The 57,671-nt window shown below is 59.0% G+C and carries 44 protein-coding genes, 1 other RNA gene and 1 pseudogene (1 of these 46 only partly in view); 23 read left to right on the forward strand and 23 right to left on the reverse strand.

The window, feature by feature from the left end:
• Nucleotides 1–178: 178 nt before the first annotated feature.
• From dapB to grpE, 4 genes are all read right to left on the reverse strand, one after another.
• Complete coding sequence (gene dapB, locus CKW24_RS17780) at nt 179–985, reverse strand: 4-hydroxy-tetrahydrodipicolinate reductase (RefSeq protein ID WP_095169474.1); 807 nt, start codon at nt 983–985, stop codon at nt 179–181.
• A gap of 10 nt (nt 986–995) precedes the next feature.
• Entirely contained in the window at nt 996–2,120 is a 1,125-nt protein-coding gene (gene dnaJ, locus CKW24_RS17785; RefSeq protein ID WP_095169475.1) for a molecular chaperone DnaJ, read from the reverse strand.
• 297 nt (nt 2,121–2,417) lie between these two features.
• Entirely contained in the window at nt 2,418–4,334 is a 1,917-nt protein-coding gene (dnaK, locus tag CKW24_RS17790; protein ID WP_095169476.1) for a molecular chaperone DnaK, read from the reverse strand.
• 102 nt (nt 4,335–4,436) lie between these two features.
• A complete protein-coding gene (gene grpE / locus CKW24_RS17795) occupies nt 4,437–5,003 on the reverse strand; it encodes a nucleotide exchange factor GrpE (protein ID WP_095169477.1) in 567 nt (188 codons plus the stop codon).
• Nucleotides 5,004–5,253: 250 nt separating this feature from the next.
• Between grpE and recN the strand changes: the two genes are divergently transcribed.
• Nucleotides 5,254–6,927, forward strand: coding sequence for a DNA repair protein RecN (gene recN / locus CKW24_RS17800; RefSeq protein WP_095169478.1), 1,674 nt, complete (start codon nt 5,254–5,256; stop codon nt 6,925–6,927).
• Between the two features lie 74 nt (nt 6,928–7,001).
• On the opposite strand, the gene fur is transcribed toward recN, so the two are convergent.
• Complete coding sequence (gene fur, locus CKW24_RS17805) at nt 7,002–7,406, reverse strand: ferric iron uptake transcriptional regulator (RefSeq protein ID WP_007920840.1); 405 nt, start codon at nt 7,404–7,406, stop codon at nt 7,002–7,004.
• A gap of 97 nt (nt 7,407–7,503) precedes the next feature.
• On the opposite strand from fur, the gene CKW24_RS17810 reads away from it, so the two are divergent.
• The gene (locus tag CKW24_RS17810; protein WP_095169479.1) at nt 7,504–8,028 is read left to right on the forward strand and encodes an outer membrane protein assembly factor BamE; all 525 of its coding nucleotides are present in this window, start codon (nt 7,504–7,506) and stop codon (nt 8,026–8,028) included.
• Nucleotides 8,029–8,155: 127 nt separating this feature from the next.
• On the opposite strand, the gene CKW24_RS17815 is transcribed toward CKW24_RS17810, so the two are convergent.
• Genes CKW24_RS17815 through CKW24_RS17825 form a run of 3 tightly spaced genes read right to left on the reverse strand, consistent with a single transcriptional unit; the run spans nt 8,156 to nt 10,302 of the window.
• The gene (locus CKW24_RS17815) at nt 8,156–8,464 is read right to left on the reverse strand and encodes an RnfH family protein (RefSeq protein ID WP_095169480.1); all 309 of its coding nucleotides are present in this window, start codon (nt 8,462–8,464) and stop codon (nt 8,156–8,158) included.
• A complete protein-coding gene (locus CKW24_RS17820) occupies nt 8,457–8,891 on the reverse strand; it encodes a type II toxin-antitoxin system RatA family toxin (protein WP_095169481.1) in 435 nt (144 codons plus the stop codon). Before CKW24_RS17820 ends, CKW24_RS17815 begins: the two co-directional genes overlap by 8 nt.
• A gap of 7 nt (nt 8,892–8,898) precedes the next feature.
• Nucleotides 8,899–10,302, reverse strand: coding sequence for a sodium-dependent transporter (locus CKW24_RS17825; RefSeq protein ID WP_095169482.1), 1,404 nt, complete (start codon nt 10,300–10,302; stop codon nt 8,899–8,901).
• 117 nt (nt 10,303–10,419) lie between these two features.
• Between CKW24_RS17825 and smpB the strand changes: the two genes are divergently transcribed.
• Nucleotides 10,420–10,902, forward strand: a complete 483-nt coding sequence (gene smpB / locus CKW24_RS17830; protein WP_095169483.1) for an SsrA-binding protein SmpB — start codon at nt 10,420–10,422, stop codon at nt 10,900–10,902.
• A gap of 51 nt (nt 10,903–10,953) precedes the next feature.
• Here smpB and CKW24_RS17835 read toward each other — a convergent pair whose 3' ends face one another.
• Nucleotides 10,954–11,721 (reverse strand): FCD domain-containing protein, encoded by a 768-nt coding sequence (locus CKW24_RS17835; protein ID WP_095169484.1) that lies wholly within the window; start codon nt 11,719–11,721, stop codon nt 10,954–10,956.
• 260 nt (nt 11,722–11,981) lie between these two features.
• Between CKW24_RS17835 and CKW24_RS17840 the strand changes: the two genes are divergently transcribed.
• The 10 genes and pseudogenes from CKW24_RS17840 to CKW24_RS17885 all read left to right on the forward strand — a co-directional run bounded on the left by CKW24_RS17840 (nt 11,982) and on the right by CKW24_RS17885 (nt 22,386).
• Nucleotides 11,982–13,676, forward strand: coding sequence for a lactate permease LctP family transporter (locus tag CKW24_RS17840; protein ID WP_095169485.1), 1,695 nt, complete (start codon nt 11,982–11,984; stop codon nt 13,674–13,676).
• Nucleotides 13,677–13,818: 142 nt separating this feature from the next.
• Nucleotides 13,819–14,643 (forward strand): (Fe-S)-binding protein, encoded by an 825-nt coding sequence (locus CKW24_RS17845; RefSeq protein ID WP_095169486.1) that lies wholly within the window; start codon nt 13,819–13,821, stop codon nt 14,641–14,643.
• Entirely contained in the window at nt 14,640–16,094 is a 1,455-nt protein-coding gene (locus CKW24_RS17850; protein ID WP_095169487.1) for a LutB/LldF family L-lactate oxidation iron-sulfur protein, read from the forward strand. Before CKW24_RS17845 ends, CKW24_RS17850 begins: the two co-directional genes overlap by 4 nt.
• Nucleotides 16,094–16,765, forward strand: coding sequence for a lactate utilization protein C (locus CKW24_RS17855; protein ID WP_095169488.1), 672 nt, complete (start codon nt 16,094–16,096; stop codon nt 16,763–16,765). The genes CKW24_RS17850 and CKW24_RS17855 overlap by 1 nt, the downstream gene beginning before the upstream one ends.
• Entirely contained in the window at nt 16,762–19,572 is a 2,811-nt protein-coding gene (locus CKW24_RS17860) for an FAD-binding and (Fe-S)-binding domain-containing protein (protein ID WP_095169489.1), read from the forward strand. The genes CKW24_RS17855 and CKW24_RS17860 overlap by 4 nt, the downstream gene beginning before the upstream one ends.
• Before the next feature lie 276 nt (nt 19,573–19,848).
• Nucleotides 19,849–20,124 carry a hypothetical protein gene (locus CKW24_RS17865; protein ID WP_095169490.1) on the forward strand — a complete coding sequence of 92 codons (276 nt, stop codon included), beginning with the start codon at nt 19,849–19,851 and terminating at the stop codon, nt 20,122–20,124.
• Between the two features lie 98 nt (nt 20,125–20,222).
• Nucleotides 20,223–20,619, forward strand: a transfer-messenger RNA (tmRNA) gene (gene ssrA / locus CKW24_RS17870).
• A gap of 185 nt (nt 20,620–20,804) precedes the next feature.
• Nucleotides 20,805–21,156, forward strand: a pseudogene (locus CKW24_RS28665) (hypothetical protein).
• Nucleotides 21,134–22,114, forward strand: coding sequence for an integrase domain-containing protein (locus CKW24_RS17880; RefSeq protein WP_095169526.1), 981 nt, complete (start codon nt 21,134–21,136; stop codon nt 22,112–22,114). Before CKW24_RS28665 ends, CKW24_RS17880 begins: the two are co-directional and overlap by 23 nt.
• Nucleotides 22,111–22,386 (forward strand): hypothetical protein, encoded by a 276-nt coding sequence (locus CKW24_RS17885; RefSeq protein WP_095169491.1) that lies wholly within the window; start codon nt 22,111–22,113, stop codon nt 22,384–22,386. The genes CKW24_RS17880 and CKW24_RS17885 overlap by 4 nt, the downstream gene beginning before the upstream one ends.
• A gap of 58 nt (nt 22,387–22,444) precedes the next feature.
• On the opposite strand, the gene CKW24_RS17890 is transcribed toward CKW24_RS17885, so the two are convergent.
• The 12 genes from CKW24_RS17890 to CKW24_RS17945 form a co-directional block, all read right to left on the reverse strand.
• The gene (locus CKW24_RS17890; RefSeq protein ID WP_095169492.1) at nt 22,445–23,161 is read right to left on the reverse strand and encodes a M48 family metallopeptidase; all 717 of its coding nucleotides are present in this window, start codon (nt 23,159–23,161) and stop codon (nt 22,445–22,447) included.
• Nucleotides 23,161–26,313 carry a type I restriction endonuclease subunit R gene (locus CKW24_RS17895; RefSeq protein ID WP_095169493.1) on the reverse strand — a complete coding sequence of 1,051 codons (3,153 nt, stop codon included), beginning with the start codon at nt 26,311–26,313 and terminating at the stop codon, nt 23,161–23,163. Before CKW24_RS17895 ends, CKW24_RS17890 begins: the two co-directional genes overlap by 1 nt.
• A 19-nt stretch (nt 26,314–26,332) precedes the next feature.
• Entirely contained in the window at nt 26,333–28,306 is a 1,974-nt protein-coding gene (locus CKW24_RS17900) for a DUF262 domain-containing protein (protein ID WP_095169494.1), read from the reverse strand.
• On the reverse strand, nt 28,299–29,708 hold the full coding sequence (locus CKW24_RS17905; protein ID WP_095169495.1) for a DUF262 domain-containing protein: 1,410 nt from the start codon (nt 29,706–29,708) through the stop codon (nt 28,299–28,301). Before CKW24_RS17905 ends, CKW24_RS17900 begins: the two co-directional genes overlap by 8 nt.
• The gene (locus CKW24_RS17910; protein ID WP_095169496.1) at nt 29,705–30,931 is read right to left on the reverse strand and encodes a restriction endonuclease subunit S; all 1,227 of its coding nucleotides are present in this window, start codon (nt 30,929–30,931) and stop codon (nt 29,705–29,707) included. The genes CKW24_RS17905 and CKW24_RS17910 overlap by 4 nt, the downstream gene beginning before the upstream one ends.
• Entirely contained in the window at nt 30,922–33,480 is a 2,559-nt protein-coding gene (locus CKW24_RS17915) for a type I restriction-modification system subunit M (RefSeq protein WP_256585499.1), read from the reverse strand. The genes CKW24_RS17910 and CKW24_RS17915 overlap by 10 nt, the downstream gene beginning before the upstream one ends.
• 374 nt (nt 33,481–33,854) lie before the next feature.
• Nucleotides 33,855–37,103 (reverse strand): type I Zorya anti-phage system protein ZorD, encoded by a 3,249-nt coding sequence (gene zorD / locus CKW24_RS17920; RefSeq protein WP_095169498.1) that lies wholly within the window; start codon nt 37,101–37,103, stop codon nt 33,855–33,857.
• Nucleotides 37,103–38,731, reverse strand: a complete 1,629-nt coding sequence (gene zorC / locus CKW24_RS17925) for a type I Zorya anti-phage system protein ZorC (protein ID WP_095169499.1) — start codon at nt 38,729–38,731, stop codon at nt 37,103–37,105. The genes zorD and zorC overlap by 1 nt, the downstream gene beginning before the upstream one ends.
• Nucleotides 38,728–39,471, reverse strand: coding sequence for a type I Zorya anti-phage system protein ZorB1 (gene zorB1 / locus CKW24_RS17930; RefSeq protein WP_095169500.1), 744 nt, complete (start codon nt 39,469–39,471; stop codon nt 38,728–38,730). Before zorB1 ends, zorC begins: the two co-directional genes overlap by 4 nt.
• 13 nt (nt 39,472–39,484) lie before the next feature.
• Nucleotides 39,485–41,677 carry a type I Zorya anti-phage system protein ZorA1 gene (gene zorA1 / locus CKW24_RS17935; RefSeq protein ID WP_095169501.1) on the reverse strand — a complete coding sequence of 731 codons (2,193 nt, stop codon included), beginning with the start codon at nt 41,675–41,677 and terminating at the stop codon, nt 39,485–39,487.
• A 781-nt stretch (nt 41,678–42,458) separates the two neighbouring features.
• The gene (locus CKW24_RS17940) at nt 42,459–43,550 is read right to left on the reverse strand and encodes an HNH endonuclease signature motif containing protein (protein WP_095169502.1); all 1,092 of its coding nucleotides are present in this window, start codon (nt 43,548–43,550) and stop codon (nt 42,459–42,461) included.
• 184 nt (nt 43,551–43,734) lie between these two features.
• On the reverse strand, nt 43,735–44,154 hold the full coding sequence (locus CKW24_RS17945) for a YciI family protein (protein ID WP_095169503.1): 420 nt from the start codon (nt 44,152–44,154) through the stop codon (nt 43,735–43,737).
• 180 nt (nt 44,155–44,334) lie between these two features.
• Between CKW24_RS17945 and CKW24_RS17950 the strand changes: the two genes are divergently transcribed.
• The 10 genes from CKW24_RS17950 to CKW24_RS17995 all read left to right on the forward strand — a co-directional run bounded on the left by CKW24_RS17950 (nt 44,335) and on the right by CKW24_RS17995 (nt 54,116).
• Nucleotides 44,335–45,744, forward strand: coding sequence for a DUF2252 domain-containing protein (locus tag CKW24_RS17950; RefSeq protein ID WP_095169504.1), 1,410 nt, complete (start codon nt 44,335–44,337; stop codon nt 45,742–45,744).
• 80 nt (nt 45,745–45,824) lie between these two features.
• Nucleotides 45,825–46,781: a LysR substrate-binding domain-containing protein gene (locus tag CKW24_RS17955; protein ID WP_095169505.1), complete on the forward strand. Its 957-nt coding sequence runs from the start codon at nt 45,825–45,827 to the stop codon at nt 46,779–46,781.
• A gap of 152 nt (nt 46,782–46,933) precedes the next feature.
• Entirely contained in the window at nt 46,934–48,388 is a 1,455-nt protein-coding gene (locus tag CKW24_RS17960) for a 2-hydroxymuconic semialdehyde dehydrogenase (RefSeq protein ID WP_218274103.1), read from the forward strand.
• 17 nt (nt 48,389–48,405) lie between these two features.
• Nucleotides 48,406–49,227, forward strand: a complete 822-nt coding sequence (locus CKW24_RS17965) for a fumarylacetoacetate hydrolase family protein (RefSeq protein WP_095169507.1) — start codon at nt 48,406–48,408, stop codon at nt 49,225–49,227.
• Entirely contained in the window at nt 49,220–50,158 is a 939-nt protein-coding gene (locus tag CKW24_RS17970; protein ID WP_095169508.1) for an acetaldehyde dehydrogenase (acetylating), read from the forward strand. Before CKW24_RS17965 ends, CKW24_RS17970 begins: the two co-directional genes overlap by 8 nt.
• 11 nt (nt 50,159–50,169) lie before the next feature.
• On the forward strand, nt 50,170–51,189 hold the full coding sequence (gene dmpG / locus CKW24_RS17975; protein ID WP_095169509.1) for a 4-hydroxy-2-oxovalerate aldolase: 1,020 nt from the start codon (nt 50,170–50,172) through the stop codon (nt 51,187–51,189).
• A 150-nt stretch (nt 51,190–51,339) separates the two neighbouring features.
• Nucleotides 51,340–52,128: a 2-keto-4-pentenoate hydratase gene (locus CKW24_RS17980; protein WP_095169510.1), complete on the forward strand. Its 789-nt coding sequence runs from the start codon at nt 51,340–51,342 to the stop codon at nt 52,126–52,128.
• A complete protein-coding gene (locus CKW24_RS17985) occupies nt 52,125–52,550 on the forward strand; it encodes a RidA family protein (protein WP_095169511.1) in 426 nt (141 codons plus the stop codon). The genes CKW24_RS17980 and CKW24_RS17985 overlap by 4 nt, the downstream gene beginning before the upstream one ends.
• A gap of 10 nt (nt 52,551–52,560) precedes the next feature.
• Entirely contained in the window at nt 52,561–53,133 is a 573-nt protein-coding gene (locus CKW24_RS17990; RefSeq protein WP_095169512.1) for a 3-hydroxyanthranilate 3,4-dioxygenase, read from the forward strand.
• Nucleotides 53,130–54,116 carry an amidohydrolase family protein gene (locus tag CKW24_RS17995; RefSeq protein ID WP_095169513.1) on the forward strand — a complete coding sequence of 329 codons (987 nt, stop codon included), beginning with the start codon at nt 53,130–53,132 and terminating at the stop codon, nt 54,114–54,116. The genes CKW24_RS17990 and CKW24_RS17995 overlap by 4 nt, the downstream gene beginning before the upstream one ends.
• Before the next feature lie 741 nt (nt 54,117–54,857).
• Here CKW24_RS17995 and CKW24_RS18000 read toward each other — a convergent pair.
• Nucleotides 54,858–55,883: a porin gene (locus CKW24_RS18000; protein ID WP_095169514.1), complete on the reverse strand. Its 1,026-nt coding sequence runs from the start codon at nt 55,881–55,883 to the stop codon at nt 54,858–54,860.
• Nucleotides 55,884–55,980: 97 nt separating this feature from the next.
• Nucleotides 55,981–57,671, reverse strand: partial view of a hypothetical protein gene (locus CKW24_RS18005; protein ID WP_095169515.1) — the 3' portion only. Its footprint extends 31 nt past the window's final position; the window shows 1,691 of its 1,722 coding nt (coding positions 32–1,722); its start codon lies off the right edge, out of view; its stop codon occupies nt 55,981–55,983.

Genomic DNA, 57,671 nt, shown 5'->3' on the forward strand with positions numbered 1-57,671 from the left:
CTTCTTCACTGAATTATTCTGCGCGCTTTTAGTGGACACACTAAAGCTGTAGCTTACAGAAAAAGGCATTTTTGGTCTACCGCCAATGAGCCTGAAAGGCTAGAGAATGCGACAGGGCGTCGCTTGGCGGGGAAAAACAGGCTCGAGCGCAGGGCTCGAACCCGATTTCGGGCACATCTTAACGCAAATCGAGCACGTCTTGCATGTCATACAGGCCTGGCTCGCGACCATCGAGCCATAGCGCAGCACGCACCGCACCCTTGGCGAAGGTCATGCGACTGGAAGCCTTGTGAGTCACCTCCAGGCGCTCACCCTCGCAGGCGAACAGCACTGTGTGATCACCCACCACATCACCACCGCGCACGGTGGCAAAGCCAATGGTCTCGCGCTCACGAGCGCCGGTATGGCCTTCACGACCGTAGACCGCGACCTTCTGCAAGTCACGCCCCAGCGCATCGGCAATCACCTCGCCCATGCGCAGCGCCGTGCCGGATGGCGCATCGATCTTGTGCCGGTGATGAGCCTCGATGATCTCGATATCGGCATCATCACCCAACACCCGCGCCGCCATATCCAGCAGCTTGAGCGACAGGTTGACCCCGACGCTGAAGTTGGCCGCAAACACGATCGGAATATCCTTGCCCGCCTCGGCCAGCACCTGCTTCTGCGCGGCGTCCAGGCCCGTCGTGCCGATGACCATGGCCTTGCCTGCCTTGCGGCAGAACGCCAGGTTCTTGAGCATGACTTCCGGCAGCGTGAAGTCGATCAACACATCGAACTCCTGCGCCACGACCTCCAGGTTGCCCACCAGGGATACCCCGATCCGACCCAGCGACGCCAGCTCACCGGCATCCACGCCGATCAGCGTGCTGCCAGGGCGCACGATGGCCGCCGTCAGGCCAGTGAGCGGTGCGCGCTGCTGCACCGCCTCCACCAGAATCTTGCCCATGCGCCCAGCAGCGCCCATCACAGCTATACGTCGCATACCAGATTCCTTACAGGTCGCCGAAGAAACGCTTCACGCCTTCGAACCAACCCGTGGTTTTCGGCGAGTGGCTGTTGTCATCCGCCAGGGAGCTGCGGAACTCTTCCAGCAATTCACGCTGACGACGACTCAGGTTGACCGGAGTCTCGACCGCCACACGGCACATCAGGTCGCCAGCACCACCGCCACGCACCGGCGCAACGCCTTTGCCACGCACGCGGAACTGCTTGCCGGTTTGCGTACCCTCAGGGATCTTCAGCTTGACCCGACCATCGAGAGTCGGAATCTCCAGCTCGCCGCCCAAGGCAGCATCGACAAAGCTGATTGGCACTTCACAGAACAAGTGCTTGCCGTCGCGCTGGAAGATCGAGTGCTCGCGCACGTTGATCACCACGTACAGGTCGCCGGTCGGCCCACCCTGGGTCCCCGCCTCACCCTCACCCGACAGGCGGATGCGATCACCAGTATCAACACCCGCCGGCACTTTCACCGACAGGGTCTTGTACTCTTCGACACGCCCTTCGCCATTGCAGGAGTTGCACGGGTCGGAAATGATCTTGCCCTGGCCGTGGCAACGCGGGCAGGTTTGCTGCACCGAGAAGAACCCTTGCTGCATGCGCACCTGGCCGATACCGCCGCAGGTTGGGCACGTCACGGGCGAGGAGCCCTTCTTCGCGCCCGAACCGTCGCACGGCTGGCAGTTGACCAGCGTCGGAACCCGGATATTCACGGTCGTGCCGCGCACCGCTTCTTCCAGGTTCAGCTCCAGGGTGTAGCGCAGGTCGCTGCCGCGCTGCGCGCCGCCACGGGAACCGCCACGACCGCCACCAAAGAAATCACTGAACACATCACCAAAGATGTCAGAGAAGTTCTGCCCGCCGAAACCGGCACCGCCGCCACCCATGCTTGGGTCGACACCGGCATGACCATACTGGTCGTACGCCGCGCGCTTGCTGGAATCGGACAGTACTTCGTAGGCCTCGTTGGCCTCCTTGAACATTTCTTCCGACGCTTTGTCGTCAGGATTACGGTCCGGGTGATGCTTCATCGCCAAGCGACGGTAGGCCTTCTTCAGGTCTGCTTCGCTCGTGCCACGCTCGACACCCAACACTTCGTAATAGTCACGCTTTGCCATAAGTCTTTGCACTCTTAAGGACGTCCGGCAAACCCCTCCTGAGCCTTGCCAAACTCGTTGAGCCCCAATACAGGCCCGGACCCAACTCACGTCAATTCAACGATCCTGGTCTTTGATTCGATACGGTACTTGCGGCTCGAAAAGCAGGAGCATTCCCGGCCATACCATCCGCAGGCGAACGTTGTCGCACGCGGTAAAAATTCGTGTACTCCAGACACGCCAACGCGGGAGCAAGCTCCCGCGCGGCGACATCCTACCAGTCACCGCACAAAGGCAGTCAACCGGCCGACCAACAACTTACTTGTGGTCTTTAACTTCTTCAAACTCAGCATCGACAACGTCGTCAGCCTTTTGCGCCGATTCACCTTGCGGTGCTGCGCCTTCAGCTGGCTGAGCCTGTTCGGCGTACATCTTCTGCGCCACTGGCGCGGAGACTTTCGACAGCTCCTCGACCTTGGCGTCGATGGCAGCCTTGTCGTCGCCTTTGACGGCGGCTTCCAGGGCAACCACTGCAGCTTCGATGGCAGCCTTCTCTTCGGCAGTCACTTTGTCGCCAGCATCTGCGACCATCTTGCGAGTCGAGTGCACCAGCGCATCACCCTGGTTGCGGGCGGACGCCAGCTCTTCGAACTTGCGGTCTTCGTCGGCGTTGGTTTCAGCATCACGAATCATCTGCTGAATTTCTTCCTCGGACAGACCGGAGTTGGCCTTGATCACAATCGACTGGGTCTTGCCGGTGGCCTTGTCCTTGGCGCCTACGTGCAGGATGCCGTTGGCGTCGATGTCGAAGGTCACTTCAATTTGTGGCACGCCACGTGGTGCTGGTGGAATCTCAGCCAGGTCGAACTTGCCCAGGGACTTGTTCTGGGCAGCTTGCTTACGCTCGCCTTGCAGCACGTGAATGGTCACAGCGCCCTGGTTGTCATCGGCAGTCGAGAACACTTGCGATTTCTTGGTAGGAATCGTGGTGTTTTTCTCGATCAGCGCGGTCATCACGCCACCCATGGTTTCGATACCCAGGGTCAGCGGGCTGACGTCGAGCAGCAGCACGTCTTTCACGTCACCGGCCAGTACCGCGCCCTGGATAGCAGCACCCATGGCAACCGCTTCGTCCGGGTTCACGTCTTTACGGGCTTCTTTACCGAAGAAATCGGTAACAGCCTTCTGCACCAGAGGCATACGGGTCTGACCGCCGACCAGGATCACGTCGTTGATCGCGCCAACGTCGATACCCGAGTCTTTCAGCGCAATGCGGCAAGGCTCGATGGTGCGTTGAACCAGGTCTTCTACCAGCGCTTCCAGCTTGGCGCGGGAGATTTTCACGTTCAAGTGCTTAGGACCGGTCGCGTCTGCAGTGATGTACGGCAGGTTGACGTCGGTCTGCAGGCTCGAAGACAGCTCGATCTTGGCTTTTTCAGCGGCTTCTTTCAGGCGCTGCATGGCCAGCGGGTCACCCTTGAGGTTCATGCCGCTTTCTTTCTTGAATTCGTCGACGAGGTAGTCGATCAGACGAATGTCAAAGTCTTCACCGCCCAGGAACGTGTCACCGTTGGTGGCCAGTACTTCGAACTGGTGCTCGCCATCGACTTCAGCGATTTCGATCACCGAAACGTCGAAAGTACCGCCGCCCAGGTCATAAACGATCACGGTGTGATCGCCCTTGGCCTTGTCCATACCGTAAGCCAGTGCAGCTGCGGTTGGTTCGTTGATGATGCGTTTTACGTCCAGGCCAGCAATACGGCCGGCGTCTTTAGTCGCCTGACGCTGGCTGTCGTTGAAGTAGGCTGGAACGGTGATCACCGCTTCAGTCACTGCTTCGCCGAGGTAATCTTCGGCGGTTTTCTTCATTTTCTTGAGGATTTCAGCCGAGATCTGTGGCGGCGACATTTTCTGGCCGTTCACTTCAACCCAAGCGTCGGCATTGTCTGCCTTGACGATCTTGTAAGGGACCATCTGGATGTCTTTCTGAACCACTTCTTCTTCGAAGCGACGACCGATCAAACGCTTCACCGCGTACAGGGTGTTGTGCGGATTGGTCACTGCCTGACGCTTGGCCGACTGGCCAACCAGGATTTCGCCATCGTTGGCGTAGGCCACGATCGACGGAGTGGTACGCGCGCCTTCGGCGTTCTCGATAACTTTTACGTTGCCGTTTTCAAGGATGGAGACGCAGGAGTTGGTAGTCCCCAGGTCGATACCGATAATTTTGCCCATGTTAACTCTCCCGAAACTTTGGATTTGGTTGCCGCAGCAGTGGTGGCTAACTGCGGTAGCACTTAAACGCTTGACTTATAAATGGGGGCCTTGCGGCGGATTTCAAGCCTGCTCGTCAATCGAGGGCGAAACCGGCGCCGGGGCCTTGCTGACCACAACCATGGCCGGGCGCAGCAGGCGACCATTGAGCACGTAGCCCTTCTGGAACACCTTCAGCACGCTGTTGGGCTCCATGTCGGCGCTTTCCTGCATCGCCATCGCCTGATGGTGCTCGGCGTTGAACGGCTCACCTTCCGGATCGATCGCTTCCAGCTGATAACGTTTCAGGGTGTCCTGGAACATTTTCAGGGTCAGCTCGATCCCTTCACGCATCGGACGAATGCTTTCGTCGTCCGGATTGGACAACTCCAGGCCGCGCTCCAGGCTGTCGATGATCGGCAGCAGGTCGCCAGCGAATTTTTCCAGCGCGAACTTGTGAGCCTTTTCTACATCCTGCTCGGCGCGACGGCGGACGTTCTGCAGATCAGCTGCAACACGCAAAGCCTGATCCTGAGCGCCAGCCAGTTGCTCTTCGAGCACTTGTACACGAGCCACCAGGTCTTCACCCGATGCTTGGGGAGCCTGATTGGCGTCTAGATTTTGCGTATCCAGCGTCTGTTCGTCAGCCATAGATTTCTCCTTTCAAAATCGTGCGCGAACTCGACTCGCGCTTCTGTTCCGGTATATGGGGTCGCAATTTGCAGGTTCAAGGGCCTGCCGTGTGCAGAAGCGCATTACCCACACAAAAACCGCTGAATTGGCCTGGCGCCAGGTTTTAAAAAAACACCGACACCAAGCAAATCGAGCTAAACGAGGGCATTGTCAGGGGCAAATAAACTACTGTATAAATAACCAGACCTTAAGCCTGGGAGCGGCCTTTATGCTGGTGCACCTGTCCGTACACAACTACGCCATCGTTGAACATCTCGATCTCGAACTGGATCGCGGGATGAGCGTGATCACAGGGGAAACCGGCGCCGGCAAGTCGATCATGCTCGACGCCCTGGGTCTGACCCTGGGCGATCGCGCCGACAGCGGCGTGGTACGCCCGGGCGCGGAAAAGGCCGACATCCTCGCCACCTTCGACCTGGTTGATATCCCGGAAGCCCGCACCTGGCTCGCCGAGCGCGACCTGGACAACGACGGCCCGTGCATCCTGCGCCGGGTCATCACCGCCGAGGGTCGCTCGCGCGGCTACATCAACGGCACGCCCTGCCCCCTTGGCGACCTCAAGGCCCTCGGCGAACTGCTGATCGACATCCACAGCCAGCACGAGCACCAGTCACTGCTCAAGACCGATACCCATCGCCGCCTGCTGGACGAGTATGCCGGCGCCACCGACCTGGCCCGCCAGGTCCAACTCGCCGCCCAGCGCTGGCGCCAGACCCGCCAGGAACTCGAACGCCTGTCCAACTCCGGCGACGAACAGCGCGCTCGCCACCAGTTGCTCAGCTATCAACTCGAAGAGCTGGAAAACCTCGGCCTCGGCGACAACGAGCTGGAGCAGCTTGAGCAAGAGCATAAAAACCTGACCAACGCAGAAACCCTGCTGGGCATTTGCCGACAGGTGGTCGAGCAGTGCAGCGAAAGTGATTCCGGTAATGTGCTGAACGCCCTGACTGCCAGCCTCAATCGCCTGTCCAGCGTCAACAACTCGGTCAACGCCCTGGGTGAAGCCACCAACTTGCTCACCAGTGCGCAGATCCAGGTCGAAGAAGCAGTCGGCGAACTGAACCGGTTCCTCGACAACTTCGACGCCGATCCGGCACGCCTGCAACAACTCGAAGAGCGCCTGGACACCATCTATACCCTGGCACGCAAACACCGGATCCAGCCAACCGAGGTAGCCGACCTCCAGCAACGCCTGCTGGACGAGCTCGAAACCCTGAATGCCAACGATGAGTCCATCGAGCGCCTCAGCGAAGAACTGGGGGCTTTCGCCCGCCACTACCAAGAGAAAGCCCGGGAACTGAGTGACTTGCGCCACCAGGCTTCCTCCAGCCTGGCCCACGCCGTCGAACAGGAAATCCAGCGCCTGGGCATGCCGGGCGGGCGTTTCAGCATCGAACTACGCGCCAACACCAGCGCCGAGCTGCTGCCCAATGGCCTGGAGCAGGTGGAACTGTTGGTCAGCGCCAACCCCGGGCAACCGCTCAAGGCGCTGGCGAAAGTCGCCTCGGGTGGCGAGCTGTCGCGCATCAGCCTGGCCATCCAGGTGATCACCGCGCAAACCTCGCGCATACCGACCCTGGTGTTCGACGAAGTGGACGTGGGCATCGGCGGCCCGACCGCGGAAATTGTCGGCCAACTGCTGCGCCGCCTTGGCGAGCGCGGCCAGGTCCTGACGGTCACGCACCTGCCGCAGGTGGCCTCCCAGGGGCATCAACACCTGTTTGTGCACAAGGTACGCGGCGACCAAGCCACGCGCACTGCGGTATCCAAACTGAGCAAGAACGAGCGAATAGAAGAAGTAGCTCGAATGCTGGGGGGTATCGACCTGACCAAGGAATCCCTGGCTCACGCGAAAAAAATGGTGGTAACGGCCAAAAGTTGAATCGGCCAGACAGCACGAAGGCGACCCTTGGGTCGCCTTCGTTCGTTTCGCGGACCTGAGTCCGCGCGACATGCTTACTTTTTAGTACGTACGTACAGCACCAAGTTGTGATCCACCAACTCGAAACCGTGCTTCTCGACGATCGCCTTCTGAAGCTTTTCGATTTCTTCGTCGAAGAATTCGATCACTTCACCGGAATCCACGTTGACCATATGGTCGTGGTGACCGCCGTCAGCCAGTTCGAAGACCGCGTGGCCGCCGTCGAAGTTATGACGGACCACAAGACCAGCGGCTTCGAATTGAGTCAGTACACGGTAAACCGTGGCCAGACCGACATCCTCGCCAGCTTCCATCAGTGCCTTGTAGACATCCTCGGCACTCATGTGACGCTGCTCGGCGGAATCGAGCATTTGCAGAATTTTGACCCGTGGCAGGGTCACTTTAAGGCCGGCTTTGCGTAGTTCGCTATTTTCAACCATGGTCAGCTTTCTCGCGATGCTGCTTCGCAGCTTCTCTTAATGCGGGTATGATCGGCGTTTACGTTGTCCCAGCCAAGATAGTGGAAGTCGCCCACCGATGCAAAACACCAAGCTCTTGCTAACCAGTTTCACCTTCGTGGGACTGCTCGCACTCGCCGGTTGTTCATTCCCCGGGGTTTACAAAATCGACATCCAGCAGGGCAATGTCGTCACGCAGGACATGATAGACCAGTTACGCCCGGGAATGACCCGTCGGCAAGTACGGTTTATCATGGGCAACCCTCTGCTGACCGACACGTTCCATGCCAATCGCTGGGATTACCTGTACAGCCTGCAGCCTGGCGGCGGTGAACGCCAACAGGAACGCATCAGCGTTATCTTCAATCCAGACGACCAACTCGTCAGCTTGTCGGGCGACTTCATGCCTGGCGTAAGCCGTGATGAAGCCCTGATGGGCAAGGACAGCGGCACCAGCGTGTCCGCCCCAGTGGAAAACGTCGAACAGCCAAAACCAGAAAAGCCGGTCAAGCCAGGCTCGCTACTGGACCAGATCCAGAAAGACGTCGACGGCGTAGAAACCGTACCCGTACCAACACCAGAGCCGTTGGACACCACGCAGTAACATTATGCGACACAAGAAAAAGCCCGGCATGCCGGGCTTTTTTATTGCGTGTCAAAAGTGCCTCGCCGTAAGGGCGAAGCCCTAGGTGGCCGTTACCGCAACAACGAATATACCCCCCAAAAAAACCTCAATCCCCCCTAGCCCGCGCCGCCTTAGCCGCCCGCAACCGACGAACCTCCTTGGGATCAGCCAACAACGGCCGATAAATCTCAATCCGATCCCCCGCCCGAACCAGGCAGTGCTCAGGATCAACCACCACCTTGCCAAAAATACCCACAGCACAACTCGCCAGATCCAGCTCCGCAAACTCCCCGGCTATCCCCGACAACTGCAGTGCCGAACGCACACTACACCCCGCAGGCACCTGAACCGCCAGCAACACCTGACGATCAACGGCGGCATACACCACCTCGACGTCCATCATCGACTCAACCATGCAGTTGCTTGGCCCGCTGACAGAACGCATCCACCAGGGTATTGGCAGCCTGGTTGAACAGCGGCCCCAGTGTCGCCCGCACAATCGGCCCGGCGTAGTCGAACGTCAGGTCCAGGCTGATCTTGCAGGCCTTCTCGCCCAAGGGCTTGAACACCCAGAGGCCATGCAGCTGGGTGAAAGGCCCTTCCTCAAGGTTCATCTCGATCGAATGCCCAGGCACCAGCGTGTTACGCGTAACAAAATGCTGGCTGAGCCCACCCTTGGCCACCCCGACGCTGGCACGCATATGCTCGGCGGAGCTTTCCATCACCTTGGCCTCGGAACACCAGGGCAGGAACTCCGGATAACGCGCCACGTCATTGACCAGGTCATAAAGCGCTTGCGCCGGATACGGCAACAGGGCCGAACGTTGAATATGGGTCGTCATGTCAGCGTCACTTCCACAGCTGGGCGGCAAACACTACAAGAATGCCGATGGGCGCCACATAGCGCATCAAAAACAAGGTCAGGGCAAACAGCGCCGGATTGCGGATCGACAATTCGTCGCGCACCGCTCCCCGATTCATGACCCAACCCGCAAACACCACAAAACACAATCCACCGAGCGGCAACATGATCCGCGAGGTGAAGAAATCGATCACGCCAAAGAAGTCCAGGCCGCTGTGCGCACCCCATTGGTAGAGGTGGAACCCGGCGCCGTCGTTCACAAAAAACTTGGCCTGCTTCCAGATATTGAAGGAAAACACCGTCCCCAGGCCAACAAACCAGCAACTGAAGGCCAGCCAGAACGTCACCCAGCCCCGGCGGATTTTCGTCCGTTCAACCAGGTACGCGACCATCGGTTCAAGCAGCGAGATCGCCGAACTCCAGGCGGCAATGGCCACCAGGACAAAAAACACCACCCCCATCACCTGGCCGAACGCCACATTACCAAAGGCAAAAGGCAGGCTGACAAACATCAGCCCAGGCCCCTCACTCGGGTTCAAGCCGCCGGCAAACACAATCGGAAACAACGCCAGGCCGGCCAGCAGCGAAACAAAGGTGTCCAGCAGGGCAACCCCGACCACGGTGCCGGAGATCGACGAATCCTTGGGCATATACGCACCGTAGATCATGATCGAGCCCACGCCCACGCTCAGGGAAAAGAACGCATGCCCCATGGCGGGCAACAGGCCGCCAAGGACTTTCGCCGAATCGAAGTCGAACATGAAATGCACGCCCTCCATGAAATGCCCGGTGGTCATGCTGTAGCCCAGCAACACCAGGAGCATCACGAACAACAGCGGCATCATGATCCGCAGGCTGCGCTCCAGCCCCGCCACCACCCCCTTGGCAATGACCGCCGCCGACAGCAGCATGAACAGGCTATGCCAGAGTGTCAGGCGCCACGGGTTGGCGATCACCCCCTCAAAGTAGGCGCCGACCTGATCGGCCGCCACACCCTGGAAATCCCCCCGGCCCATGCTGATGATGTAATCCAGGGACCAGCCACCGACCACGCTATAAAAAGACAGGATCAGCAACGCCGTGATCATCCCGGCAAATGCCCCCCAGGACCATTTCGCCGAATGCCCCGCCTCCAACGCCAGTACCTTCAAGGCGTTCGCCGGACTTTGCCGGGCTCGGCGGCCAATCAGGGTTTCCGCCAGCATCACCGGCAGGCCGATCAACGCGATACACGCCAGGAACACCAGGACAAACGCACCGCCGCCATAGACGCCGACCATGTAGGGGAATTTCCAGATGCTTCCCAGGCCCACGGCCGAGCCGGTTGCAGCGAGTATGAATACCCAACGGCTCGCCCAACTACCGTGGACTGAAACCTTGTCTGACGACATCGACACTACGCCCAACCACTAAAAAAGAGGGCGCATTGTCCGGGATTCACTCAATGCGCTCAAGCACGCAGGATCCCCGTAGCCGACTCGCGCGCAACTGCCTATAATGCCGCCCCTATGGCTAAACAGAAGAAACACCCAACAGGGACCATCGCGCAGAATAAAAAGGCGCGACACGATTACTTCATCGAACATCGGTTCGAGGCTGGTCTGGTCCTGGCCGGCTGGGAAGTAAAAAGTCTGCGGGCGAGCAAGCTGCAACTGGTCGACAGTTATGTGCTGCTCAAGGATGGCGAGGCCTGGCTGCTCGGCAGCCACATCACGCCCCTGATGACCGCCAGCACCCACGTCATTGCCGACCCGGTGCGCACTCGCAAATTGCTGCTCAACCGGCGCGAGCTGGAAAAGCTGGCAGCTGCCGTGCAGCAAAAAGGCTATGCGTGCGTATGCCTGTCCTGGTACTGGAGCAAGCACATGGTCAAGTGCGAGATCGCTCTGGGCAAGGGCAAGAAGGAATACGACAAGCGCGATACCGAGCGCGAACGTGATGCCGGCCGCGAGCTGCAGCGTGCGGTACGCAACAAGGGCAAGGAAGACTAACTTCTTGCCTTGAATTGATCGTGCCCACGCCCTGCGTGGGAACGATCATGATCACATCCCCTTGCGCCGCTCCGCCCGGGCCTCGCGCTGCACTTGCTGCCGCACCTCCTCCAGCACCTCCTGCACATACAGGATATGGCGACTGGAAACCTCTCTTGCCTGTTCGGCGCGCCCCTCGATAATCGCCAGGTACAACTCCCGGTGCTGAGTGATCAGCATGTCGCGGGTTTCCGTGCGTTGCTGGTACATACCGCCGATGTTAGTCACCACGTTGCGCTTGAGCAGATCGAACAGCCCGCGAATGGTGTGCAGCAACACCGCGTTGTGGCTGGCCTCGGCAATCGCCAGGTGAAACCTGGCGTCCGCAGCCCCCTCCTCCGCCCGGCTCACTTCATCGTGACGGGTGTAGCAGTCCTGCAACTCATCGAACGCCGCCGTCAATCGCTGACGGTCGACCTCAGTCGCCCGCAACGCCGCGTAGTAGGCGCATGAAGCTTCCAGGGTGTGACGAAATTCCAGCAAGTCACGCTGGGCTTCGGGGTTGCTCTCCAGCAGGTGCAGCAGGGGATCGCTGAAGGTCGAGCCCAGGGATTCGACCACATAATTGCCGCCACCCTGACGACTGACCAGCAAGCCCTTGGCTGTCAATTTCTGGATCGCCTCGCGCAGCGAAGGCCGCGACACCCCAAACTGTTCAGCCAGGGCGCGCTCTGCCGGCAGCCGCTCCCCGGACTTCAGCGTGCCCTCGAGAATCATCCCTTCGAGCTGCTCGACAATATCGTCAGACAAACGGCGCTGACGAACCTGATCAAACCCCATAACTCATTCTCCACCATCCCGACGGCTCGCCGGGCTCTCTATTCTGGCCTATTGACGCCGCGCCAGCACCTACCAGAGCACATTTGATCGAGCGGATCAGATGGCCCCTGCACCGCTCATTCGACAAAAGTTTTAGGGCGGCAAATTGACACACCACCCACAAGGCTTTTAACCTAGCCCACAGCGATTGTAAATTGGTCTTACCAATTATCCAAGTACGCGTTCAGTGCCTGACCAACAACAATTAGGGGCCACCCCATATGCAAACCTGGCAACAGCTCTACAGCCCGCTCGGCAGTCTCGGCTTGTCCGCGCTCGCGGCCGTTATCCCCATCGTATTTTTCTTCCTGGCCCTGGCCGTGTTCCGCCTCAAAGGACACGTCGCCGGCAGCATCACTCTGGCGTTGTCGATCCTGGTGGCAATCTTCGCCTTCCAGATGCCGGTCGACATGGCCTTCGCCGCCGCCGGTTATGGCTTTGCCTACGGACTGTGGCCGATTGCCTGGATCATCGTGGCCGCCGTGTTCCTCTACAAACTGACGGTCAAGAGTGGCCAGTTCGAAGTGATCCGCAGCTCCGTGCTGTCGATTACCGATGACCAGCGCCTGCAAGTGCTGCTGATCGGCTTCTGCTTCGGCGCTTTCCTCGAAGGCGCGGCAGGCTTCGGTGCACCGGTGGCCATTACCGCCGCCTTGCTGGTGGGCCTTGGCTTCAATCCGCTGTACGCCGCCGGCCTGTGCCTGATTGCCAACACCGCACCCGTGGCGTTTGGCGCACTGGGCATCCCGATCATCGTCGCCGGCCAGGTGACGGGCATCGACGCCTTCAAGATCGGCGCCATGACCGGCCGCCAGCTGCCGCTGCTGTCGCTGTTCGTGCCGTTCTGGCTGGTGTTCATGATGGACGGCATGCGCGGCGTGCGGGAAACCTGGCCAGCCGCTCTGGTGGCCGGCCTGAGCTTCGCCATCACCCAGTACTTCACCTCCAACTTCATCGGCCCGGAACTGCCGGACATCACCTCGGCCCTGGCCAGCCTGATTTCCCTGACCCTGTTCCTCAAGGTCTGGCAGCCAAAACGTACCGCTGGCGCGCAGATCGCCGGTGTCACTTCGGACGCCGTAGTCACCGCCAGCGTCGGTGGTTTCGGGCAGAAACGCACCAGCGTGGCTTCGCCCTACAGCCTGGGTGAAATCATCAAGGCGTGGTCGCCGTTCCTGATCCTCACCGTGCTGGTGACCATCTGGACCCTCAAGCCCTTCAAGGCGATGTTTGCCGCTGGCGGCTCGATGTACAGCTGGGTGTTCAACTTCGCCATCCCGCACCTGGACCAGATGGTGGTCAAGGTCGCCCCGATCGTCACCAACCCGACGGCCATTCCGGCGGTGTTCAAGCTGGACCCGATTTCGGCGACCGGCACGGCGATATTCTTCTCCGCACTGATCTCGATGTGGGTACTGAAGATCAATTTCAAAACTGGTCTGACCACTTTGAAAGAGACCTTCTACGAACTGCGCTGGCCGATTCTTTCGATCGGCATGGTGCTGGCGTTTGCCTTCGTCACCAACTACTCGGGCATGTCGTCGACCATGGCCCTGGTCCTGGCAGGCACCGGCGCGGCGTTCCCGTTCTTCTCGCCGTTCCTCGGCTGGCTGGGCGTGTTCCTGACCGGCTCGGACACCTCCTCCAATGCCCTGTTCAGTTCGCTGCAAGCGACCACCGCGCACCAGATCGGCGTCAGCGACACCTTGCTCGTGGCCGCCAACACCAGCGGCGGCGTAACCGGCAAAATGATCTCGCCACAATCGATCGCCGTGGCCTGCGCCGCGACCGGCCTGGTGGGCAAGGAATCGGATCTGTTCCGCTTCACCCTCAAGCACAGCCTATTCTTTGCAACCATCGTCGGCCTGATCACACTGGCCCAAGCCTATTGGTTCACTGGCATGCTGGTGCACTAAACAAAAGCGAAAGAACCGACGCCGTGGCCCGCCTGCGGCGTCTGCAACTCACAACCCGGTCTGCAAGGTTGCTGAAAGCTTGTCGCTTTACAGTCAGCAACCGCAGCAGACGGATAACCGGGCCCACCCGGAGACACGCCTGATGAGCGAGCTTTTCTACAACGCGGTGCCGAACGCGACGCGGGTTGCCCCGCCACTGCCTGAACCGCGCCAGTACCCCAGCGTAAAACCGCCACGGGTCTACCTGTTCGGCACCTGCGTGGTCGACCTGTTCTATCCCGAAGCCGGGATGGACGCGATTCACCTGCTGGAGCGCGAAGGCATTCGCGTGGAGTACCCGCAAGGCCAAAGCTGCTGCGGACAACCGGCCTACACCTCGGGTTACACCGAGCAGGCACGGACCGTGGCGCGCTCGCAACTGGCGTTGTTTGCCGGGGATTATCCGGTGGTGGTGCCGTCGGGTTCCTGCGCCGGCATGCTGCGCGAACACTACGCCGACTTGTTCAAGGACGAGCCGGACACTTTGCTGCACGTCCAGGCGCTCGCCGCCCGGACATATGAATTGGCCGAGTTCCTGCTGTTTGTCTGCAAGGTGCAGCTCAAGGACAGCGGCGCACCGGTCAAGGTGGCCCTGCACACGTCGTGCTCGGCACGCCGCGAGATGAACACCCACCTGCACGGTCGCGAGTTGTTGGCGCAACTGAGCAACGTGGAACGGGTCAACCACGATCACGAAAGCGAATGTTGTGGCTTTGGCGGGACGTTCAGCGTCCGTATGCCAGACATTTCCGGCGCGATGGTGGCGGACAAGACCCGGTCGTTGAAGGAATCCGGCGCCCACCAGGTACTCAGTGCCGACTGCGGTTGCTTGATGAACATCAACGGCTCGCTCGAGAAACAGCAGGCAGCGCTACGTGGCCAACACTTGGCCAGCTTCCTCTGGCAGCGAACCGGAGGTGCCCGATGAGCACTTCCACGATTATTCCGACGGTCAGCGTCGACGAAGATTTTCGCGCCCGGGCTCACAAGGCTTTGGACGACCAGCAACTGCGAAACAACTTTCGCACTGCGATGGATTCACTGATGACAAAACGGGCAGCGTCCTTCAGCGATGCCCACGAAAGAGAACATTTGCGCGCGCTGGGCAATGCTGTCCGCGCCCGCGCGTTATCCAAGCTGCCCGACCTGCTCGAGCAACTTGAACAGAACCTGACCCGCAACGGTGTGACAGTGCACTGGGCGGAAACGGTGGACGAGGCCAATGGCATCGTCCTCAAGATCATCCGCGCTCACGAGGCGCGGCAAGTGATCAAGGGCAAATCGATGGTCAGCGAAGAGATGGAGATGAACCATGTCCTCGCTGAACAGGGCATTGAATGCCTGGAATCGGACATGGGCGAGTTCATCGTCCAGCTCGACCACGAGAAGCCTTCACACATTATTATGCCGGCGATCCACAAGAATGCCGGTCAGGTCGCGTCCTTGTTCCACGACAAACTTGGCGTGGAGTACACCAAGGACGTTGACCAACTCATTCAGATCGGGCGCAAAGTCTTGCGCCAGAAATTCTTCGAAGCCGACATCGGCGTCTCCGGCGTCAATTTCGCCGTGGCTGAAACCGGCACCCTGCTGCTGGTGGAAAACGAAGGCAACGGCCGCATGTCGACCACCGTACCGCCGGTGCATATCGCCGTCACCGGGATCGAGAAAGTCGTCGAGAACCTGCGCGACGTGGTCCCGCTGCTGTCGCTGCTGACCCGCTCGGCCCTCGGCCAGCCGATCACCACCTACGTCAACATGATCTCCGGTCCGCGCCAGGCCCACGAGCTCGACGGCCCGCAGCAAGTGCACCTGGTGCTGCTGGACAACGGCCGCAGCCAGGCCTTCGCCGACAGCGAACTGCGCCAGACCCTCAACTGCATCCGCTGCGGTGCCTGCATGAACCACTGCCCGGTCTACACCCGCATCGGCGGCCACGCCTATGGCGAGGTCTACCCTGGGCCGATCGGCAAGATCATCACCCCGCACATGGTCGGCCTGGCGAAAGTCCCCGACCACCCGAGCGCGTCCTCCCTGTGCGGCGCCTGCGGTGAAGTGTGCCCGGTGAAAATCCCGATCCCGGCCCTGCTGCGCCGCCTGCGCGAAGAGAACGTCAAGGCACCCGACACCCCGCACCAGGTCATGCGCGGCCAGGGCAGCAAGTACTCGCGCAAAGAGCGTTTCATCTGGAACGCCTGGGCCAGGCTCAACAGCTCGCCAACCCTGTATCGGCTGTTCGGCTTCTTCGCCACCCGTCTGCGCGCCCTCACGCCGAACAACCTTGGCCCCTGGACGCAAAACCACAGCGCGCCAAAACCGGCCGCCCGCTCACTGCACGACATGGCCCGCGAGCATCTGGGCAAACAGGGGGATCGCTGATGAGTGCCAAACAGAACATTCTCGCCAAGCTGCGCCACAGCCTGACGGGCACCACACCCGTGCCCGACAACTTCGATGAAGCACTGGTGACCGAGCCCTACACCTACACCGCCGAACAACGCATCCCACAACTGCGCAAGCTGATGGAAGCGGTGCACACCGAAATCCACCTGACCTCGGCTGACAGCTGGCCGGCATTGCTCGCGCAGCTGTTGGCCGAGCGCCAGTTACCCAGCCTGTTGATCGCCCCGACCACCGCCCACGGGCAACGCGTCACCCAGCACTGGGCGCAACATCCCGGGCTGCCGACGCTGAAAGCCTACGACCGGCCGGTAGAACAGTGGAAAGCCGAGTTGTTCAACGACACCCCGGCCAGCCTGACCGCCACCCTCGGCGCCATCGCTGCCACCGGTAGCCTGATCCTCTGGCCGACCCGCGAAGAACCGCGCTTGATGAGCCTGGTGCCGCCGGTGCATTTCGCCCTGCTCAAGGCCAGCGAAATCCGCGACAACTTCTATCAGGTACAACGCGAGTTCAACTGGGCCCAAGGCATGCCGACCAACGCGCTGCTGGTGTCCGGCCCATCGAAGACCGCCGATATCGAGCAAGTCCTGGCGTACGGCGCCCACGGTCCGAAAGACCTGGTGGTACTGATCCTGGAGGACCAATGACCCTACCGACGGCTTTCCTGCGCGATGTGCAGCAACTGATTCCCCGCGAGCGGCGTTTCGACGACCCGCTGTCGACCCTGGCCTTTGGCACCGACGCCAGCTTCTACCGGCTGATCCCGCAACTGGTGATCCGCGTCGAGTCCGAAGACGAAGTGGTCAGCCTGCTGCAATTGGCCCAGCGCGACCGCGTCCCGGTGACCTTCCGCGCGGCCGGCACCAGCCTGTCCGGCCAGGCCATCAGCGACTCGGTACTGATCGTGCTGGGGGATAACTGGAACGGCCGCGAGATTCGCGGCCAAGGCACCCAGATCCGCCTGCAGCCGGGCGTCATCGGCGCTCAGGCCAACGCCTGGCTGGCTCCTTTCGGGCGCAAGATCGGCCCGGACCCGGCCTCGATCAACGCCTGCAAGATCGGCGGCATCGTCGCCAACAACGCCAGCGGCATGTGCTGCGGCACCGCCCAGAACACCTACCACACCCTGGCCGGGATTCGCCTGGTGCTGGCCGACGGCAGTCGCCTGGACAGCGAGGACCCCGCCAGCGTCGCGGCCTTTCGCGTCAGTCACGCCGACCTGCTGGAGCGCCTGGCGACCCTGGGTCGCGAGACCCGGGCCAATGCCAGCCTGGCGGCGAAAATTCGCCATAAATACCGTCTGAAAAACACCACCGGCCTGTCACTCAATGCCCTGGTGGACTACGACGAGCCTGTGGATATCTTGAGCCACCTGCTGGTGGGCTCCGAAGGCACCCTGGGCTTCATCAGCGCGGTGACCTACGACACGGTGATCGACCATCCGCACAAAGCCTCGGCGCTGATCGTCTTCCACGACGTGGAAACCTGCTGCACCGCCGTCACCGTGCTGAAAAGCCAGCCGGTCTCGGCGGTGGAACTGCTGGACCGCCGCAGCCTGCGCTCGGTGCAGGACAAACCCGGGATGCCGGCGTTCGTCCAACAACTGTCGAGCCAGGCCTGCGCCTTGCTGATCGAGTCCCGCGCCGCCACGTCGGCGCTGCTGGAGGAACAGCTGGCGCAGATCATGAGCTCGTTGGCGCCCTTCCCAGTGGAAAAGCAGGTCGACTTCACCCAGGACCCCGCGGAAAACGCCAAGCTCTGGGCGATCCGCAAAGACACCTTCCCCGCCGTCGGCGCGGTGCGCAAAACCGGGACCACGGTAATCATCGAAGACGTTACCTTCCCGGTGGAGCAACTGGCAATCGGCGTCAACCGCCTGATCGAGCTGTTCGACAAACACCACTACGACGAAGCGATCCTGTTCGGCCACGCCCTGGAGGGCAACCTGCACTTCGTCTTCACCCAGGGCTTCAACAGCCCGCAAGAAGTCGCCCGCTACCAGGCGTTCATGGACGACGTGGCACAACTGGTGGCCGTGGAATTCGGTGGCTCGCTCAAGGCCGAACACGGCACCGGGCGCAACATGGCACCCTTCGTCGAACTGGAATGGGGCAGCGATGCCTACCAGTTGATGTGGCAGCTCAAACGCCTGCTCGACCCCAACGCCATCCTCAACCCGGACGTGGTCCTCAGCGACGACCCGCAGATCCACCTCAAGCACCTCAAGCCCTTGCCGGCTGCCGACGAGATCGTCGACAAATGCATCGAGTGCGGCTTCTGCGAGCCGGTCTGCCCGTCCAAAGGCCTGACCCTGAGCCCGCGCCAGCGCATCGTGATCTGGCGCGACATCCAGGCGAAAAAACGCGCTGGCATCGACACCCGTGAACTGGAAGAAGCCTACCAATACCAGGGCCTCGACACCTGCGCGGCAACCGGCCTGTGCGCGCAACGCTGCCCGGTGGGCATCAACACCGGCGAGCTGGTGAAAAAACTGCGCAGCCGCAGCGCCACCCATGTGAAAACCGCTAGTTGGCTGGAAGGACATTTCGCCACGGCTCTGCAAGGCGCGCGCTTCACCCTGCACGTGGCCAACGGCGCGCGGATGCTGCTGGGCGCGCCACGCCTGAGCAAACTCTCGGCCCGCCTCAGCCAACTGTCGAAAGGGCAGATTCCGCAGTGGAGCAACGCCATGCCCCAGCCGGAACGGGCGATCCGTTTCAGCCCGACGGTCAGCGATGCACGCCCGCGAGTGGTCTACCTGGCGGCCTGCGTCTCACGCGCCATGGGCCCGGCAGCGGGCGACAAGGAGCAGACCTCGCTGTACGACAAAACCCGCGGCCTGCTGGAAAAAGCCGGCTACCAAGTGGTGTTTCCGGACAACCTCGACAACCTCTGCTGCGGCCAGCCATTCGCCTCCAAAGGCTACGCCGAACAAGCCGAACACAAACGCCAGGAACTGCTCGGCGCCCTCCTCCACGCCAGTCGCGGCGGGCTCGATCCAATCTACTGCGACACCAGCCCCTGCACCCTGCGCCTGATGCAGGACCTGGGCGACACACGCCTGGACCTCTACGACCCGGTGCGTTTCATCCGCAGCCACCTGCTGGAGCGCCTCGACTTCACCCCGCAAGACGCCCCAATTGCCGTGCACGTGACCTGCAGCACCCAGCACCTGGGCGAAAGCCAGGCGCTGATCGACCTGGTCCGGCGTTGCAGCAACAACGTGGTGATCCCCGAAGGCATCCACTGCTGCGGGTTTGCCGGCGACAAAGGCTTCACCACCCCCGAGCTGAACGCCCACTCACTGCGCACCCTCAAGGACGCCGTGCAGCATTGCAGCGAAGGCATCTCCACCAGCCGCACCTGTGAAATCGGCCTCAGCCAGCACGGCGGGATCGACTACCACGGCCTGGTCTACCTGGTAGACCGCGTGACCCAGGCCCGCCCGGCATAGGGCCTACCTGGGGTGGGTGTATGTAGACGCGAGCCTGCTCGCGATGAACTCAACAAAAAACCGGTGCTGACTGATTCAACCCGCCGGCCCCGAGTTCATCGCGAGCAAGCCGCCAGCGGGCACCCGCCCCTACTGTTTCGGCAAAACCGCAAAAAAAAACCGAATTCCTGCGTGCGTCTATAGTCATCTAGCTAAGCCCTGCAAAAGAGCTTAACCCCCTCGGCCAGCAGCCCCATCGACCGGCAGCACCGAGCCCTCATGCACAAGGAGATACCCATGAAGCACTCTGCAATTGCTGGATTGTTCATCACCGCTGCACTGTTGGCCTCGCCGGTGTTTGCAGCGGATGAAGACCTGTGCGATGGCAATATCCAGAAACTCCAGGATGCCATCGCCACCGCGCCCGCCACCTCGGAAAACGCCATGGACAACGCCAAGGCGGCGCTGAAGAAAGCACAGGAAGCCAAGGCTGCCGGTAACACCAAAGATTGCATCGACATCACCACCGGGACCCTGACCAAAATCCAGACCCGTACCCCCGACAAGGGCTGATGCGCGCTCAAGGCCAACCTTCGGGTTGGCCTTATCGAACGCGTTGGCGTACACTGCACAGGCTTGCTGCTCAAATTGATCCACAGAGCAGTGGGCTCGGGGCCGTTTAGGATTCGACGCCGGTTGCGAAACTTTAGGTGCATGCCGAGTTGGTAACAGAACTCGTAAATCCACTGTTGCAACTACTTATAGTTGCCAATGACGAAAACTACGGCCAGGAATTCGCTCTCGCTGCGTAAGCAGCCTTAGCCCTGAGCTTCTGGTACCTTCGGGTCCAGCAATCACCAGGGGATGTCTGTAAACCCAAAGTGATTGTCATATAGAACAGAATCGCCGTGCAGTACGTTGTGGACGAATCGGCTAAAACTTACACAACTCGCCCAAAGCACCCTGCCCTTCGGGTCGCTGAGGGTTAACTTAATAGAAACGGCTACGCATGTAGTACCGACAGCGGAGTACTGGCGGACGGGGGTTCAAATCCCCCCGGCTCCACCACTTCATCATCTAAAGACGTCCACGGACGTCTTTTTTTGTGCCTGGAATTCCGTGAAATTAGGGGCTTAAGCGCTACAGGGTTTTGTAGAGGATTTTTGAGCTCAAGCCGTTTGGGTATTCCATGGTTGCGCTGATCACTCATCGCTGGCTGAGCAGCCGCGACGGAAAAACTTTCGAGGTCGGCCATGTTTCGCCTCACTGACGCGGTACGCCGCGACTAGGCGCAACATCAATCACAACCTGAATCACGGCGTGTTGCCGCAGATGTCGCAACCCTATCTCCACGCGCTAGGCCAGAAACGACACGGGTTGTCGCCAGTGTCGCCACACCACCACTGGAGCCTAAGCACCTTGCCCGGCCGATCTAGCGACTGCTTGAGGAGGAGCACTGCTGCAACACTACGAGAACGCTCTCCTGATCCGCCCGACACACTGGCAGCAGGTGGACAGGATCAGCCACCCCACTGGAAAGCCCTGCTCCGCTTTCTGCAAACAAACGAAAACGGTGATGACGATAGCACTGGTCGGTCGGCGTGAGGGTCGCAACTTTGGCTATGGCCGCCAGCTGAGCTATGCCGGCTCACAAGCGCTAAAAGATTTGTTTGCCGGCGGCCACTTCGCCACGGTCAAAGCGCATAGCGATCGCTGGCAAGCGTTCGTGCGTTGGTGTCGATCAGAGGACGGTCCCGGTTACAACGATGCGCGCCAGATCGATCGACAGACGCTACAAGACTACGCCGCGTATCTGCGCCAGCAGATCCAGCAAGGTGAACTCTGCATCGCCACCGCGCAGAACCGCCTGAGCAGCGTCAACCGCACCCTCGCTGCGCTGCGCGGTGATCAGGACGTCAGGATCGCCAGTCCGAGCCAGGCGTTAGGACAGCAGCGCTCGAGCGTACGCACCCGCGCGCCGGACGGCCAAGACCACCAACTGGTGCGGCGAGTACTCGAGACGCTTGGCAAACAGCAACACGAGCGGGTGGCCGCGATTGTCCTTTTGGCCCGAACAACCGGTATGCGCCTGCGCGAAGCGATTCTGGCTGACCTGCCACGCTTGCACCGCGAAGCCGAGCACTTTGGCCGCATCAATATCCAGGACGGCACCAAAGGCGGCCGCTCAGGGGCTTCCGCGCCGCGCTGGATCGTGGCCAATGAAGAGGTGAAAGCGGCCCTGCAGTTGGCTCGTCATGCGTCGCCGCCCGGCAGCCGCAACTTGCTGGCCCGAGACGAGAGCTACGCCGTATTCCTGCAACAGACCGTACTCCCTGCCCGCGAAACGCTGCATGAACACGGACTGAAGGGTTTTCATGAACTGCGAGCGGCCTACGCTTGCGAGCGTTACGAGCAGCTCACGGGCCATGCCGCCCCGGTCAATCGTGGCCACTGCTATCGCATTGACCGCGACCTTGATCAACTGGCGCGCCAACAGATCAGCCTTGAGCTTGGGCATAACCGGAACGATGTGGTTTCGGCCTACATTGGAGGTCGAGCGTGACCAAGCCCTTCGATATGGCGCTGTTCTTGAGCGGCGTACTGACTGGCTCGAAGGCCACCCAGCAACGACACCTACGGCAAGCCCGAATCATGCAAGCTGCCATTCAACAGCGATGGCAGCGAGATAATCCTTGGACCTGGCAGCTCAAGCATTTGCGCTGGTTTCTCACTCAGCACCTGAAAGACCATACCGACGCCACCCGGTATTACTATCGACTCACAGCTCTATTGCTCTGGAAGCGATTAGGGAGAGTCCGAGAGCTGCTGATGTGATATTCGACGAGTCCTAGCCTAGCCCACCAGTCGCACTTACAATCGGGCTAGTGCAACCTCACTCTTTCCAAACCTCAGCAGCCAACGGCAACTCATTCAACTCGGCACGGGCCTCACGCCAAGTTGGAAAATGCTCCCCGAGGATCGAGATAAAGCGCTCATTGTGAGTGGGCTCAAGCAGATGAACCATCTCGTGGACGATCACGTACTCAAGCAGGTCTTTCGGCTTTTTCACCAACTCGGTGTTCAGTCGAATGTTCCCTGCCTGATGGTTACAGCTGCCCCATTTGGTTTTCATCCGCTGCAGGTAATAACCGGCCACCTTCACCTTCAGCTTACGCTCCCACTTCCTGATCAACACCGGCACCACGGCGTGCAGTTGCAGCTTCTGCCATTCATGTATCACTTCGGCACGCTTATGCGCATCACTGCCGGGGCGCACAGTTAAGGTAATGCGTTTGTGGTCGAGTACCACCGATGGCTTGGCGTCCTGGTGGTTAACCACCATCAGGTAACGTCGACCCCAAACATAGTGGCTTTCTCTTTCCACAAACTGACGCGGTGCCTCACGCGCCTGCGCTTCCAGTTTGCTCTGCTGCTCGCGGATCCAGCCCAGCCTGGAAATAGCATAAGCCCGAGCGACTTCAATCCGCGTGCTTGTTGGGGCAACTAACGTTACCCGCCCCTCTGGCGGGTGCACACTCAGGTGGACATTCTTGATGTCTTTCCTGGTCACCGAAATTGAAATATCGCCCAGCTCAATAATCTCGTTCATCAATATCCCTGTTGGTTCTTGATGATCTCGAATATTGCCAAAGTTGCTACACGGTCACGCCCCATCAGAGGAAACAGCGCATTAAGAACCTGCGCTTCCCGCGCAGGGTCTCCTCGCCAGGATGAAGGGGCCGATCCGCGCATCGCCAGATCAATATCCAAAGCCAGTTTCACCTTTGCCTCTTCATCTATCGGGCACTGGAAGGTGGTCGTTGCAATGCTGTCCAGGTTGTTGAACAACACGATGGCTTCCCGATGCCCGTTCAATGCAGCGGGAGAGCTTCCTGGTCCTTTCTGCCCCAACTGTCTGACCAGCGCCTCGGCCTTGCGCAAAAACTCCTCGTAAGCGGCAGCATCTTCACGACTCTGTTTGATCAGATCCTCAAGCAACCGTGACATACCCTCGTAGAACTTCGGGTCTGTCAGTTGTTCACGAATGATGGTCTTGCGCACGTTGTTGATAATGCCTTCGGCAATCGCCCCCTTGGAAAGGTTGCCTTTGGCATTGAGCTTTTTGGCGATGGCATCGTGAACGCCAGTCTGAACGATCAGTTCAACCAGCGAAAAATTATCGACCGTGTTCATCGGATCGGCGTGGTCTGCCTGAATATAAGTATTGAGCAGATGCCGCATGTCCGATTCGAAGGGTTTGATATCCAATTCTTCGCCGGAGTGTTTTTTTATCGCCTCACGCAGGTCTGCATAGAACTGCACTTCAGTCTGCAGCTTGCCGGCTTCAGCAGCCGAGTAACCGGCTTCTGTCAGGTGCTGCGCCAAGTCGGCAAACGCCCGCACAAATGAAGCCACCATTTTATAGAAGGACACCCGCAGTGCTTCGGTCCCATCCAGCGCATTGGCGTTAGCGGCGGCACCACAGAAATAGTGGATAAACTGTTCTACCTCACGCGGCGGAGCCACGGGGGCGCACAAATAACTCAATGCCTCACGGGCAGCATCCAGCTGCTTCTTCCCCTCGACCAGCCAATTCTTCAGCTCAACGTTGTTACTGCCCCCGCTGCCTGCGTCGACATCCAGCTCGTCAGAGGTGTACACCGAAATGGCGTCTTGCACGTCGCCGAACAGCTCTTTGAAATCGACGATATAGCCAAAGTCCTTGTCATCACCATCGAGCCGATTGGTGCGGCAAATTGCCTGGAACAGGTTATGGTCCCGCAGCTCGTTATCCAGATAGATGTAGGAGCAACTAGGTGCATCGAAGCCAGTCAGCAGCTTGCTGACCACGATGAGTAGCTTCAGGTTGGCCGGTTCCTCAATGAAGCGACGCTTGGTCTCTTCTTCATAAGCGGTGGTGGTCTGGCCCGGCTTCAGCACGTACTGCGTGTAGGTATCGAACTTGTAACGCTCATCGCTTTGCTTCGGCTCGCGGGAAATTGCGTTGTGGTTCGGCTCATAGGACGTGACGATGCCGCAATACGTGCCGAAATAGGTGTTCTTAAACAACCGAAAGTAGTGACAGGCATCATAGATGCTGGCGGCCACCAGAATGGCCGCCCCTCGGTCATTGTTCAGTCGTGGCTTTAAGCCAAAATCTTCAATGATACTAGCGACGATGCGCTGCTTACGCTCACCAGCACTCATGAGCGACTCCATAGTGGCCCATCGTTTGCGCAGGATCGATTTCTGGTAGTTATTCAGAGCTTTGGTTGCTCGTTCAAACCATGCATCGATTCCGTCCCGCGAAGTCAAACGCTGCGGTACGTCGCGCGCTTCATACTTAAGGTCCAACACCACCTTATCCGCCACGGCTTCATGGAATTTGTAGGTATGGATGTAAGTGCCGAACACATCGCGCGTAGTCTGCTTGTCCTTACGCAGCAGCGGTGTACCGGTAAAGCCAATAAACAGGGCATTGGCCAGCCACTGCTTCATTTGCTTGTTCATATCACCGCCTTGGGTGCGGTGGCATTCATCCACGAATACATAGAAGTGCCCATGCATGGGCGGCGGCGGTACGCTCAGATCAGGCTCAAACTTGTGCAGCAATGCGCAAAGCAGGCGCGGTGCGGCAGCTGAGAGCTTCTGTACAAGATCGGCGCGGGAGGTAATGCGTGGCGAGGGCGAGTCGTTACCGATTACCCCGGCATTACGCATCACCCCGGATATTTGCTTGTCCAGCTCATCGCGATCAGTAATAACCAGAATGCGCGCCTCAGGATCATACTCCAGCAACCACTTGGCGATCAGCACCATCAGGATGCTCTTACCACTGCCCTGGGTATGCCAGATAACCCCACCCTCTTTACGCCGAACCCTCTCTTGTGCGGCCTTTACTGCGGCGTATTGATGAGGGCGAGGAACCTTTTTGATTCCCGCATCGAAGATGATGAAATTGCGGATCAGGTCAAGCAGGCGCGACTTCTCGCACATCTGTGCCAACGGGCCATCGAGCAAGTAGCCAGACTGCGCTACTTCTGTACCTGGAAGCGACGGATAGTGCAGGGGCATCTCGCGCGCCACATTCAAATCTACTGACTCCAGGGTTACCGCTGCAGCCTTCCACTCGACAAAGAACTCGGCACGGGTCGTCACCGTGCCATAACGCAAGCCCTGAGAGTCACTGCCAGCGAAAACCAACTGCACTGTACTGAAGAAACCCTGGTTGAAGATTTCCTCCTGGTTGGTGATCAGTTGGTTAATACCATCGCCCACTTCTACCGAACTACGCTTGAGCTCAATCACACCGATGGCGATACCGTTCAGATAAATCACCAAATCAGGGCGGCGCTCATGACCACCGCGCAAGGTCACTTCTTCGGCAATGGCGAAGTCATTATCCTCAGGGTGCTCCCAATCAATCAGATGCACCGTTTCGTGGGCCTGCCCAACGGCTACCTGTACTGGTACGCCGTAACGCAGCAGTTGGTAGGTACGCAAATTAGCCTGATACAGCGTGATGCCCGTGGAATCAGCCGCTGTTATCAGCTTTTGCAGCGCCGCCGATATCTGTGCATCGGAGTAGCCACGCTGCTTCAGATTGGCCTGCAGCAGCTCGACTTCAATGTTGCGGTTCTGCCCACGCTTGCTCCACTCACCCAGATAGTCGTAGTCGAGACAATCAGGCCGCGACTTGTCCGTAAACAAAGCCAAAACACGATTCTGGGTGCGACGTTCAGAGCGAGGTTGTTGAATCATCAAGTGCATCCTGCAGGGTTTATTCGGTTACGTGTTTGCTGACGAGACTGTTGAGCAACACGTTATTCATTTGTTCGGAATGGACGCGTATGGCGTCGGCATCCCAAGGCTCGGTCTTCATCATCAAGTGCTGCTTAACACTATCGATGGTGTTGTTCCTATAAAACTCTTTCTTGGCCGCAGGCATGAAATTGCTCAGGCGAGAGTTCTTGCTGTGGCTGATCAGGCATAAATTACCGAACGAATTAAGCGTGTCTGCGTCGAGCCGAGCCTGTCCGTCTAATGGATTCTGCGGGTAATAATGCTCAACCGAACTACGGAAGGTGAATTCGTAGGATTTAACCGACTCCTCTGCCCTATGTTCAAGCCAAAGCAGGTAATCCAGAAAGTTGAACACCAGGTTGTTTTCAATGTTGCCGAACGTCAATCTGGACTCAATCTTGTCTGCCGCAATGCTTTCGCCGCGTGTCTGACAGATACCCCGGTTGGTATAGATCATCGCAAAGTAATCCAGGCCTGCCTCTTGGGCCAGAAAGCGGTCAAAGACAAACGCTTTGGCGACCGACTCCATGTGCTGCAGATAAACTTGAGCGTCAATCTGTTCAACATAAAACAGGTGGCGCAGCGCCGCATTCAGCCAGTGCTTGTAAACCAGCGTTGGCGTAGAAACATGAAACGCTGACAGCAACATCAGGATGCGGCGGTTGATGCCTTCATTGCCGTCCTCTTCGCCGAAGGTGTTCACATAACTCCCGCGACCAGTGCTGCTGTGATCGCCGCCTTTGTTCCACTTGAAGCGTTTGAGACTCCAACCATCCGAGCCCTTGATGAACTCGCGCTTGATTACATATTGATCAAACAGATACTTGCAACGCAGCAGGCTAAAGGTAAAACGCTTCACTGCCGCAACAGGGTCGGGTTCCTTAAGCACGTGGGTTTCAAAAGTATCGAGCAGGCGTTTGTCATCCAATGGGATGTCCGCTTTCGTATCGACACGCAGTACATGCAATAGAAAGTTGGGAAAATTAATCACCGTGTTGAAGCGATCTTGCGCCTCCTCACCTGACTCACCCTGCTTCGCAGCGGCCGGAACCTTGGCAATGATCTGATCAAGGGTCATGCGAGTGTCCTGCCGGGCAGTCACCTCCTGAGTTTTGTGTAGTACAGCCCGAAGTGAATCGAAGTCAGCGAGTAGAAACTGTCCCCAGTCCCCTTCGCCAAAAATGCTGCCACGTTGGCCAGGCGTGAAGCCCATTTGCACATAGCGCTCCATGTTTGCGCAGGCTTCCCATACCACATGCAGGCAATTCTGACTCTGCTCGCAGCCCTGCAACTGCTCCATCATCCGCGCCTTGAGCACCTCGTGCTTTTCCAGCTGCTCACCGCGGTTATTCATGATCTCGAAGTAATGGTTCAGGTCCGTATCCGTCGGTACCTTCACCCGCATGATTTGCACATAGCGGAACAGGTAGTCGGCAAACTGCTGAGGCGTAACGTCGTTCTCATTCAGTTTTTGGGGCAAGACTTTCTGGATAAGGCGGTAGCCATTGAGGATGCCGGTATTGATCTGCTTCTTGGTCAAAACCTCTGCGGGGTCGTCGTTGAACTTCTTCTCGAAGATGGCGGCAAAGGTTGCGCGCGAATGCTCGCGGCTATCGAAGTGGATACTCAGGTTTGAATACCAGGCAAGCTCGACAGCCTTGGTGTTTTTCAGATACGACGTCAGCAACGACAGGGTCGTCAGGCGTTGCTGACCGTCAATGGTTTCAAATACCGGGGTTTTACTGTCCGGGCGCTCATACACCACCAAGGTGCCAATGTAGTAATTGCGCGCTTTATCGTCCTTCTTCGGCAGGCAATCGATCACGTCCTGAATCAGCTGCGTGATTTCGCCCTCCTCCCAGGCGTAATTGCGCTGATACATCGGGATCACGTACTCGTCCCGACCGCTGAGCAGCGCCTTGATGGAGAGCTGACTGATTTCGCTACTCATAGTATTTCATCGCCTTGAACAGAGCTTCGATCTCATCGGTTCTGGTTGACTTCTGGCCGCTCAATACCGACAGGCTGCAATTAATAAAGTCAGCAGGACGTGTGGCTTCCTTGATCAACCTGAAAAGATTGTTCTCCAACACGTGGTTATCCATGCTGGCCAGCTGCACCACCTGCATCTTCAGGCGCAGGCTGTAGGCCCAGATGAATATCTTCTCGATGGCCCGGGAGATATCTGCGTGACCGAACTTGTCGATGTAGTAAATCAACAGGCAATCGAACATCGCCCGTACGTAGCAATCACCGGCGCGGGTTCTTGCCGGGTAGCTATTGAGGGTTTTCATGATGCTTTTCGCATAGCCATCCAGCCCTTCAGCACCCACCAGCTCATGCCCGTTCCAGGACTCGGCGCTGATCCGCGCCACTTTGCCCTGATAGTGGCTGATCAGCTCAAAAAAGCGCCGACCATTGATGATGATCTGATCCAGGTGGAAGGGAAAACCAAGCTCGCGCGAGTCGATCTTGCGCTCGTACTGCCCGTTGTAGTTATCCACAAAATGGTGGGCGATACGCAGCTGCTCCACATAGGGATAGCTGGCCACCGTATCGATATTCACGCCCTTGAATAAGTCGCTGTCATCCTTGCTGAAGTAGCGCGCCGAAACCCCTTTCGACCAATTACGGATGCGGTACAGGTATTGCGAGAACAGTGTGGCCAACGCCTCAGTGTCACTGTTTTCCCAATGCGCCACTGTGGCCGCCTTCAATGGCTCGTCACGCGGACTGAACTCACGCAGATGGTAAGCCTTGAGCAAGTCATGAGGCTCCAGATCCCGGCCACGCGCATTCTGCGAATCGAAGAACTGAAAAGCTTCCGACACATCGTTCAAGGCCACCGCCACGACCTGACACTTGTTCAGGAAGAAGTCGATATGCGCCTCGGTGAAGTCCGCACGGGAAACGATGCGAGCCACCTCAAGGTAATTGCTATGGATGTTCTTCTGCGATATCTCGCTGGTAAAGGTTGGGTTCACCATCGCTTGTTCAAGATTAAGCAAGCGATCCCGCAAGTCTTTGCGTTTGAGTTTTTCTTCTTTGTTCCGCTGGATCAACGCACGGGCTGCCAGCAGCAGGCTGATGGTCCGCTGCTGGCCATCGACGATGTTCCTGGTCCCACTTTCCTGGTGAAACACGATGGTACCCAAGCGGTAGGCGGACTTGTCCTTATGGATGGCGATATCGGAGAACAGTTGATTGATGTTCTTGCCAGTCCACTTGTAGGGGCGCTGGTACTGGGGAATATCCAGCGCAGAATCCATGAGCAGTTCGTAAACGCTGATGATCTTGCTGGATAGTTCGGTAGCCTGCTGCGCTGGGGTCGCGTCCATGCTCAGGTTTGTCATAGCAGTCGGGTTCTTCCGGTTAGCAGTTCTTGCATCATTCCTTGCTTTAGGGCACGGGTTTTGACCAGGCGATGCTCCAGCGTAGCCAGCTCGGCGTCCATATCGGACAGCACGGCGGCGATGGCAGCTTGTTCGGGCAGGGGTGGAAGCGAGAACTCTGTGCCGGTAATCAGGCCTGTATTGAGGTTCATCTGCGAACCGGTTTGACCATGTTTAGACCAATCCTGCTCGATCCACTTCAGCGTGTAGTAAATAAACAGCTTGTCTGCTTGAAGATCGTCGAATACGACGAATCCGTCGTGAATACATACGTCAATCTTAGTGATGACAGGCCTACCAACGGTAGCGCAGATGCTCATGATAAGACTTCCCCGGGCGACTGGACGGCTGTGTTGAACGCCCAATGGTGAGAGTCTTTGTGTAGTTTCGCGAAGGTACATCCCCGACTTCGTCACATCTGAGATGCGTACCCATCCGACGGAGGAGTTCTGATCGAACCAGACTGGGCTATCGATTGGACGCGGTGAGGCTCCACGCTGAATTCGAGCAACATCCCCCAGCCGCTTCACCATCCATTCTTCATAGAACCCAGGAAGACGGGTTTGGCCGGTGAGGAGCTGTTGCATGGTGGCCTGTTTGAGGTCGCGCTTCTTGGCGAGAAGCCGCTCCAACGCGCTCAGCAGTGCATCCACATCGCTCAACGCCATCGCGATGGCACGTTGTTCCGGGACGGGAGGAACAGGCATAGGTACTCCCATGAACTTCTCACGGGGAAGATGCGCGATGCTGGTCTGAGTTACATAATTCGCGAGCAGTCCACGATCAGACCACTGACGAAGTAACTCGACCATGAGCCGTGAATCGAAACCGCGAAGGGGTCGCAGACGGTGAAGGGCCTTCTGGTAATAACATTCCTCCAACGGCGAATTCCAAAGCGCAGCACGCCCGACATCACCACCTTCGCACACCAGCAAATCACCATCTCGAAGGCGATATTTTTCAAGGTCTGCACGAGTCATCGGAACAGTTGGAAGGTCACTGAGGTCAATTCGCCCCCACTGAACCGATTTATTACCTAGGTAGGGCTTAGGTATTCCGACGTTCTTTTCCGAGTCAAGCATCTTGCCGAGTTTAATTTCGAATTCTGCTCCGACCGTAGAGACATCCCAATCATCTGGAATTACCCCCACTTCCGTTTGCTTATAGCCCGCCTTCACTGCCATACCGCCCCCATCTTTTTCAGATGTTCTTCCACACGACTGGCAAGCATGGCCACTTCATCGGTGAGCTGTGGCAGCGGTGTGGCGTAGCGCTCGCTCAGCTCGCGGATGCGTCCGGTCAGAGTCTGAGAGACTCGGTCGAGTTCGCCCTGTACGGCAGCGGCCAGGGTGGCGACCCACTTATCATCCACCACCAAGCTTTTGATCTCGTCCTCGCCAAGCAGCGGGTATTTCGCGTGAATATTGTTCTCGAGGTCTTCCTCAGCCTTTTTGAGCTTGGCCTTAAGGCTGCTTTGCTGATCAATCAAGGCGTCGTATTCGGCCAATACCTTGAACTCATCCTCATAATCCGGATCCATGCCAATCTCGCGTTGGCGTGTCTTGATCGCTTTGGCGGTGATCTTCTGCTTGTCACCCTCGCCTTCGACCACTTCGCTGAGCGAGCCATCTTCCCCGCTGTGCTCTTCAAGCATTTCACTCATGCTTTGCTCAACGCTGGCAAGCCGGGCCTCAAGGTCTTCAATAGCGTTGCGCTCGGCCATGAAATAGCGGGCAATCAGAATCTCGACCGGAATCAGGTCCGACTTGAAGCGGCGCTTGCCTTGGCAGTAGTCAGGCTTCTCAGCCCAACCCAGCTTGTTGTTCTTATCCTTTACCTTGAGGATTTCACGCGCTTTAGCGGCGGCCTTCCAGCCGTCGGCACTGATCAGGTAGCAGTCGTCCTGCATGGTCTCGGCCCAGTAGTCCATCAGGTGCTGATAGATGTCGTAATGGTCGAGCAAGGGCGCTTTGGCGAAGGCAATGAGCAGGTCTTCGGACAGTGTGGCAATCAGCTCTTTAGGGTGGCTGTTGACTGCAAAGCTTTTCAACTGAGGGGTGCTGTCCGCCAGCCATTGGTTGAACAGCTTATCCACGCCAGCTTTGAAGGCATTGAACTGCGGATGGCCGAAAATGACCGATTTCACCTCAGGGCTGACCAGCTCAAAGTAACCGGGATGGTTGGCCGGCTTGAACAACGCCGCGCGCAGCGCTGGCATCACCTGCCAGTAGCTGTCAAAGGCGTCGATATCACGCTCGGGAATGCCACCGCGCAAATGGCCGTCGATATCCTGAATGTCCTCAGGCTCGGTACTGTCGACATAGCGCGGCAGGTTAAGGTTGAAATCGTTCTTCGGATCGCTGATTTCGTCAAAGGTCACCATGCGGGCGTAACGCGGGTCACTTTCATCCAGCCGGATAAAGATATCGACGATCTTGTGCACGTCCTGATCGCGCAGACGGTTCTTCGGGCCGTCCTTGATAAAGCCTTTGGCGGCATCGATCATGAAAACCCCTTTGCGAGCACCGGCGTTTTCCTTGTCCAGCACCAAAATGCAGGCAGGAATACCGGTACCGTAAAACAGGTTGGCCGGCAGGCCGATAATGGCCTTCAGATAGCCAGAGCGCACCAACTGCTCACGGATCACCGCCTCGGCATTACCGCGAAACAGTACGCCGTGGGGCAGAATGCAGGCACCTTTACCGGTACTTTTCAGCGAACGGATGATGTGCAGCAAGAAGGCATAGTCGCCCTGTTTGGCCGGCGGCTCGCCCCAGGCAAAACGCTGGTACGGGTCTTTAGCGGGTGTCAGGCCGACGCTCCAGGACTTGACCGAGAACGGCGGATTGGCCACTACGTAGTCATAGGTACGCAGCTGCTCACCGTCCTTGAACTTTGGCGTGGACAGTGTGTTGCCCTGCAAAATGTTGGCGGTTGGGAAGTCATGCAGGATCATGTTCATGCGGGCGAGACCGGCGGTGGTCACGTCCATCTCCTGCCCTTCCAAGGTGATGTGCTTGCCGGCCTGATCTGCCACTTTCAGCAACAGCGAGCCTGAACCGCAGGTGGGGTCATACACAGTTGTAGACCCCACAGCATTGGCCGGGCTAATACCAATGACCTTGGCGATGATGCGGCTGACTTCAGAGGGGGTATAGAACTGCCCCTTGCTCTTGCCGCTTTCGCTGGCGAAGTGGCGCATCAAATATTCGTAGGCGTCGCCGAGGATGTCGTCGTTGTCAGCACGGTTCTGCGAAAAATCCAGCTCGGGTTTCTGGAAGATGGCCACCAGATTGGTGAGCTTTTCCACCATATCCTTCCCCTCGCCGAGCTTATTCGGGTCGTTGAAGTCGGGAAAATCACTGCGGGCTAGCCGGGTATTGGCGTCAATCAGCGGCTGAATGATCTGTGTATTGATCTTATTGCCAATATCGGCGTTGCCCTTAAGAGCAACCATGTCCTTGAAACTGGCACCCGGTGGAATATTGACCGGCGGCGCGAAGTCATCCGAGTTGCCGTACTTGTCGGAGATGTACTTGATAAACAGCATGAACAGGACGTAGTCCTTGTACTGGCTGGCATCCATCCCACCGCGCAGCTCGTCGCACGAGGCCCAGAGGGAGGAGTAAAGATCGGATTTCTTGATAGCCATTGGCAATCCTGACTGGGGTAAAGAGTAAGTGCGCAGGCGCCCCCTGTTACGCGCTCGGGAATATGTCCATGGCGCAGGCATTAGACGGGGGTCGACGGATATTTGTAACGAAGCGGAGCTTTACCTGCGATTAATGGGTGAACCTTATCTACTGCGGTTTCGTCGGGCCAGCATTTCGCCCTTATTTCTGGTCTTCATCCACTACCACAAATCAATCACCCGGAAAGTCGCAGAAAGTGGGCGGCAGACTTGGATGCCGCGAACAGTAAGTCACTGAGCTTTCGGCGCCAATACTGGACGTGTGCACAGGTAAGTGATCCGCTCACATACCGATGGCACTATGCCGCCAGGCAGGCGTCACTTCGCTGTTTTTTTGATCATTTGCAAAGCTAAGGATGAACTTACTTGTACCCATAATTGACATATCGCCCAGCACTGATTTTCCGCAGGCGGGCTCAGCGTGCTTTCAGCAGCGCCTCAAAATCCGAAACCTGAATCTCCGAAGCCCCGCTCAACATGTCCCGCGCCAACGCTCGTCGTTTACTGAGCAACTCATCCAGTGTCGCTTCAAACGTCGGCATCTGTGCATCCCGAACCGTCGGGTAGTACACATACACATCCTTCTCCTGCCCAATCCGATAAGCCCGATCTGTCGCTTGATCTTCCTTGGCCGGGTTCCAACAACGAGTGAAGTGAATGACGTGGTTGGCCGCCTGCACGTTCACCCCAAACCCGACGGCGATGGTCGACAGAATGATCACTGCGAAACCAGGCTGCTCCTGGAATTGGTCGATCAGCTTCTGCCGACTATTGGCACTCTGACTGCTCGTACTGGTATCGCCATTGATCACGGTCGCCCGAAACCCGAAATGCTCCTGGATCGAGTGCTGCAACTCCCGCTGGATATCCCGCAACTCGGTGAAGACGATGACCTTGTCGCCGTTCCCGGCTTTTTTGATCGACTCAAGCGTCTGCATCAACCACTGCAGCTTCGGCGAGTTGTCGCGCAGTCGCGTATCTGGCTGCACGCTATACGGGTGGGCACAAATGAGCTTGAGCTTGTGCAGCAACCCGAGCATGCCGGAGGTCTTTTGATCGAGCTGTTCTTCGATTTGCTGCTTCTGGCTGTACGCGGATATTTCGGACAGGTACAGATTGCGCTGCAAGACGTGCATGCTCAATGAACGGCATGCCGTATCTTCAATTTTGGCAGGCAGGTCCTTGGCAATGTCCTGCTTGGTGCGCCGCAAAGTCTGCGGATCGATAAGCCCACGCAGGCGCTCCAGGGCAACCGTATCACGCTCCAACGCGGCTTCGATTGGGCGCTGATACTCGCGACCGAACTGGTTCAATCCCCCCAGAAAACCTGGCTGAATGAAGTCGAACAGACACCACAGATCGATCAGGGTGTTCTCGACGGGCGTACCGGTACACGCCACTCGAAATCTCGCCGGAATGGCTTTGATCGCCTGAGTCACCAGTGCCGCGGGGTTCTTCAGCTTCTGCGCTTCATCGCACACGACGATCGACCACTGCTGGCGCGCCAGGGAAAACTCCTGATCGCGAAGTGTCTCGTAAGTCGTCAGGACGATTCGGGCGCCGCCCATCCAACCTGGGCGCAGCAAATTCTTGATGCCTTTCGCTTTCAAGTCGGCAGGGATTTCTTCCTTCTTGAACTTCACTGCACTCAAGGCTGAGCCATACAGCTTTAGCACTGGCAGCGCATCAGCGAAGAAGAACCGGTGAAGCTCTCGCTCCCAGTTATCAAGCAACGAAACCGGGGCGACGATCAGTGTTGGCTTGTCCTCTGGGTACTGTTCGAGGTACCAGACCAGGAAGGTGAGCAACTGGATCGTTTTTCCAAGCCCCATGTCATCAGCGAGCAAGCAACCTGACACGTCCGAGGGGGACAAGCGGAATAAATGCTGCAACCACGCGACGCCTTGAAGTTGGTGCTCACGCAAGACGACTTCCGGCTTGAGCAAGCCGGGCAATTCTGGCGTTGCGTCCAAAGCGGCGCGTAAAGCTGCCTGACGAATCTGAACGTAGGTCGGTTCGTCAATGTTGTGGCCGATTTGCAGCACGGCGCGGCCAACCTTTTCCTGTTGCTGGACCAGACCGGTCTCGACAGGGGCGATCTTCTTGGACCAGGCATCAAACAGTTGCTCGGCGGCAGCGATCGAGAGCGGGGTTTCGGACTCTGGCAAACAGACCGTTTCATCTCCGGCAGCGCGAGCTTCGTCCAGTCGCTGCTCAAACGCTTCAAATTGAGCGCGGTTGGAAGGATCCCAACGCCCAAGGATTTCTGCGTCAATGCCCAGTGCCGCCACATCCTTCGGCAACCAGTTCTCTGTTGCCTCTTTGACGAGGAAAGGCGAAGTTATTTTTTCCGCTTCCCCAATGCCAGTCACACGGTCGCCGTATAGAGACAGGTCCAGGACTGAGTCGAACTCAATACCGGCCGCTTCGTTTTGCCAACGTTTAAGCAGGTCGCTGATGCCTGCCAACTGGCGCAAATCAAAATCGCTGAGCTCCAGCTCATAGCCCTGCCAGAAACCAGCTGGCATGCCAGCGGCCAATTTCAGCTGCAACTCATGCACGAACGGCGCGAGTTCATAAGCCGCTTTGAATTCAACTTCGATGGGCGGCTGCGGGGTTGGCGAGACTGGTTCGAGAGTCAGGTTTACCTGCTCAATGTGCTGTCCCGCTTCATCCAATTTGGGTTCCAGATGAAAGCGGTGAAAGAAAATCCCGGCCTCGGCCAGTTCGTCTTCATAGGTCCCGGCATCCAGCACTTGCGCGGCACTTTCGCCGAGTGCGCTGTAAGGGTTGCGGACGAAGGAAAGCGCATCGTCCCCAGCGACCCGACGCCCGGGCAATGAGCGCACATAGTCCAGAACAGATTTGATTTCAGGCTCAATCAGGACGTGGGTCAACGATCCATCATCACCGGTCACCCGGTATCGATCCTGAACTTGATTGGCACCGTCGAAACTCTCAAGCCAGTTTGCCGGCTGGCCTTCGAAGGTTGGTTGCAGCTCGATAACCGGCGTATTACCTACTGTCGATTTTCGCGGGTTGAGCCGCAGGCTTTCAGGTTTGATAACGACGGTCTTATCCAGGAAGCCATCCATACCGGCACCAGCCTTGCGTGCCAACTTCCTGATGCTGGCCCAGCCGATCTGGTTCGTTACTTCACCCAGCTCATTTTGTTGAGCCAGGTAAAGTTGCCGTACCGCACCGGTCAGCTTCCAGCACGACTCAGGCAAAATCTCCATTTTTCCGTGGCGCTGGACGATAGCGCCCGTACGCTGCACCTGCACATTTGCGTTGGATTGCGGGTCGCGCCATCCACTGATGGAGACTTTGAAATCGTCGGAGGCAAGGCTGCCCCGGCTGCTCAGTTGAGGAATGAGAGCTGTCTTTGGCGGCAACCTCAATAGCGGCAGACTTGTTAAGTGCTCTGGCTCATCTAGAAGCCGATAGAGCTCATCCCACGTCAGGAGCCAGCGATCGCTGAGTTGGGAGACGAACTCCTCTTCTTCCAACTGATCCAGATAGCTTGCCAGCGGCCAGGACTCCGTATTCTCCGCCAAGCTCAGGGGATAACAAATGCCCTGCTCCTCAATGGAAAAAACAGGCTCAGTATTTTCTACCGCCGAATTCGGCTGTAGGCCAATGCCTGAGAGGAAACGCTTGAGCATTACTGCCTCCAGAACCGGAGTGGCTGTTGATTGACAGGCTTGAAGCCCAGGCGTTGGAGCGCAGCAATGGCGGCCAGATCGTTGTCATCAAGCTGGACCTGAAACGCGCCGCCGCGTGCGCGCTGGTCATAAATTTTGTGCCGGACCGACTTCAGAGCGTCACGGACTTGGTCTTCCAATGCCATGGGTTTGGATGACCCTGTCGTGCCGGCTTGACTCTGCACGCGAATACCCCATTTCTCGAGGGCATCATCAAATTTGCTGAGCCAACCCTCTATACGATTTGGACGGCTAGGTGCAGGTGAATGCCGCATTCGATCCAGCGCACGATTAGGCTGCTTCAGTTCGCTAGCCAACTCGAGCAGTGACTTATCTGGATTAAAAGGCGACTTGTCTGCTTGATACACATAGCAAGCATTACCGGTTCCGGAGAACTCCACGAAAAAATAGTTCCCGATCTGCATGATGACTGCGTTGTTATGACCGGGACCGCCTACCAGTCGGCTAAGGCGCCCTTTGTTCTTTTCACGAAAATGGACGAAGTCCCGCCCACTGTCATGCCAGGCATCCGAGCCCATGACGATTCGGGTGTAACTCATCTGGTTAGCAAAGCGCAGCCAATAATGCAGACGTGATTGATCGACCTCTGCTTCCCCTTTGAGCAAGTTGAAGAAGTGCTCCAGATCTTCCTTCGCGAACCACGCCACGACCATCGCACAGACGTCTTTTTCAACGTACTGCAACCAGCTGTTTTGCCTGGAGCGGATCTGAGGGCTGCCCCAATTGTCGAGCGCGACCTGTTTGAGCAGCGACGACGGCTTTTCTCGATAAGCTGCTACGTGATAGCGCGACAGGCATGCACTCAGAATATCGTTCATGTACCGCGGATGCTGCCGGCCGATATCGACAAGGTCGGCTAAGCGCTGAGAAAACTCAGCGTCATCCAACATGAAAATGCGAGAGATAAGTACGCTAAAGATCCTGCGCCACAGCCAACTGCTATCAGGGATCTGCGCAATCGTCTGCAGTGCCGAAAGGTCGCTGATCTCCCCCTTGAACATCTGCTCACCCAGCCTGGCACCTGCCTGCTCGGAAAAAAGCTCCTGATGCTGCTGGACGATTTGCACCCATTCCTTCTCGCGCTTTTGCTGACCTCTAACGCAGTCGAAGCCAAGCTGAACGTCTTCGCGCAACAGACACCAATTGGCGTTCTTGTCAGGCGTAGCGGCCTCGTACCCAAAGTAGCTAAAGCACAGCGCCAACCAATCCCGGCGGCTCAGCCTTCGTTTTTCGATACGGTGATGGATTTCTTTGTGCACTCGGGCATATAGCTGGTCATCGTCCAGTATCGGCCCGACTCGCTCACTCTTGTCCGAGAGGCCGGCGAAGACCAAGCGCCATTCAGAGCCGTTGAGCGGGATTACATTGCGGAATTTGCTTATCGCAGCTCGGCGCTTTTCCTGAGGTGGTGGCAAGGCCTTTTCAGCGCGCTCGAATCGTTCGTAAAGATCAATTCCCGCAGCACCCAGACGGGGGAATCGCGCTAACGGTTCAGGCGCCGGCCCCGTTCGATGCGCGGAAAGACTCAGGTTGATAGCGGCGGAAAGCCTCGCGATTGGGCTGGTCATCGGTTCATTGCCAACTGACACTTTTCCATATCAGTGTTGTTGAAAACCGGGACTTCTGGCTTGAGGTTGTCTTCCTTTTCCTTCAAGCCAAAAAACTGCATGCGCAACTCCACTCGCCGGCTTTCTTCTTTGGTGTCCTTTGCATTGTTGAACGACACACCGCCTGCCAGGAAAATCGATCTGATTTGCTGTTGATGCTCCGGCGACAATCCGACTTGGAGCGGGCTGCGGCTATCGAGCAGGCTGCACATCACCCACTCTGAACGCTGCAGTGAAAGGTGCAGGTTATAAAGATAAGAGCCGTCGGTGTCTGTCGATCCCTCGATCACAACCTGTTTGAACCATTTTCGGCCTTCTTCACTGTTAGCCGCGTCCAGAATCATCGGCACAACCTCCTGAAGGGCCGACTGGCCATCGTTGCTCAGTGCGTACTGGTTATGCCCAAAGCGGCCTGCATCGCCGAAGCTAATCCGGTTGTCTTTGCAATCCACGACGATGGTCTTGCTAGCAGTCCTCGCCTTAAGGCTCAGGTGCTCGCAGATCTGACTGATATCCTTATTACGCTGTTTCTCCCCCTGCTCCGCCTGGTTAATACGCTGCGTCACAGAACTCAAAGCCGCCACCATGACCACGAGAAACAGAATCATCATCGCGGTCATCAAATCAGCGAAGGAGATCCAGAAAGGCTTCTCTCCCTCGTCCTTTGAACGGGCAGCCGAAGGCATTTGCTTACCAAACATCGACTAGCCTCCGTTACTGCCTGATTCGTTCCATGATGTCGCCGAAGTCTTCGAGACTTTCCTTGACCCCTTCTACACCGCCAGCGAGGCTCTTGACTGCTTTATCGAGCTCGGCATCCAGGCTACCTAGGGTTTGTCTCAAAACCCGATCCATGCCATCACCGAACTCTTTGAAGCCGTTACCCAGGACACCACTGATGTTTTCCAGGTATTCATACACTTCACGGTTAAGCGCCTGCATCCGCTCGCTTTGAACCTTCAGGTCCTGGAGATACTGGCTGCGGCCGCTGGCCTCTCCTTGTGCGCTTGCGACAACCCCTTCGATGACCGCGAGAGTTTTCGCCAGCGCTTCACGGTTGTTTCGATAGTCCGCGACCACGGTGTTCAACTCACGTGATGCCTGTGCAAGCTCAGTACCTGCGCCCTGGACTGTGCCCATCAGTCCCGCAGTCGACTCACTGGCACGCGCAACGCTTTGTCCGGCCGTTTCAAACCGCTCAGCCGCCGCCCGCATCTTGTCTGCGCCTAGCTGCATGCTCTGCAAATGCTGCTCTGTTTGGGCACTCAATGCCTTAACGGTGTCCTGTGCAGATTTCTGTTGCTCTGACACTGTTTGCAGCAACGCCTTGACCTGTTCGTCAAGGCCGCCCACCAAGTCACGGGTGCCTTGATGCAGGTCAGCCTGTGCAGCGCGGGTGGTTTGATCCATCTGCTGCTGGCCGTGCTCCAATTGCTTGAAGACTGCCGAGAGTTGCTCACCCAGCACCTCAACGGAGCCCGCAATTTTCGCCATGGTTTCCTGTTGACCTTGGCCGATGTTCTGCTTGATCGACTCAACAAAAGCCTGGAGATTCTCAGCCATTGCCTGTTGGCGAGCCTCGCTTTGAGCAAACAACTTCTCCAACTGCTCGGCCATTCGAGCACCTGCCCCCTCCCCTTCGTTGCCGATACGGGCAACCGAAGCCTGGAGATTGGCGAGCATCTCGTTCATCCCCGCTTGCATGGCGTTCTGTCCGGCCTGCATATCGGAGAGTAACTGGGCAATCATGGTCGAGCTGTTTTGAGTCGATGACTCGCTAGCCGAACGCATATCTTGGATCAGCGTCGAAAAGCCTTGCTGCATCGACTGCATGGCGGCAACGGACTGGCCCATCAGTTCGTGTAGACCGTTGAACTGTTGGCCGAACGTACCTTCCAGCTTGTTCATGAAGGCAACTAGAACATCCTGAAGAAGGTTCTGTACTTGTCCTGACTGATCGCCACTGGCGGCCTGAACCGCACCCGCGATAGCTTCAAGGGGGGATTTGAGACTGTTCTCAATCGCACTGCTTACCTGATCGGCCAACAACTGCCCAGAGTCACGGTAAGTCGTTGACAAGGTATCCGCTAATTTGAGGCTTTCGCGGACTTGGGTATCAACGAGGTTCTGCAGCATTTCCCGCAGATCGGTTACCAGGCTGTCCTTGAGCTGACGGGTTTGCACGGAGCTTTCAGCACTCGAGCGCACAAGCTCCGCTAGATATTCCTCACCGACGCCGCTGTCGAAAAGCCCGTCGATGGTTTCGTTGAACGCTTCAAGGAGCCTGTAGCATTGGCCCAGACGCCACTTTTCAGTAATCGTGACGGCTATAGAGGCCATGATTGAAATAAAGGAGCCGATGAACGCAAACAACACGTCCTTGAGCAGCTTATCGACGCTGGCATTTACCTGCTCAGGGGTGCTTGGATCAAAATGCTGTAGGCCTAGCATCAAGCCGAAGAAGGTTCCGACAATACCGATGCCGGTCAAAATACCAGGTAGGTGTTTATAGAACTCAGTTCCCAGCGGTGTATCAACCACGCTTTGAGGTGAGAAAAAATGCGCGGCTCCGGCGGTGGCGCGCGACCGGACAAGGACCTGTTCGCCTTCTTGAAACTCAAACTGGTCGTGCAGCGTTTCAGCGTATTCGTGCCAAGAGTGCTCCAGCTTGCTTCCATTGAACAGTTGCTCCAATTCAGAGCGCCGTTGAGACGGGGCGAGCGCTTTCACACCGTGCACACGTTTAGTCAGTTTTTTCAGCTGACTGCTAAGTTTGAAGGATGGACAAAAATAACGGACAAAGTACCAAGCGCACAAAATGAAAACGAAGCCAACTACCGTTATTGGCGCGATCAGCTGCTCGGAGCTTGCTGCACCCCATAGATGCAACAGCGTCGAAAAATCCATACTTTCCGCCTTCAATTTAGCAATTTTTTGATGTTCGGGACGCTTGCAACAACCACATTGATGCGTCAATCGCCAATCCCGTTGGTGATCGATGACAGCACCTTGCTCGGCACGCGTTTTTCAGGGCACAACAAAGTCGGAAAGGAAGGGGCGGTAGTTTCACTACGACTGATCAGGAACCTTCCGTGGACAAATGTTAGAAAATCATGTCCTTATGCCAGCACCTTAGCCTGAGCCTTGACCGTCGTAAAGCCGGACGCGATCAATGGATCCCTGATCTGAGAGATCCGATAGGCTTATCGGGTGTGCTCCGCCACCACTTGCGAACCATCAGCTCAATACGAGCGACATCTTGAGGAGTTGGAGCAAAAGCGCATTTGCCGTACGCGACAGCAATAAGGCACGCGCCGACTCGCCAGAGCGGGTGAAGGAATGAACCAAGCGCCAGCAATCGCTATCAGTAGCCGCTGGTTCCACTCAAAAGCGAAATCAGAAGTACAGCTGTGGAATTGAGCTTTGGTCGACGTAAAGGCAGGAATTTAAGAAGATTCGCGAATGGTATTCCATAAGGTATTCCAATAGAAAATCCAACCGAAAATAATCAATAAAAATCAATACGATACATAATCAATTCAGATTACCCCGGCCCACCACTTCATCATCTAAAGACGTCCACGGACGTCTTTTTTTGTACCTGGAATTCCATAAACACGGAGGGTCATGGCTAAGGCGACGACAGTTGCGGCGTCAGTCGCCAAATTCGCTTGGCACTACGACTCAATCAGCCTTCAATTACTTCCAACCGCTGCTTCAGCCGCTCATTCACAGATGCCCCGTGCACCCCAGAGTGGATCTCACGATGACAACTCGGGCACACAGCCCCCACATAACGTGGGTGATCTAACCCGCCATCCGAGAGCCGGTTTACATGATGTGGCTCTAAGTAGGGTGTGCCGTCCTTTTTTATGAATGGCGCCGGCTTCTCACAGCTTTCGCACTCCCCTTGGGCGCGCATCAGAACATAGTGGGCGACCTTTCGACTTCGTTGGTAAATCTTACGTGGCGCAGATTGGCCTACCTCATCGCTGCCGGGCTTACATGCAGCCAACGCAGCCAATCGAGCGGCCGCCAGAGAGTCGGGAAGGTCAGCCCCGTCCTCCACTTCGGCCTCAATGGTCCCACTAGAAATACCCGAAGGCACCAACCGAAAAACAAGCGCAGTACGATCCTGACTGTCCACATCCGGTTGGGTTCTCGTAAACATGTCGGCGCATGAAAACTCGCCCATGTAGGCGTAGCCATTCCCTTTACCGAGAGACTTGAACAAGTACAGCGCGCGGCCGTCCACAGCATGCTCAGCAATGGCCCGGTTGCCGCGGGTCAAGGTCATCGGCCCGCGTTGCCCCTCCCCCGTGTAAAAGTAAGCGCCCCCTTCCCAGTGGTCGGCATACCCGTATTGCTCGCCGCTATCACCTGTAAACAAAAAAATCGCGGGGTGGGTAGCGGACGCTGCAATGCCGCTCTGCTGGCTTCCGCCGAACAGTCCGTTGATCTCAGTTTTGCGGTCGTATACAGCTCCCAGCGTGAACTGTAACTCTGGCTCACCCTCCCCTCGCGGTAGCTCCACAATCGTGAAGCCTCGCTTCTCTAGGAAGCTGTTGGTCGGACGACCACCGGAGAACTCTCCTACAGCAATGCCGGTAGCCAGGGAGACTATTTTCTTCGCAGGATACAGCTCACCGCCGACGTTAACGGCATAACGGTGGGCCAGATTATTTTCCCAGCCCTGCCACTCGCTCTTACTTCGGTATTCACGGTCAAATTCCAGCAAAGCTTTGCCTATTCGTTCCTTCGAAACCGCTTTTATCGCCACGAGTCACGCCCATTGTCGCCGCAGGTTGTAGGAAAACTCCTATCGTCGCCAAAGTGCACCAGGGTTTCAACACGTAACAGGGCGAACAACCATTATCTTTGGGTGCTAATGCTCGATCGTGGCCATTTGACCTATTCCTAAGAACTTTTCTCAAACTTACCGGCGTCCCCCCTGAGCGCGGCCTTCACCGCGAGCGCCCAAACACCCGCTCCTCCTGCTCCCGCAACTCCTGCGTCAACTCCGCCCCAAAATCCTCCATCTCAAACACCTGCCGAATCTCTATCTCAGCCTCAGTCCCCGGCATCGGATTCGGACAGCGCTTAACCCACTCAACCGCCTCCTCTTTCGACTTCACCTGCCACAGCCAATACCCGGCAATCAGCTCCTTGGTCTCGGCAAACGGCCCATCGATAACTGTGTGCGTGTCCCCCCTAAAGCGCACCCGTGCGCCTTTGCTGCTGGGGTGCAGGCCTTCGCCGGCGAGGAGGATCCCGGCCTTGAGCAGTTCTTCGTTGTAATTGCCCATCTCGGTCAACAGCGCTTCGCTGGGCATTTTGCCGGCTTCGGAATCCTGGCTGGCTTTGATGATGATCATGAATCGCATGGCGGTTGCTCCTTTGGATTGGGTGATCTGACAAGTAGTCGAACGGCCGCTGTGCAAATCGACGGCGCAGGACAAAAAGATTTGCCGCCGCGCAGCAACCCTGGCGGCTGGCCAAGCCCTGGATTCCTGCTAGCGTTTGAACCAGCGTTCGCCGGTACAAACCATTTCGCAAGGGACTCCATGACCACCGTCAAAGACCGTCTCAAACAAGGCAAGGATGCGCGCAAGCACTGCCCGCGCAGTTCCCAGGCGCAGCACCAGCAGAGCGAGCGCGATCCGATTCCGTTGATCAGGGCTTCCAGTGAGGGCCGGGTGCAGTCGTTGGTGGCTTTGCGTTACGGGCGCATGCTGGTGTCGCCGTTCACTTTCTACCGGGGCAACGCCTTGCTGCAGGCCCACGACCTGTCCCGCACGCCGGACATGGGTTTGCGCTCAACGATCTGTGGCGATTGTCACTTGATGAACTTCGGCGGTTTTGCCACCCCGGAGCGCAATCTGTTGTTCAGCGTCAATGACTTCGACGAGGTCCATCCGGGCCCTTGGGAGTGGGATCTCAAGCGCTTGGTGGCGAGTTTTCTGATTGCTGCGCGGGACCTGCGCCATGGGGCGACGGTGGAGGAGAATGTCTGTCGTCAGTTGATCGGTGCCTACCAGCAGAGCATGGCGGTGTGTGCCGAGCAGAGCGCCCTGGAAATCTGGTACGACTCGATTACCTACGACGATCTGCTGCGACAGGCGCGCTCGGATAACACCCTGGAACACGTGCAGCGAGCCATGGAAAAAGCCGAGCGCCGTACCCATGCCGAGTTGCTGCCGAAAATCTGTGAGCGGGATAACCAGGGCCGGTTGCTGATCCGCGACGATCTGCCGGAAATCTTCCACTTGCACAACACCACCACGTTGCTCGACGCCGACGACGCCTGGTTGCGCCTGGCCGATTGGCGGCCGCTGTATGACACCCTGATGCGCGATTATCGCAGCACTCTGGCCGGTGACCGCCGGGAGTTGCTGGCGCGTTTCCAGGTGCAGGACCTGGCCTTCAAGGTCGTTGGCGTGGGCAGCGTCGGCACCCGCTGCATGGTCGCGCTGATGACCGATAATCAGGAGCGTCCGCTGTTCCTGCAGATCAAGGAAGCCCGGCGTTCAGTGCTCGCCGACTACGTCAAAAGCAGATCCCGCGCCCGCCACAACGGCCAGCGCGTAGTGGAGGGACAACGCTTGATGCAGTCGGCCAGCGACCTGTTCCTGGGTTGGACCACTGGCCCCCATGGCCGGCATTTTTACGTGCGCCAGCTACGGGACATGAAGGTCTCGGCGGAGCTGGAAACCTTCGATGACGAAACCTTCGCCGCCTACGCGCGCACCTGCGGCCGGGCGCTGGCCCGCGCCCATGCCAAGGCCTCGGGGCAGGCAGCGTTGATCAGTGGCTACATCGGCAAGAGCGATACCCTGGCCGACGCCCTGTACCAGTACGCCCAGGCCTACTCGGACCAGAACGAGCGCGACTTCGAGCGCTTCCAACAGGCCTGCCGCAAGGGCCGCCTGCTGGCCCGCTCGGAAGCGGACTTCGCCGCCGACCATCTCCCGTAAAGCCTCCCCCGCTGCTGAAAACACCGGAAGTGTGATACCTATAGCGCCCCGTCGAACCCACGCGACTCCCGAGGCTCTGCATGAAGTTCACCACCATTTCCGTTGCGCGCAAGCTCAAGTTCTACCAGTTGGTGGTGTTCGACCAGGTGCTGCAAAGCGGCTCGCTGGTCCGGGCTGCGCAGGCGCTGAATCTGACTCAGCCGGCGGTGACCAAGATCATTCATGAGCTGGAATCGTACTTCGACGCGCCGTTGCTGATTCGTGGCAATCGCGGGGTCAGCGCCACCGAACTCGGTGAGTTGGTGGTGCGCCGGGCCAAGTCGTTGCTGGCCGAACTGCGCTCGCTGACCGACGAGGTCAATGCCTTCCAGGAGGGCACCTCGGGGCACGTGATGGTCGGGACGCTGATTTCTGCGTCCACCTCGTTGTTGCCCCGGGCCATGCAGTTGCTCAAGCAACAGGCACCGGGGGTGCTGGTGTCGTTGCGGGTCGGGCAGATGGACCAGTTGTTCCCGGCGCTGGCCGTGGGCGAAGTGGACCTGGTGGTGGGCCGGGTACCTGATGACTGGCGCTGGCGCAACGAGTCGCCGATGCTCGACGTCGAGGTGCTGTATGCCGAGCAATTGAGTGTGGTGGCCGGGGCCAATCATCCACTGCAGGGTCAGGCACCGGTCAGCCTCGCCGATCTGCACGCCTACCCGTGGGTGCTGCCGACCCGCGATTCCCTGCTGCGCCGCACCGCCGACAAGCTGTTCGCCGACGCCAACCTGAGCACCCCGGGCAACGTGGTCGAGTCGCTGTCGATCCTCACCAACATCACCCTGATGCAGGACCAGCAGACCGTGGCACTGATGCCCTACGAGGCTTCGCAGCAGTTTGTCAGCGCCGGCCTGCTCAAGGCCTTCGACCTCGGCGCGCCGTTGCAGTTTGGCGATATCGGCTGCTTCTTCTCCAACACCCGCGCCCTGGGGCCGGCAGCACGGCTGTTCCGCGAATGCCTGAACCAAGCGCGTAGCGAGTCGGATCAACTCCCATAGGGGAAATTCGGAAAGATCGCAACCTTCGGCAGCTCACCTGGTATTCCAGATCGACATATCAAGGCGCGACCTTTTTATTATTCACTAATAGCCACCCTCCCTACACTCCCTCCGACTACCCACGTTTTCCGGAGGTTGATGTGTCTGCACCCCTGCAGTTGCTGCGTAATTACATCTCGGGCGAATTCGTCGCCAGCGAGCAGACCTTCCCCAATGTGTCGCCCATCGATGGCCGGACCCTCAGTCAGGTCTGCGAAGCCGACGAGGCCCTGGTCGCGCGCGCCGTCGCGGCGGCCAAGGCTGCGCAGCACGGGCCCTGGGGTGACTACAGCGCGAGCCAGCGTGCCGCCGTGTTGCAGCGTATCGCCGATGCCATCGAACGCCGCTTCGAAGACTTTGTCGCCGCCGAAGTGGCCGACACCGGGCGTCCGGTGCAGCAGGCGCGGACCCTGGACATCGCCCGGGGTATTCACAACTTCCGCACCTTCGCCGAACTGATCAACCAGGCCGGCAGCGAGTGCTTCGAGATGCGCGCCGCCGATGGCAACGACGTCTTCAGCTACTCGGTACGCAAGCCCCATGGCGTGGTGGCGATCATCTCGCCGTGGAACCTGCCGATGTTGCTGATGACCTGGAAAGTCGCCCCGGCCCTGGCCTGTGGCAACTCGGTGGTGATCAAGCCCTCCGAGGACTCCCCTTCCACCGCCACCTTGCTGGCCGAGGTGATGCACGAAGTCGGGTTGCCGGCGGGCGTGTTCAACCTGGTACACGGTTTCGGCCCGGGCTCGGCCGGGGAGTTCCTGACCCGCCACCCGGACGTCGACGCCATCACCTTTACCGGTGAGTCGCGCACCGGCGAAACCATCATGAAAGTCGCCGCCGAAGGCATCCGGGACGTGTCGTTCGAACTGGGTGGCAAGAACGCCGCGGTGGTGTTTGCCGACTGCGATTTTGACGCGGCAGTGGCCGGCGTCCTGCGCTCCAGCTTCACCAACTCAGGCCAGGTCTGCCTGTGCTCGGAGCGGGTGTATGTGGAGCGGCCGATCTACGAACGCTTCGTTGCCGCCATGAAAGCCGGGGCCGAGGCGCTGAAGATCGGCTACCCGGATGAAGACGGGGTGAACATGGGCTCGTTGATTTCCCACAAGCACCGCGACAAGGTCCTGGGCTACTTCGAACTGGCCCGCAGCGAAGGCGCGACCCTGGTCACGGGCGGCGGCGTGCCGCACTTCGGCGACGAGCGCGACAACGGCGCCTACGTGCAACCGACCATCTGGACTGATCTCAGTGACGACGCCCGTTGCGTGCGCGAAGAAGTGTTCGGCCCGGTATGCCATATCGCCCCGTTCGACCGCGATGAAGAAGTGGTGCAACGGGTCAACGACTCGGCCTATGGCCTCGCCACCGCCCTCTGGACCCGTGACCTGAAGCGCGCGCACCGGCTTTCGCGGCGTTTCGAGGTCGGCATGGTCTGGGTCAATACCTGGTTCCTGCGCGACCTGCGCACCCCGTTTGGCGGCACTCGCCTGTCCGGACTGGGCCGTGAAGGGGGACGCCACTCCCTGGATTTCTACTCGCAAATCACCACCATCTGCGTCAACCCTTGAGCCCCGGAGTCTCGTCCATGCATGCAGCTCTCATCGAAGCGGCCAACCGGCTGCGCCAGGCCGAACGCGACGGGCAACCCTGCCCGCCGGTTCGCGAACTGATCGCCAGCGCCCTCGCCGCGGATCCCACGGCAGACCCGGTCGCCCTCGCCTACGCCGTGCAACACCACAACACCCAGGCCGCCATTACTGCCGGGCAACGTCCGGTCGGGCGCAAGATCGGCCTGACCTCCTACGCGGTCCAGCAGCAACTGGGGGTCGATCAGCCGGACTTCGGTCAACTGTTCGCCAGCATGGCCCGCGGCGACGATCAGCCGATTGCCTGGAGTGACACCCAGCAGCCCAAAGTCGAGGCGGAAATCGCCCTGGTGCTGGAACACGACCTGTGCCACGAGCGCCACACCATGGCCGACCTGATCCGCGCCACCGCCTTCGCCCTGCCGGCCATCGAAGTGGTGGGCAGCCGTATCGCCCAGTGGGACATCCGCCTGGTCGACACCATCGCCGACAACGCCTCCTCGGGCCTGTTCGTGCTCGGCAGTCGCCCGGTACAACTGGCGCAACTGGACCTGGTGCGCTGCGGCATGAGCATGACCCTGGGCGGCGAGCCGGTATCGGTGGGCGCCGGTGCGGCGTGCCTGGGCAACCCGTTGAACGCGGCGCTGTGGCTGGCCGACACCATGGTCCGGTTCGGCGCACCGTTGCGCGCTGGCGACATCCTGCTGACCGGCGCCCTCGGGCCGATGGTCGCGGCGCAACCGGGCAATGTATTTACCGCCCATATCCAGGGCCTGGGCAGCGTCACCGCGGCCTTCGAGCGGAGCGCTGGCCATGACTGACAAACTGAAGGTCGCCATCATCGGCTCCGGCAACATCGGCACCGACCTGATGATCAAGGTCCTGCGCAACGCCCGGCACCTGGAAATGGCGGTGATGGTCGGCATCGACCCGGCCTCCGACGGCCTGGCCCGTGCCGCACGCATGGGCGTGGCGACCACCCACGAAGGGGTTGAAGGCCTGGCGCGAATGGAGGTATTCCAGGACATCGACTTCGTGTTCGATGCCACCTCGGCCGGCGCCCATGTCGCTAACGACGCGTACCTGCGGGCCATCAAGCCCGGCATCCGCCTGATCGACCTGACGCCTGCGGCGATTGGTCCGTACTGCGTGCCGGTGGTCAACCTCGAGCAAAATCTGCACCAGCTCAACGTCAACATGGTCACCTGCGGCGGCCAAGCGACGATCCCGATGGTGGCCGCCGTGTCGCGCATCGCCAAGGTGCATTACGCCGAGATCGTCGCCTCCATCGCCAGCAAGTCCGCCGGACCCGGCACCCGGGCCAACATCGACGAGTTCACCGAGACCACCTCCAAGGCCATCGAAGTACTCGGCGGCGCCGGCAAGGGCAAGGCGATCATCGTGATGAACCCGGCGGAGCCACCCTTGATGATGCGCGACACGGTGTTCGTGCTGTCGGACGCCGCCGATCAAGCCCAGGTCCAAGCCTCCATCGAAGAAATGGCGGCCGCGGTGCAGGCCTATGTGCCGGGCTACCGCCTCAAGCAAACAATCCAGTTCGACGTGATCCCCGAGCAGGCGCCGCTGCACATTCCGGGCCTGGGCACCTTCTCTGGGCTCAAGACCTCGGTGTTCCTTGAGGTCGAAGGCGCCGCCCATTACTTGCCCGCCTACGCCGGCAATCTCGACATCATGACCTCCGCTGCCTTGGCCACCGCCGAGCGCATGGCGCAGTCGATGCTCAACGCCTGAGGAGCCTTGCGATGACCTTCAACCCCGGTAAAAAGCTCTACACCTGCGATGTGACCCTGCGCGACGGCAGCCATGCGATTCGTCACCAGTACTCGATCCAGAACGTGCAGGACATCGCCCGCGCCCTGGACAAGGCCCGCGTCGACGCCATCGAAGTGGCCCACGGCGATGGCCTGCAAGGGTCGAGCTTCAACTATGGTTTCGCCGCCCACACCGACCTTGAGTGGATCGAAGCGGCGGCGGATGTGATCAGCCACGCCAAGATCACTACCTTGTTGTTGCCCGGGATCGGCACGGTCCACGACTTGAAAGCGGCCTACAACGCCGGGGCACGGGTGGTGCGCATCGCCACCCATTGCACCGAGGCGGACGTTTCCCGCCAGCACATCGAGTACGCCCGCGCGCTGGGCATGGACACCGTGGGGTTCTTGATGATGAGCCACATGATCCCTGCCGAGCAGCTTGCCGCCCAAGCCAAACTGATGGAAAGCTACGGCGCCACGTGCGTGTACATGGCCGACTCCGGGGGGGCGATGAGCATGCAGGATGTGCGCGAGCGTTTGCGCGCCTTCAAGGCGGTGCTCAAGCCCGAGACCCAGACCGGCATGCACGCCCACCACAACCTGGCGCTGGGGGTGGCCAACTCGATTGTCGCGGTCGAAGAAGGCTGCGACCGCATCGACGCCAGCCTCGCGGGCATGGGCGCCGGTGCCGGTAACGCGCCGCTGGAAGTGTTCATCGCCGCCGCCGACCGCCTGGGCTGGAACCACGGCACCGACCTCTACACCTTGATGGACGCCGCCGATGACATCGTCCGCCCGCTGCAAGACCGTCCGGTGCGGGTCGACCGCGAATCCCTGGCCTTGGGGTATGCCGGCGTGTACTCCAGCTTCTTGCGCCACGCGGAAATCGCCGCGCAGAAGTACGGCATCAAGGCGGTGGACATCCTCGTCGAACTGGGCAAGCGACGCATGGTCGGCGGCCAGGAAGACATGATCGTCGACGTCGCCCTGGACCTGCTCAAACGCTAACCCCACTGACCCCACACAACCAAATGTGGGAGCGAGCTTGCTCGCGATGACTGAGTGCCAGTCGACATCACCGTTGCCTGACACATCGCCATCGCGAGCAAGCTCGCTCCCACAGGAGAACCGGGCATGTTCGCCCTTGGAGCAACACCCATGACCACCGACATCGCCTACATCGCCAAGGCCCTGGACCAGGCAGCACGCAAAGCCGAAGCCGTGGCGCAGTTCAGTACCCACACGCCGTTCAGCCTCGATGAGGCCTACCAGATCCAGCGGGCATCGATGCACCATCGCTACGCTGGCGGCGAGCGCCAGATCGGCCTCAAGCTGGGCTTCACCAGCCGGGCGAAGATGATCCAGATGGGCGTCGACAGCCTGATCTGGGGCTGGCTCACCGACGCCATGCTCGAAGAAGACGGCGGCGTCGTCGACCTGCAGCGCTACATCCATCCACGGGCCGAACCCGAGGTGTGCTTTCTCACCCGGCGCACCATCGACCGCCCCTTGACCGCACTGGAAGCGGTCGACTACCTGGAAGCCGTGGCACCGGCGATCGAGATCATCGACTCGCGCTACCAGGCCTTCAAGTTCAGCCTCGAAGACGTGGTCGCCGACAACTGCTCCTCCGCCGGGTTGGTGGTCGGCGCCTGGTCCCGCGACTTCGCCGGCCTGGACAACGCCGGGGTGCTGATGCGCATCAATGGCCGGGTGGTCCAGGCCGGCTCCACGGCCGCGATCCTCGGCCACCCGCTGCGCAGCCTGGTGCAGGCCTCGCAGTTGCTGGCCAAGGCCGAGATCGCCCTGCCCGCCGGCAGCCTGATCATGGCCGGTGCCGCCACCGCCGCCGAAGCCCTGAGCCCGGGCGCCCATGTCAGCGTGCAAATCGCCGGTTTCGGCGAATGCGGCTTCAGCATTGCCAACCACCCAGGAGCAGGACAATGAGCCTCAATCGATCGACCGTGGTCGCCGGCAAGGCGACGCCACGCGGACGTTTTCCCCACATCAAGCGCGCCGGTGATTTCCTCTACGTCTCCGGCACCAGTTCGCGGCGTCCCGACAACAGTTTCGAAGGCGTGGAAGTCGATGCCCTGGGCACCACCCGCCTGGATATTCGCGCGCAGACCCGCGCCGTGATCGAGAACATCCGCGACATCCTCAACAGCGAAGGCGCGGGCCTCGCGGACCTGGTCGAACTCAGCAGTTTTCTCGTCGACATGAACGACTTCGACGGTTACAACCAGGTCTACGCGCAGTACTTCGACGAAACCGGCCCGACCCGTACCACTGTGGCCGTGCACCAACTGCCCCACCCGCACTTGCGCATCGAAATCAAAGCCGTGGCCTACGCCCCCCTCAACGCTTAAGGACAACAAGATGGACAAGCATCACTTCAGTCCACCCCTGAACTTCAATCGCTGGATCGAAGAATACGCCCACCTGCTCAAGCCACCGGTGGGCAATCGCCAACTGTGGAAAGACAGCGACACCATGGTCACGGTGGTCGGCGGCCCCAACCAGCGCACCGACTTCCACGATGACCCGGTGGAGGAGTTCTTCTACCAGTTCAAGGGCAATGCCTACCTGAACATCTGGGACCGCGGCCAGTACGAGCGCATCGATTTGCGCGAAGGCGACATGTACCTGATGGCCCCGCACGTGATCCATTCGCCCCAGCGCCCGGAGCCCGGCAGCCTGTGCCTGGTGATCGAAAAGTCCCGTCCAGAAGGACAGTTCGATGCCCTGCAGTGGTCCTGCGCCCATTGCGGCACCCTGGTCAAACGCTATGAGTTGCAATTGCAAAGCATCGTCAACGACCTGCCGCCGGTCTATGAACAGTTCTACGCCACCAGCGACGCCGAACGACGTTGCCAGGGGTGCGGTGAGATCCACCCCGGTCGCGATTGGCAAACCTGGCACCGCACCCTCGAAGCGGTGAAACGCCCATGAAAATCGACATGCATTCGCACTTTTTCCCCACCATCAGCCAGGCCGAGGCTGCACGCCTGAGCGCCGACCGCGGGCCGTGGTTGCACACCAGCGGACGCACTGGGCAGATCATGGTCGGCGACCAGCCGTTCCGTCCGGTGCACGACGTGCTGTGGGACATGCACCGGCGCATCGAGCACCTCGACGAACAGGGCCTGGACGTGCAGATCATGTGCGCCACGCCGGTGTTGTTCGCCTACGATGCGCCGATCGAGCGCGCCCTGCCCTGGGCGCAACTGATGAACGACCGCGCCCTGGAAATGACCGCCGTGGCCCCGGACCGGCTCAAGGTCCTGGCCCAGGTGCCGCTGCAGGACATCGACGCCGCCTGCCGGGAGGCCAGCCGGGCCAAGGCGGCCGGCCATGTCGGTGTGCAGATCGGCAACCACGTCGGCAATCAGGATCTGGACCACGAAGGCCTGGTGAGGTTTTTCACCCACTGTGCCGAGGACGATATCCCAGTGCTGGTCCACCCGTGGGACATGATGGGCGGCGAGCGCATGCGCAAGTGGATGCTGCCGTGGCTGGTGGCGATGCCAGCGGAAACCCAGCTGGGGATTCTGTCGCTGATCCTCTCGGGTGCCTTCGAACGCATTCCGCCTTCACTGCGCCTGTGCTTTGCCCACGGCGGTGGCGGCTTCGCCTTCCTGCTGGGGCGTGTGGACAATGCCTGGCAACACCGCGACATCGTCCGCGAAGACTGCCCGAACCTGCCGTCGAGCTACGTCAAACGCTTCTTCGTCGACTCCGCCGTATTCGATCCGCGCTCGCTGAAGTTGCTGGTGGACGTGATGGGCAGCGACCGGGTAATGCTCGGCTCCGACGCCCCGTTCCCCCTCGGGGAGCAGAGCATTGGTGCCGGGGTGATCGAGCATCCTGAGCTGGATCAGGCGACCAAGGCGCAGATCCTGGGGAGCAACGCCCAGGCGTTCTTCGGGCTCTGACCCAACGCTGCACCCAGCCCCGCCGCAAGCGATTGCCGCGGGGCTTTTACATGCCCCCCACACAGTGTTTTTCAGCTGCCCACAGATTTTGCCTACCCCCACCGGGATCTTGGGTGCCCATGGATTTTGCAGGCACCCACCAAACCTGTGGGAGCGGGCTTGCCCGCGATGGCGGTGTATCAGGCACCACAATATTGAATGTCCCGGCCCCATCGCGGGCAAGCCCGCTCCCACCGAGATCTTCGGTGACCACAGATTTTGCAGACACCCACCAAACCTGTGGGAGCGGGCTTGCCCGCGATGACAGTGTGTCAGGCACCACAATATTGAATGTCCCGGCCCCATCGCGGGCAAGCCCGCTCCCACCGAGATCTTCGGTGCCCATGGATTTTGCAGACACCCACCAAACCTGTGGGAGCGGGCTTGCCCGCGATGGCGGTGTGTCAGGCAGCATTGATGTTGAATGTCCCGGCCCCATCGCGGGCAAGCCCGCTCCCACCGGGATCTTCGGTGCCCGCAGATTTTGCAGTCACCCACAGAGATCTTCGGTGCCCATGGATTTTGCATATACCCACCAAACCTGTGGGAGCGGGCTTGCCCGCGATGGCGGTGGGTCAGGCAGCATCGATGTTGAATGTGCGGCCCCATCGCGAGCAGGCTCGCTCCCACCGGGATCGTGGTCGCTCGCAGGTTGTCCAGGCACAAAAAAAGGCGCCTTTCGGCGCCCGCTTTAAACCTGGCTTAAAACTTGTAGCGCACCCCCATCTGCAATCCCTCCGGGTTCTCGTTGCGCAACGGGCTTTCCAGGTTCCAGCTCACCGGGTAACGCACGTCCGAGTCGCGGTTGTGATGCACGTAGCCGTACACCGCATACAGGTCGGTCTGCTTGTTGAAGTTGTAGATGTACGCCAGGTTGATGCCCGTGGCGTCGCTCAAGGCTTGGTTCTTGCGGTCGTCCTTGTAGACAACACTGGCGGCAATATTCTGGGTGTCCCAGAAGTTGTGGCGAATCCCCAGCTGCAGGTCGCTGCCATTGGACTCGAAGTCCACCCACGGTGCGTAGGCGTAGTAACCGACATAACGGTGATAGACCGCCGTCAGGTCCGTGGTGCCCATGCTGTAGACCACGGTGAAGTAGGCATCGGTCGCCTGCTCCATGGTGTGCTTGTCCCACAGATTGCGTTGGTACTTACGATCCACCGCGGCGGCAAAATACCAGGGGCTGTCGGCCCAGTAGTCGATGCTGGTGCTGTAGACCACGCCGTCGCGACTGCCATCGTTCTCGCCCAGGGTCGCCATGCCACGAAACTGATAACCCTCGTAGCGCGGGCTGATGTACATCAGCGAGTCGTCTTCACGCCACGGTGCATAGAACACCTGGACGTTGTTGACCAGGCTGTAGTCGTTGCCATAGAGGGGGTCGGCATAGCCGTAGCTGTTGGCCGAGGGGGTGTCCTGGCGACCGGCGCTGAGGGTCCCCCAGCGCTCGGAGATCACCTGGTAATAGACTTCGCGCTTACCCGTCGAGTCATCGGAGTGGGGGTTGTACATGGCTTCATAGACGGCGTTGAGCTTGATGTCGTCCGTCACTTCCTGGAAATACTTGAACTGGATACGGTTGGAACTCAAGCCCGCACCCGTCAGCCGATCCACGGTGTCGCCTCCCGAGCGCGCCACTTCGTACGTCAGGTCGACCACCCCGGACACCTTGAACTCCGCATAGCAAGCGCCACTCATCAACGGAAGGGCGAGCAATAGTTTGCGCATGAAAAACTCCGGACACTGCACAAGCGCTGGCCGGTGGTTCGCTGTCGAACCACCGCCAGGCTTTGCTTATTTGTTTTTATGGTGAGTTGTCTGGTTTTCAGTCCCGGGCCGGCCAGGGTTTGCTCGGAGCCTCGAAATTCGGCTTACCGAGCAACGGCGTCGACAGGGCGTAGAAGCCGTGGTTGGTGAAGACCCAGATCAGGTTGCGGTCGTACTCGGTGTAGGTGCCGTGGGTCAGGTTGCCCATGGCGTAACTGGCCACGTTCTTGGTATCGAACGGCGGCACGAAGTAGGCACCGATGGTCGGTTTGCCCGGCTCACGCACGTCGAACACCTGGACCCCGGCGTTGTAGAACGCGTACGGCAGGATGCCCTCGCGCGCGACACCAGGCTGGGTGTAGTAACCGGAACGCTTGGGCCCGAAGCTGCCCTTGCGCTGGCAGTAGTCGGTGAACGCGGCGTCGGCTGGTGGCGTCGGACGCGGCAGCACGTACTGGATCGCCGGCTTCTGCGGGTTGCTGACGTCCACCGCGAAGATATCCTTCTTCGCCTCGAAGCAATCTTCCGACAGTGGGTAGCCACTGAAGTAAATGATCCCGGTCTTCTCCACTTGCGAGACGTCGATGTTGTCGCCTTCGGTACCGGCCACGCTCACCGGGAACTCCAGGTGACCGACCACTTTCATGTTGTCGGCCTGGGTGATGTCGACCACGTAGAGCCCCATCCCGCCCATGGCGGCGTAGCCGTATTTGCCACCCTGCTCGACGGTTTTCGGAATGAACAGCGACATGCGCGCGCCCATCCAGGACGCACGGTTACCGGCGCGCGGGTTGGCCTTGAACACGGCTTCGTGCTGCGGGTCACCGACGATCTGGCCGGGAATGGTCAGCATGTCCAGGAGCTTGGGGTTGCTCGGATCGGACATATCCCAGGACTGGTAGCCGGCGTTGTACAGGTCGTTGGGGTATTCGGTCAGTGCGTACTTGTCGCTCGGTGCGGCGGCCACGTACATCACGTCGCCCCCGAAGTAGGCGGGAATATCACGCACACCGGAGCCCTGCTGCTCGCCGATCGGCGCATCCGGGTGTTCGATGTCGGTGGTGCGGGTAGCGATCAGTTTCCAGTCGTCCGGCAACGGGCCATTCATCTCGTAGACCTTGAAGCCCTTGAGGTGCTTGGACTTGCGGATGGCCTCGACTTTGTCCGGCTCGCGGTACTTGTCGCTCAACACGCCAAAACGGCGAACCTCGAAGGACTGGACCATGATGTACTTGCCCAGTTTCTTGTTCCACTGCACCGACGCTGCGCCGAACATATCGTCCGCGGCATAGGGATTTTCTTCCTTGCCCGGGCCGTCCGCGCCCCAGGTCGAGCCCTTGGTGAACACCAGCTTCACGTCTTTGGGGTGGGTGATATCGAAGATCTTCAGGTTGCGGCGCACGTACTGGTAGAGGTAGCGCTTGCCGTCGAAGTCGACGATGTTCTGCCAGGTGTGAAACGGCTCGACCGTGATCGGGTAGTAGGCCTCGACTGTCATGTTCTTGATGTAGCTTTTGGTGTCCCAGTAATCCAGCTCGCCAGCGAACGGCTCACCTTCATGGCTGAACGGCGTGGCCACCGGGTGGGTGAACTTGCCCGTCGCCTTGTCCATGCCATAACTGCCCGGGGCCGGCATCGGTGGGATCTTGTCCACCGACAAGGCCGTCTGCTGTTTGACGAATGGGTCGCTGATATTGACCGGTTTCGAGCTGTCCGCCTGGACACTGGCGCACAGGCCCAGCATCACGC

It is taken from the genome of Pseudomonas sp. Irchel 3H3 (assembly GCF_900187635.1).
GTDB lineage: Bacteria > Pseudomonadota > Gammaproteobacteria > Pseudomonadales > Pseudomonadaceae > Aquipseudomonas.

What these genes read in the sequence shown, in the direction of transcription:
- dapB (WP_095169474.1), bottom strand. Translation starts at nt 985, where the DNA reads ATGCGACGTATAGCTGTGATGGGCGCTGCTGGGCGCATGGGCAAGATT.
- dnaJ (WP_095169475.1), bottom strand. Translation starts at nt 2,120, where the DNA reads ATGGCAAAGCGTGACTATTACGAAGTGTTGGGTGTCGAGCGTGGCACG.
- dnaK (WP_095169476.1), bottom strand. Translation starts at nt 4,334, where the DNA reads ATGGGCAAAATTATCGGTATCGACCTGGGGACTACCAACTCCTGCGTC.
- grpE (WP_095169477.1), bottom strand. Translation starts at nt 5,003, where the DNA reads ATGGCTGACGAACAGACGCTGGATACGCAAAATCTAGACGCCAATCAG.
- recN (WP_095169478.1), top strand. Translation starts at nt 5,254, where the DNA reads ATGCTGGTGCACCTGTCCGTACACAACTACGCCATCGTTGAACATCTC.
- fur (WP_007920840.1), bottom strand. Translation starts at nt 7,406, where the DNA reads ATGGTTGAAAATAGCGAACTACGCAAAGCCGGCCTTAAAGTGACCCTG.
- CKW24_RS17810 (WP_095169479.1), top strand. Translation starts at nt 7,504, where the DNA reads ATGCAAAACACCAAGCTCTTGCTAACCAGTTTCACCTTCGTGGGACTG.
- CKW24_RS17815 (WP_095169480.1), bottom strand. Translation starts at nt 8,464, where the DNA reads ATGGTTGAGTCGATGATGGACGTCGAGGTGGTGTATGCCGCCGTTGAT.
- CKW24_RS17820 (WP_095169481.1), bottom strand. Translation starts at nt 8,891, where the DNA reads ATGACGACCCATATTCAACGTTCGGCCCTGTTGCCGTATCCGGCGCAA.
- CKW24_RS17825 (WP_095169482.1), bottom strand. Translation starts at nt 10,302, where the DNA reads ATGTCGTCAGACAAGGTTTCAGTCCACGGTAGTTGGGCGAGCCGTTGG.
- smpB (WP_095169483.1), top strand. Translation starts at nt 10,420, where the DNA reads ATGGCTAAACAGAAGAAACACCCAACAGGGACCATCGCGCAGAATAAA.
- CKW24_RS17835 (WP_095169484.1), bottom strand. Translation starts at nt 11,721, where the DNA reads ATGGGGTTTGATCAGGTTCGTCAGCGCCGTTTGTCTGACGATATTGTC.
- CKW24_RS17840 (WP_095169485.1), top strand. Translation starts at nt 11,982, where the DNA reads ATGCAAACCTGGCAACAGCTCTACAGCCCGCTCGGCAGTCTCGGCTTG.
- CKW24_RS17845 (WP_095169486.1), top strand. Translation starts at nt 13,819, where the DNA reads ATGAGCGAGCTTTTCTACAACGCGGTGCCGAACGCGACGCGGGTTGCC.
- CKW24_RS17850 (WP_095169487.1), top strand. Translation starts at nt 14,640, where the DNA reads ATGAGCACTTCCACGATTATTCCGACGGTCAGCGTCGACGAAGATTTT.
- CKW24_RS17855 (WP_095169488.1), top strand. Translation starts at nt 16,094, where the DNA reads ATGAGTGCCAAACAGAACATTCTCGCCAAGCTGCGCCACAGCCTGACG.
- CKW24_RS17860 (WP_095169489.1), top strand. Translation starts at nt 16,762, where the DNA reads ATGACCCTACCGACGGCTTTCCTGCGCGATGTGCAGCAACTGATTCCC.
- CKW24_RS17865 (WP_095169490.1), top strand. Translation starts at nt 19,849, where the DNA reads ATGAAGCACTCTGCAATTGCTGGATTGTTCATCACCGCTGCACTGTTG.
- CKW24_RS17890 (WP_095169492.1), bottom strand. Translation starts at nt 23,161, where the DNA reads ATGAACGAGATTATTGAGCTGGGCGATATTTCAATTTCGGTGACCAGG.
- CKW24_RS17895 (WP_095169493.1), bottom strand. Translation starts at nt 26,313, where the DNA reads ATGATTCAACAACCTCGCTCTGAACGTCGCACCCAGAATCGTGTTTTG.
- CKW24_RS17900 (WP_095169494.1), bottom strand. Translation starts at nt 28,306, where the DNA reads ATGAGTAGCGAAATCAGTCAGCTCTCCATCAAGGCGCTGCTCAGCGGT.
- CKW24_RS17905 (WP_095169495.1), bottom strand. Translation starts at nt 29,708, where the DNA reads ATGACAAACCTGAGCATGGACGCGACCCCAGCGCAGCAGGCTACCGAA.
- CKW24_RS17910 (WP_095169496.1), bottom strand. Translation starts at nt 30,931, where the DNA reads ATGGCAGTGAAGGCGGGCTATAAGCAAACGGAAGTGGGGGTAATTCCA.
- CKW24_RS17915 (WP_256585499.1), bottom strand. Translation starts at nt 33,480, where the DNA reads ATGCCTGCGCCATGGACATATTCCCGAGCGCGTAACAGGGGGCGCCTG.
- zorD (WP_095169498.1), bottom strand. Translation starts at nt 37,103, where the DNA reads ATGCTCAAGCGTTTCCTCTCAGGCATTGGCCTACAGCCGAATTCGGCG.
- zorC (WP_095169499.1), bottom strand. Translation starts at nt 38,731, where the DNA reads ATGACCAGCCCAATCGCGAGGCTTTCCGCCGCTATCAACCTGAGTCTT.
- zorB1 (WP_095169500.1), bottom strand. Translation starts at nt 39,471, where the DNA reads ATGTTTGGTAAGCAAATGCCTTCGGCTGCCCGTTCAAAGGACGAGGGA.
- zorA1 (WP_095169501.1), bottom strand. Translation starts at nt 41,677, where the DNA reads ATGGATTTTTCGACGCTGTTGCATCTATGGGGTGCAGCAAGCTCCGAG.
- CKW24_RS17945 (WP_095169503.1), bottom strand. Translation starts at nt 44,154, where the DNA reads ATGCGATTCATGATCATCATCAAAGCCAGCCAGGATTCCGAAGCCGGC.
- CKW24_RS17950 (WP_095169504.1), top strand. Translation starts at nt 44,335, where the DNA reads ATGACCACCGTCAAAGACCGTCTCAAACAAGGCAAGGATGCGCGCAAG.
- CKW24_RS17955 (WP_095169505.1), top strand. Translation starts at nt 45,825, where the DNA reads ATGAAGTTCACCACCATTTCCGTTGCGCGCAAGCTCAAGTTCTACCAG.
- CKW24_RS17965 (WP_095169507.1), top strand. Translation starts at nt 48,406, where the DNA reads ATGCATGCAGCTCTCATCGAAGCGGCCAACCGGCTGCGCCAGGCCGAA.
- CKW24_RS17970 (WP_095169508.1), top strand. Translation starts at nt 49,220, where the DNA reads ATGACTGACAAACTGAAGGTCGCCATCATCGGCTCCGGCAACATCGGC.
- dmpG (WP_095169509.1), top strand. Translation starts at nt 50,170, where the DNA reads ATGACCTTCAACCCCGGTAAAAAGCTCTACACCTGCGATGTGACCCTG.
- CKW24_RS17980 (WP_095169510.1), top strand. Translation starts at nt 51,340, where the DNA reads ATGACCACCGACATCGCCTACATCGCCAAGGCCCTGGACCAGGCAGCA.
- CKW24_RS17985 (WP_095169511.1), top strand. Translation starts at nt 52,125, where the DNA reads ATGAGCCTCAATCGATCGACCGTGGTCGCCGGCAAGGCGACGCCACGC.
- CKW24_RS17990 (WP_095169512.1), top strand. Translation starts at nt 52,561, where the DNA reads ATGGACAAGCATCACTTCAGTCCACCCCTGAACTTCAATCGCTGGATC.
- CKW24_RS17995 (WP_095169513.1), top strand. Translation starts at nt 53,130, where the DNA reads ATGAAAATCGACATGCATTCGCACTTTTTCCCCACCATCAGCCAGGCC.
- CKW24_RS18000 (WP_095169514.1), bottom strand. Translation starts at nt 55,883, where the DNA reads ATGCGCAAACTATTGCTCGCCCTTCCGTTGATGAGTGGCGCTTGCTAT.